We start from the raw sequence: 57,671 nt of genomic DNA on the forward strand, positions 1-57,671 counted from the left end.
ACGCTATTTGCTTAAAAGTGATTAAATTCAGGCGATAAATCGTAAATAAGGTGGCTCAGATTCGTTAAAATTTAAAAAGCAGCTTTTTGGCAAACATAAGGCCTGTGAGATTCGTTAGAGTAACATTGCATCTGTACAAGCCGTTAAACCCTTTTTAGCACTGGAAATGCTTCTTCCACAAACTGTGTATTGTTGGACCGGGTTTGCCGCGGCCAGCGTATATGCCGGTTTCGTATAGCTCAGGACTTTCACCGTAGAGATGACGCCCATGCCGGGCGTACATAAAACAAGGCCATCCGCCGAGGATGGCCTTTGCATCGTCTTGCCTGCGCTTACGCCGACCTTGCCTCCAGTCTCGCGCCCGGCACGCTTAGAATTTGAATCCACTTGCGGATCGCCGCAACCAGAATGACAACGCCAAGGATGAGCATGATGATCGACAGCACCCCGTTCAGTACGTTGTAACCGGCCGCTTCGGGATTGAGGTACACGTTTCGGATCATCCAATAGCCCGCATAGTTGACCGTGGCGAACAGGTAAGCAAGCGGCACCAGACAGGTCAGCATATAACGGCGCTTGTCGGCGATTTTCAGGATGACGGTCGCGCCGATGATGAGCCCGATGGACGCCATCAGCTGGTTGGAGACGCCGAACAGCGCCCATACCGAGCCGATATCGCCAGAGTACAGCAGGTAGCCCCACATCAGACAGGCGAGCGCGCTGGCGAAAATATTGCCCGGCATCCAGTCGACACGCTTCAGCGGCTTGTAAACTTCGCCGAAGAAGTCCTGGATCAGATAGCGGGCGACGCGCGTCCCCGCATCGATAGCCGTCAAGATGAAAACGGCTTCAAACATGATCACGAACTGGAAGAAATACGGCGCCAGGTTGGCGAACCACGGAATCGACGTGAAAATATGTGTCATGCCGACGGCCAGCGTCACCGCGCCGCCCGTTCTCCCTTCCAGATTGAGTCCGATTTCCTCGCTCAGCCTCGGCAGATCGACGACGCTCATGCCGAGCGTCCGGAACACTTCCGGCGAGGAGTTGATCGCAAAATAGTCAGCCGGCTGCAGCGCGATCGCCGCAATAAGCGCCATGATGCCGACGAGACATTCGACCAGCATCGCGCCGAAGCCGACGACTTTGATGTCGCTCCAACGGTTCAGCATTTTGGGCGTCGTGCCCGATCCGACGAAGGCATGAAAGCCGGAGATGGCGCCGCAGGCGATGGTGATCGAGATGAACGGCCAGACAGGGCCTGCGATGACCGGGCCGCCCCCGTTCACGAATTCCGTCAAAGCCGGAAAGGAAATGCTCGGATTGATCATAAAGACGCCGACCACGAGCGCGATAAAGACGCCGATTTTCATAAAGCTGCTCAAATAGTCGCGCGGAGCGAGCAGCAGCCAGACCGGCAGCGCCGCCGCGAAGAAAGCGTATACAGGCAAAATGATCGCCAGCGTCTTCGTATCGAACGACAGCATTTGCCCGAAAGCCGTCTCCTGAATCGCCGGGCCGATAAAAACGCCGGCCATGAGCAGGATGAAGCCGATCGTCGAGGACAGTTTCAAATTGCCCGTCTTCTTGTAGAGCAGTCCGACACCCATCGCGATCGGAATCGTAATGCCGACGGCGAACGTCCCCCAAGGATTGCGCTCCAGCGCATGCAGCACGACCATCGAAAGACCGGCCATCGTAATCGTAATAATAAACAGCATCGCCAAACCGGTGCAAAATGCGGCGACCGGCCCGAGCTCTTCCTTGGCCACTTCGGACAGCGATTTGCCGCTCTTGCGCATCGAGGCATAAAGCACGACGGCATCGTGCACGGCGCCGCCGATGACAGCTCCGATGAGCAGCCACAACAAGCCCGGAAGATAACCGAACTGCGCGGCCAGTATCGGACCGACGAGCGGCCCCGCCGCGGCGATAGCGGCGAAATGATGGCCGAAGGCGACCCATTTGTTCGTCGGCACGTAATCTTTGCCGTCGTTCAACGTATGCGCCGGCGTAGGTTGATTGTCGTTCAGCTTCAATACTTTGGCCGCCATGAATGTCCCGTATATCCGGTATGCGATCATCAGGATACAAATCGATCCGATGACAATTGTAATCGCATTCATAACAATGTCCCGTCCTTTCGTTGACCTTGGTTGTTTATCCATCATACAAAATGAAAGCGCTATTTCGCGGTTTTCAGGATAAAAGGTCAAGGCCGGGAGCTGAAATTCAAAATGCGAGGGCCGGAACGCAGCCGGCCATCCCCTTTTACAAGCCGATCAGCTGCTTCAATTCTTTCGTGTACGTCCGGCTGACCGGCACCTTCGAGCCGTCTTTCATCATCAGGTTGTATGTTGAATGAAACCACGGCTGAATTTCCACAATGCCGTCCATATTCGCGAGATAGGCGCGGTGGACACGCACGATAGGCGTATTCCGCAGCTTCTGCTCGAAAACGACCAGCGGTTCGGCCACCGTATACTTTTGCCCGCTTTCCGTTGCGATGACCGTCTTGCCTTCTTCGGAACCGATATACAAAATCTGGCTTACCGGAACGAGCAGAATGCGATCATCGACCATGATGGCCAGCTTGTCTGTCCGTTCCGGCGCCAACTGCGGAGCGGCCTTGCGTGTGCTGACGGCATCCCGCGCATCCCGCAATCGGATCAGCTTCTCGACCGTCTGCCGGATCCGGCTCTCGTCGAACGGTTTCAAAATATAATCGGCCGCGTTCAGCTCGAACGCCTTCAAGGCGTGCTCGTCGTACGCCGTGGCGAACACGATATCGGGTCTTTCGTCATCGCGTACGAGCCGCGCCGCCAGCTCCAGCCCGCTGTCCTCGGCCAATTGTATGTCCAGAAAGACGGCATCCGGCTTATATTGCCCGATCTGTTCCGCAGCCTGCTCCAGACTTTCCGCTTCCCCGATCACATCGACCCGTTTGGTCCGACGCAAAATATACGCCAGTTCGTCTCTGGCCAGCGGCTCATCATCCACAATGAACGCTCTCAACATGCAGACCCCTCCCACTCTCCTGGCTGAGCGGCAGCGAAATGAAAACTTTCGTACCGGCATCCCGTTCGCTTTCGACCCGGAACACCGCCTCGCCGCCGTAAAGCTCTTCGATTCTTTTGCCAATATTGACCAGCGCCGTTCCGGTGCCTTCCTTCGATTCGACCGCCTGCTTGCCGAGCCGGCCAACCACATCGGCGGGTATGCCGTTGCCGTTGTCTTCCGTAATGAGCACCATGCGGTCGCGCTCGCGGTAAGCCCGAATCGTAATCAATCCTTCCTTCCGGCCGGCAAAGGCGTGCCGCACGGCGTTCTCCACCAGCGGCTGCAGCGTGAACGGCGGAACCATCACCTCGCCAAGCGAAGGCTCGATGCGGAAATCGACGCTGTATTTTCCCGGAAAACGCGCTTTTTCCAGCGATATATAAGCTTCCACATGCTCCAGTTCCTTATGCAGCGGGATCAGGGTATGGCGCGCGCCCTGCAAATTGCTGCGGAAAAACACGCCGAGCTGCAGCAAGAGCTTCCTCGCCTTGTCCGGGTCGGTCCGGCACAGCGCGGATATCGTGTTGATCGCATTAAACAGAAAGTGCGGATGCACCTGCGCTTGCAGCGCCTTGATCTCCGCGTCCTGCAGCAGCTTGCTCTGCTGCTCGGCGGCGGCCAGCTCCAGCTGCGTCGAGAACAGCCTGCTCAGCCCTTCGGCCAGCTCCTGCTCCACCAGATCCATCTGGCTCGCTTCCGTAAAATAGAGCTTGAGCGTCCCCACCGTCTTCTGATGAACGCGAAGCGGCAGCACGATCGCCGACTGCAGCGCACAGTCCGGCCTGGAGCAATGGATTTCCTCCTTCGTCCTCGCCTTCAGAATGCGCCCCTGCTCCAGCACATTGCGCGTCAACCGGGTCACGATGCGCTGTTCCGGAATATGATGGTCGGAGCCCGCACCGATATGCGCCAGCACGCGTTCGCGGTCCGTAATGGCGATGGCGGCGGCGTTGGTCGCTTGCAGAATGATTTTCGCCGCCTCCCGGCAAGAATGCGCGTTCAAGCCTTGGCGGAAATACGGCAATGTCCGGTCCGCGATGCTCAGTGCGGTCTGCGTCTGCAAGGCGCGCGTTCTTTCCTGCTCCTGAAAATGGACTGAATGATCAGCATGAACAGCAGCGTGCCGAAGCCGTTGATCACGATCATCGGAATGGCGATCACTTCCACCAGCTGGAGCGCGGCGGAGAACGGTCTGGCGATCGCCAGAATGACGCCCATCTGAATGCATTCCATCACGATGCCGACCGCAACCGCCCGCCACGGCGTGTTTTGTCCCCGTTTGCGCAAGTAATTGCCGATAAAGCCGGTTGCGATGCCGGCCACGATGGTGGATAGGCCGCAGGCGACGGCCGTGTAGCCCCCGAGCGTCAGCCGGTGCAGACCGGCGATCAGACCGGCGCCGGTTCCGACCAGCGGGCCGCCCAGCAATCCGCCGAGCGCGACGCCCAGCACCCGCGTATTCGCGATAGCGCCGTCATCGGCGACGGCGATTTGCCATACGACCGTCAAAATTTCGCCGTCGCGAATTTCGATCCCGGTATAGTTGCTGATGATGCCGAACGTGCCGAACACGGCGATCAGCGCCATCTTTTCTTTATAGCCGTGCTCGTGGCGGATAATGTTCCGAAACGATTTCATTCTGGATACGAGAAATACGATAATTAACAAAATGCCGACCCGCTCCAGCATTAACGGCAACAGTCCGATCATCGCCTCTTCCTCCCCGGCAAAGTCTGCAGTATGTCTTTCTATTATAGAAGATTGCAGCCCGGTTTGGCTTGGAAGTTGTTAGCGCAAGCAAAATAACCCCCGGCCAGCATATTTTATTCCGCAAGAAATCGGTCTCCAGCCCGATTTTTCATTCTTCCCGCGGCAGGAAGACAACTTGGGAATGCCGTGGTATGCTGGAATCCATATCCGATGGAAACGGGAGTGAATGTGTTGAATTTGAACCGGAGTGCCTTTCTCGGCCCGATTCTGATCCTGCTGGGCGCGTTTATGTTTATGAGAGGCGATATCGAATTGAACACCGGGACGATATTCGCCTATTTCTGGCCCACCTTGTTCGTCATCCCGGTAGGCGTATTTTTCATTGGCTGTACTTCTCCGTCCTGCACCGTCAGGCCGTCGGCGTGCTGGTGCCGGGAGGCATCGTCTTTACGGTCGGCATCATATGCCAGATTGCCATGCTGTTCGACAGCTGGGACGTCATGTGGCCCGGATTTATATTCGCGGTCGCGGTCGGTCTGTTCGAACTGTATTGGTTCGGCGGCCGCAATAAATATTTGCTCATCCCGATCAATATTTTAACTGTTCTGTCGATCCTGTTCTTCGCCATCTTCTCCCTCGGCTCCATTCTGGGCAGCTTGTCGGGCGGACAGCCGATCATCGCCGCGGCGCTCATTATCGCCGGCGGGCTGCTGATGCTGATGCGCAACCGGCAATCGGTCTGATCGTCCCTACGAAAAAATCGCGAAAGCAAGCGCCGCGAACGAGAGGCCGCACATCATGTGCAGCCTCTTCTTTTTTGCCATCCCCGTCCGTCATATTTTGTTCATATTCGGCTGTTAAACTAAGGCCAAACGAGCCTGGAGAGATGCGAATATGCCGTTTCCATCCGAATTTGAAGCGGCCGTCGGTCCTTATCTGTCAGAACTGCGCGCCTACTGCCGCCAACTTGCATCACGCTCGCCCGCATATGGGACCGCTTCTACAAGTCGGACGAGGCGAGATCGAAGCGCAACGGGACCGGCATCGGTCTGTCTATCGTCAAGACGATTCTCGACATGCACGGCTCGAAGATCGAAGCGGAGAGCGAAAAAGGCAAAGGCTCGACGTTTTCGTTTACGCTGCCGCTCGCAGAACGACAGGGACCGTCCCGACAGCATCCGGCTTGATCCGGCCTCATGAGTCCCGCCAAGCGGAGAACGCCTTTTCGCAGGAGTCCTCCGCTTGGCCGTCCCGCCTTTCCACATAAGACGCCCGTCTGCGTTCACTTCACGACTCTGCCCTTGTACTTGCCCAGACCTGTAATTTGCACCTCTACCTGAATGTTTCTCAAAGAATCCGGCTTTAAAATAAAATCCTGTTTTTCAGAGAGACGGCGAAACGTATGGGGATATTTGCGGTATAACGCTTCCTGCAGGTTGAACGGGTCGCACTTGGCCGCCACGGCTTTTCGATACGTCGTCTCGATTTCGCTCTGTATTACGCCGGCTGTCTCGCTCTTCAACCTGGGAAGCGGGACATCCTCCAGTAATTCAATCACATAGCCGTCTGCGTGAACGCGAAGATCGTAGTAAACCTCCCTGCCTTTGACAATCGGTGTAATCGATAGCTTCGGTCGGGAATACATCAGCACGGCATCCGTAGAGTCTCCCCCGGGAATACGAACCGGGGTCTCCTGCAAGTCTTTCATCGCCCATCTCATCCCTCTCAGATCTTCCTCGGACATCCATGCACGCATCTTGTAATTGTGGAAGAAATAGGCGCCGGAAATTTTAAACATCGGCCTGCTCTTCTTGTCTTCAGACCAATCGCCGGGCTCGATATCGATGGACGGTATAAATACCGGCGCACCAGGCTCGTTCAAATTCGCAATTATGCGATTGCCGGTTGAAGGGAGAATGAACGATCTGGGCGAGTTCGTCTGGGTCGCCGTGAACATGATTGAATCCAGCGGCGGCAAATTCAGCAGCGATTTCTGAATCAGGATGTCGGTAAGCTTCCGCTTCGTACCGTAAATGAGAACGTTATATCGCACTTCCCGGTAGCGGTTTATTGCGGCATACACTTCGGCCAAGTCTTGCCTGAGCACTCTTTCCGACAACACGACGGCATGAACATGCCCCCAAAACAAACGCATCTGCGAAGCCGTGCTTGTATTCGCCAGCGCCATTGTCAGCGACTCCCCTTCTCCTCTGCCGACCCAAACTGGGACCGCTTTTCCGATTTCCAGCTGTTCTGTGCGGGCCAGGCTCGTAAAGTTGTGGATTTGCGCATAGGATACCCACCGGCCGTTCACGTAGTCGACCCCGAGCGTCGTCACATAGGCCATATTTTGAATATCCGACATATTCGTGCAGCCGCTGAGCAGGCCGAGCATGAGCAAGGAAGCTCTCAGTTGCCGGACCGCTTTCATTTTCTCCCCTCCCCCTTCTGGTCGCTGTCAATCGTATGCAGAAACCCGGGTCTTTTCTTGATCATGAACCACGGCACCCGTAAAAAGATACCACCAAATCCTTGACCACAATGGGTGACAACGGAATCAGATAACCGACGCCGAAAGACCTTAGGCTGCTCATGTAAGCCAGAAGCAGAACCATGCCCAAGATAACCCCGTACATCCCGAGAAGAGCCGACAGGATAAAGAAAAACAGACGCAAAATGCTGACCTGGGTGCTGAGCGACTGATTGACCAGGGTAACGCCCGATACCGCCGTAATCGCGCCGACAACAACAACCGAAGGCGATACGAGACCTGCACGAATGGCGGCATCGCCGATGATCAGACCGCCGATGGACGTTAACGTCTGACCGATCGCGTTCGGCAGCCGCACTCCCGCTTCCCGAAAGATCTCGAGCAACATCAGCAGCAGAAACATCTCCATAGGAGCGGAAAGCGGTACCCCCATGCGCGTGACCGAGACGGTCGCCAAAATCCGGAACGGAACCTGATCCGGATGAAAGGCCATGAGCGCCACCCAAATCGCCGGCAGAAAGATGGACAGAAACAAGCTGATAATTCGGATGACCCGCGCAAACGAGACATAGGTGTAATTAAAATGCGTGTCTTCCGGCGATTTCAAAATAAACGACAAGGTGGCCGGAGCGATCAGCACCATCGGCAGGCCGTCGACGATGAGCACAAATCGACCGGCAAGCAGACTGGAGACGGCATAATCGGGCCTTCCGGTAAAGTCCATCAGCGGGAGGATGTTGAACTTCGATTTGGTCAAGGCCGCCTCCAGCTGATAAATGCTGAAAAGGCCGTCGACATCGAGTCGGCTAAGCAGGCTGCGCACCTCCTTCAGCACAGCGGGATCGAGGATGTCATGGAAATACATCAGCCCGACCTTGGTTTTCGTTCTTCGTCCGATCGACGTAATCTCAACATGCAGAGACGGGTCTCGAAGCCGCTTGCGGATTAAGGCGATATTGACGGCAATATCCTCGACGAAGCCGTCCTTCGGACCTTTAACCGATATTTCCGTATTCGATTCCTGCGGCTGACGCATCGGCCGGTCCGATAAATCAATGGAACACAGTACGTTCTCTTTCGCGAACAGGAGAAGCAAATCCCCCTGAAACACAGCTTCGGCCAGCTGATCCGACGAAGCGCCGCCTAACGCCCTCAATGGCAGCGAACTCGATAACTTGACGAGCGGATCATCGAACGAGCCTTGCAGCCTGTACAGTTTCTTCAATTCCGGAAAGACGGTCTTGCCGATTTCCTGGCTGTTGCACAGCCCTTCGGCATACACCATGACAACTTCCAGAATCTCCTGCTCGCCGTACCGGCAAGTCTGGATTACCACGTCGGCCGAGCCTGCGAACAGATCCCGCAGCTTTTGTTCCGTCCATCGATCCTTCTGTGTCAGGGCGTTCATGTTTATGTGGCCTCCTCCTGGACTGGTCTTGAAAACAATGCGACGATCATCCAAAAAAGGACAAGGTCAAGATGACGATCAGGGAAACCGGCATATAGTAACGATACAACCACAAATAAAAGGAGTATTCGTTAATGGGAATTAAAGACAACAGAATGTAGCTCGCGGTGACCGCAATGATGATCCATCCGCGAACGCGGTCTTTACGGATCGACAGCGTTTCGACAAACAAATAGACAGACAGGCTAATCCGAACGCAAGCGCCGGATAACCACTGGAAAATCGACAGAAAATCGAGATGCTCGACGTATAGTCCGATCCGCACCAACCGCCATTGCTCATAAGGGGACGTCATCTGGTTGGCGGCTTCTTCGGGACCAAATTCCGTTATGGCCCCTATAATCGGCCCCAGTGTAATGATGACCGTAATAAAACCATACAGAAGCAGATGCCAGACACGAACTTTCGTTTTGATCCGATGCTGCATGATGATCAGCACCACCAACTCGACGAATCCGGCGCCCGCATAGACCATGCCGGCCAAGACCGGTCCCCAGCCGTGCTCGAGGATCGGACGCAGCAAGGCATAATCTTTCATCGGGGCGTTGAAGCTGCCTACGAAGATGCCGAGCACCACAACGAGCGGAAGCAACACGCCGGAAAGTATGGCGATGACGTTAAGGCCCCAAAGCGCAATAAAACAGCAGAACAGCACCAATGCGATTACCAGAAGCAGCTTGGGAGTTGCCGGCAAATAATTGGTAATATGCCAGGATGTCGTATGAACAACCGTCATGCCGCCGATCAGATACATTTGCACGCATACCGGAAGGATTAGAAGCCAGGCTCCGACAGGAGATATCCGGCGGGCGAGCCATGTTTTGAATTCCTGTTGTCCCGATCTGCGCATGATGAAAGCGAGCAGCATCATCCATACGAGTAACACGATACCGGTCACCAGAACCGTTATCCATGAGTCCCTTCCCGAGGCATCGAGAATCATCGGGTTGACAATGACATGACAGGCCAGGCCGTTCATCAGCATGAGCATCATAAAAACCTGCGCAAAGCTCAGTTTGTTGTCCGGGTTCACTTTCCGATCACATCCAAAGTTGGGATCAATTTTTGATTGCTGGTCTATTTTAACCTCCCTGCATTTTTTCATTCCGATCGGGAATTACAAGCAAAAAAGCATGCCCTCCCTTTACGGGATGAGGACATGCTTTCCCTTGCGTTGCTTTCATATGGTTCCGTTACTTAATCGAATCGAAGCTCGCCATCGTAGGAGGTGATGATTTTGTACAGGTCCGGCCGTCGATCGCGAAAAATGCCCCACTCGATGCGCTGCGTCTCCAGAAGGTCCAGATCGAATTCGGCGGTCAGCACCGTCTCTTCCGTCCGTCCCGCTTCCGCCACCAAGTTGCCCTGAGGTCCGGCGATAAAGGACGAGCCGTAGAACGTAATGCTCGAATCGTCGTCCTCCTCCACCCCGACACGGTTGGAGGCAATGACCGGCACGAGGTTCGCCGCCGCATGGCCGAGCATGCACGTCTGCCAATGATCCTTGGAGTCGATCGAGCTGTCGTGCGGCTCCGAGCCGATTGCCGTCGGATAGAACAGCAGCTCGGCTCCCATCAGCGCCATGCAGCGCGCCGCCTCGGGATACCACTGATCCCAGCAGACGCCGACCCCAATCTTGGCGTAGCGCGTCTTCCACACGCGGAATCCGGTATCGCCCGGGTTGAAATAAAACTTTTCCTCATAGCCGGGGCCGTCCGGAATATGGCTCTTCCGGTACTTGCCGAGCACCTCGCCGTTTGCGTCGATGACCGCTAGCGAATTGTAGCGGGCGTTGTTCTTCTTCTCGTAGAAGCTGATCGGCAGCACGACCTGCAGCTCCTTCGCGATCTTTCGAAAATGCCGGACTGCCGCATTCTCCTCCAGTTCGGTCGCATAGCTGTAGTATTCGGACTTCTCCTTCTGGCAGAAGTACGGCGTTTCAAACAGCTCCTGCAGCAGTATAATTTGCGCGCCCTGCCTTGCCGCCTCCCTGACCAGCGACTCTGCTTTGGCGATGTTTTCTTCCTTGTTGTGCGAGCAGCTCATCTGTGTCGCTGCCACCTTCACCTTTCTCATAGCCGCTCCTCCTTGCGAATGCTTGATCTTGACGTGTTTACGCGCGTCCGGCGGGCATCTGCTGGGTCGTGCAGTGGACATTGCCGCCCTCGCGGATAATGGCCATGCCGTTCACCGTGCGGATTCGGCGATCCGGGAACGTCTCGCTCAGCACTTGCTGCGCCATCCGGTCCGTCTCCTCCGCCGCGCCTCCGAACACCGGCAAAATAATGCCGCCGTTAACGAAGTAGAAATTCAGATAGCTGAGCGTCAGCCGCGAGCCGTCATAAAACGCCTTCGGCGGCTGCTGAATCGGGATAACCTCGAGCCTGCGCCCTTTCGCGTCGACCGCCTCCTGCAAAATTTTCAGGTTTTCCTGCGTGATCGCGTAATTCTCGTCGTCCGGATCGTCGCATACTTGCAGGATGACTTTGCCCGGCGCCGCGAAGCAGGCGACGTTGTCGACATGGCCGTCCGTCTCATCGCCGCTAAGCCCGCGCTTCAGCCAGATGATCCGTTCCGCATTGACGAAGTTTCGCAAATGCGCTTCGATCTGCTCGCGGCTCAGCTGCGGATTCCGGTTCGGATTCAGCAGACACTCTTCCGTCGTCAGCAGCGTGCCTTCGCCGTCCGTATGAATCGAGCCGCCTTCCATGACAAGCGGCGCATCGAATTGCCGGACGCCGACATGCCGCAATATTTGCGGGGCCACCGCGTCGTCCAGATCCCATGGCGAATATTTGCCGCCCCATGCGTTGAAGCGCCAGTTGACGCCCGCCAGGCCGCCCTCGTCATTGACGACGAAGGTCGGTCCGTTGTCCCGCAGCCAGGCATCGTTATGCTCGATGGGCAGGCATTCGATCCGGTTATCGGCGAACAACCGGCTGACCTTCTCCAGATCGTCCGGATTGACCACCACCGTGACCGGTTCGAACTCGGCGATCGCCGCAATAATCTCCGCATAACCTTGACACACCTGCTCGTACTGCTCCGGATAACACATCGAATCGCGCACCGGCCAGGATATAAACGTGCGGATATGCGGCGCCCATTCCGCCGGCATTCTATAATTCAAATCTCTGGGATACATCGCGTCCTCCACATCAATTCCGTCAATTAGCCCCGTTACTCCCGAAGGCCATCCTAATCATATAATAAAACGACGCCCGTCACAATCCGTCTGGCGGTGCTTGTCAGACAAATTACTTACTAAATTTGAGAAACCGTAAATAATTAAGTAAAATAGAGAGTAATAAAGGAGGCGAGTCACAATGGCCGATCATAAAAAGACGATGGAAATTGGAATCAGCACTTTTTGGAGACGACACCGGACCCGGCGACAGGGAAAGTCATCAGCCATGCCGAACGGCTGCGCCAAGCGGTTGAGGAGATCGTACTGGCCGATCAGGTCGGTCTCGATGTCTATGGAGTCGGAGAGCATCATCGGGCCGATTACGCTAGCTCCGCACCCGCTGTCGTGCTGGCGGCAGCGGCTGCCATGACGAAGCGGATCAGGCTTACAAGCGCCGTTACGGTCCTGTCTTCAGACGATCCGGTACGCGTATTTCAAGACTTTTCCACCCTTGACGGCATCTCGAACGGCCGGGCCGAAATTATGGCGGGCCGGGGTTCGTTCATCGAATCGTTCCCGCTGTTCGGATACAGCCTGGACGATTATGACGAATTGTTCGAGGAAAAGCTGGAACTGCTGCTTGCGATCAGATCCTCGGAGAAGGTAACGTGGAGCGGCAGCCGCCACCGTCCCGCCATCCATAATCTCGGTGTCTATCCCAGACCCGTTCAGAACCCGCTGCCGGTATGGATCGCAAGCGGCGGGAATCCGGAATCGGCGGTCCGGGCCGGAACGCTGGGGCTGCCGATCGTATTCGCCATCATCGGCGGCATGCCGGAGCGATTCGCTCCGTTAGTCGCTCTCTATAAGGAGGCGGCTGCGCGGGCCGGACATGACCCCGACAAGCTTCCGATCGCGACCCATTCGCACGGATTTGTCGGCGAAACGACCGAGCAGGCTGCCGATCTATTCTTCCCTTCCACGCAAGCCCAGATGAATGTCATCGGGCGGGAGCGGGGGTGGCCGCCTTATACCCGCGCCACTTACGATGCCGCACGCAGCCTTCGGGGCGCCCTCTATGTCGGCGATCCCGAATATGTCGCGGAAAAGATTATTCTGCTGCGCAAAAACCTGGGCGTTACCCGTTTCTTCCTGCATGTGAACGTCGGCACGCTGCCGCACCGCGAAGTGATGCGCGCCATCGAGCTGCTCGGCACCAAAGTCGCCCCGATCGTGCACAAAGAGCTTGCCCGAATCGAGACAAAGGAATAAGCCAAATGTTCAAGGGCACCTGCGAATCAGGTGCCCTTGAACTTTACTTGGCCGATCGTAACCTTGTTATTCGTGAATTTGCACGAGCAGATCGCCCAATGTCTTCATCGCTTCTTCTTCTTGCTCGCCGTCGATTTCCAGCGTTACTTCGTCCTGGGCCGCGATGCCGAGGGTGAGCATGCTGAGCGAGCTTTTGCCGTTCACCTTTTTCCCTTTGTTTATGACGTTTACTTTGCAGGGATACTGGCTGGCCGCCTGCACGAAAGTTTTGATCGGGCGGACGTGAAAACGGCCGGATTCATAATCTTGAATGTTTTCGTGATCATGGTGTTTTAAACTCCTCTCCGATGGTCCTGCACGAAGGATTGAACTTCCTGCTGCCCGCGCATGGCAAGCGATTGTCCGGACAAGGTCTCCCATTCGTTCCGGGACAGCTGTCCGACCAGCTCCCGGGCAGGAAGGATCGAACCGGCGCTCATACTGAGCTCTTGGACGCCGAGGCCAAGCAGCAGCGGAATCGCCGTCAGGTCGCCTGCCATCTCGCCGCATACGCCTACCCATTTTCCTTCTTGCCTTGCCGCTTCGACTACGCTGCGGATCAGCCGCAGGATAGACGGATGGCAGGGCTGATACAGATAGGACACCGTCTCGTTCATCCGGTCGGCGGCCATCGTATATTGAATCAGATCGTTCGTCCCGATGCTGAAAAAGTCGACTTCCTTCGCAAAGATGTCGGCCGAAATAGCTGCCGACGGCACTTCGATCATCATGCCCACTTCGATGGAGTCGGACACCTCCACGCCGGAGGCCGTCAGCTGCCGTTTCTCCTCCTCCAGTATACGTTTCGCTTCCAGCAGCTCGTCCAGTACGGCAATCATCGGGAACATGATTTTCAAATTGCCGTAGCGGCTTGCCCGCAGCAGCGCACGAAGCTGGGTGCGAAAGACATCCTGCCGTTCCAGGCACAGGCGGAGCGCCCTTTGGCCGAGGAACGGATTGCTTTCCTTAGGCAGGTCCAGGTAAGGAAGCTCCTTGTCCCCGCCGATGTCCAGCGTCCGGATCACGACCGGCTTGCCGGCCATTTTCTCCAGCACGTATTTGTAGCTGTTGAACTGCTCTTCCTCCGTCGGCAGCTCGCTGCGGCCCATGTAGAGGAATTCCGTGCGGAACAAGCCGATCCCTTCGGCGCCGTTGTCCAGCGCTTTCTGCACATCTTCCAACTGGCCGATATTCGCGGCAATCTCGATGCGTTGGCCGTCCGCGGTGATCGTCGGCCGGCTCGCCCACTGGGCCAGCTCCGCCTTGCGCCGGTCGTACTTGGCTTTCTTCTCCTTGAACAAGGCAAGCTCCTCCGGGCTCGGGTCGACTGCGAGAATGCCTTCGGAAGCGTCCATCACCACAAGGGCGCCCGCTTCAATGTTCCGCAGATCGGGCCCGACACCCACAATCGCGGGAATATCCAGCGAGCGGGCCATAATCGCCGAATGCGACGTGCGGCTGCCGATCTCGGTTACAAACCCGCGCACCGCCTCCAGATTCAGCTGAGCGGTATCGGAAGGCGTCAAATCCTCGGCAATGATAATGCATTCATCCGTCAATTGGGACAGGTCGCCGCCTTCGATGCCGCGCAAACGGTTCATTACCCGTCCGCATATATCCCGTATATCCGCCGCCCGTTCCCGAAGCAATTCGTCTTCCATCTGGCTCAGCGTCTCAATGAAAGATTGGGACACCTCGTAGAGCGCATATTCGGCGTTTACCGCTTCCTCCCTGATCTTGTCCTCGATGACGTCGATCAGATCCGGGTCCTCCAGGATAAGCAGATGCCCTTCGAAAATTTCCGCTTTCTCGGATCCGAGCTTCTCTTCTGCCGCCGCCCGGATTCGCTCGATCTCTTCCCGTGCTTCCCGGACCGCGTTCCGGAAACGCTGCAATTCGAGTTCGGGCTGTTCCACCGCGCTTCTCTCCGGGATATACGTTTCCGTGCTTAAAACGATCGCTTTGGCAATGGCAAGCCCCGGCGACGCTCCAATTCCTTTCAACTGCTGTGTCAACGTCCACACCCTCCTTGGCGGTTATTTCTGATGCTTGAGCGACTCATAGGCTGCGACGATCCTGCCGTGAAGGGGATGGCTTTCCGGTATTTCCGTATATTGGGTAAGGGTCTTGTGAATCCCCTGTTCCTTCAACGTCTCTTGCAATTGGACCGCTTCCGGGTCTTCCCGGTAATCGAACCGTAAAGCCGCCGCAATCGCATTCGTCAAATGCGGCACTTCCATCCCGAGCGAGTATGCCGTCATCGCCGGGCGAACAAGCCTGTCGTTCGGCGAAAGCTTGCGGATCGGCGAGCGGCCGACGCGGACGACTTCGTCGGTCAGGTACGGATTGCGGAATCGTTCCACGATTTTGTCGATATACCGGCGATGCTCCGCTTCGTCAAAACCGTATTGCTTGACCAGGACGGCTCCGGTCTCGCTCAACACGCCGCGAATCTCGGCCACGATATCCGGATCGCGCATCGTTTCCTGAATGGTGGAATAACCCTTCAGGTAACCGTGGTAGGCGGCGCAGCAATGACCCGTATTGACCGTGAACAGCTTGCGCTCGATATAAGGCCCAAGCTTGTCGACGTAATGGACGCCCTCAATAACAGGGTATCCTTCGGGCAGGACCGAACGGTCGACCACCCATTCGAAAAAAGGCTCTACCGTCACATGAAGCTTGTCCTCGCTTTGCTGGAGCGGTACAATCCGATCCACCGCCGCATCCGGAAAAGCGACACGTTCAGCGGCCCGCTCTTTGACTTCCGGGGCAAGATGCCCGTACACATGTTCCTTGAGCTGCGTGCTTCCGCCGATCGCATTCTCGCAGGCGACAACCGTAAGCGGCCCGGCCGCTCCTTTCAGTCGAAGCTCGATGCCCTTGGCGATGGTCTCCGCGATATAGGGCAAGACGTTAACACCGACAGCCGTCGTCACCAGATCCGCTTCGGCGATGGCCTGTGCCACCCGGTCGCTCTCTTTGCCGTTAATGGCCGAAACGTTCCGCACCACCGTTGTGTCGGCTTGTTCGTTCGCCAGCGTAACTTTGTATTCTCCCCGCTGATTCAACAGGTTCACACGCTCTTCATCGACGTCGACAAATTGCACATGGAATCCCGAACGGGACAGCAGCAGCCCGATAAAGCCCAGGCCGATATTGCCGGCGCCGAAATGAACGGCCTTCATGCGCTCATCCCTTCTTCGAAGATCGCGATCACTTCTTCTTCCGAAGCGGATTGCAAAATGCGCTTCATGTCGTCTTCCTCGGATACGATAGCGGCAACGCCGGAGAGGATCTCCAGATGCTCGTCACCCACCGCTGCGAGCCCGATGACCAGATATGCCGTTTCGCCGCCGAATTCGACGCCGTCCGGAACGACCAGCACGGACATGCCCGTCGAGCGGATCAGTTCTTTGGCATCGTTCGTCCCGTGAGGCATCGCAAGCCCCCCGCCGACGTAAGTAGAAGACACGTTTTCCCGCTCGATCATTTTGTCGATGTAAGCCGCAGGCACATGTCCCGCGTCGACGAGCAGTTGGCCGGCAAGCCGGATCGCTTCAACTTTATCTTGAACCTTTACATTCAGCTTCACTTTTTCTTTGGACAAAATGCTCATGTCTATTCTCTCCATTCCCATTTCGTTCTCAAGAAGGTTTCCAGCTCCAGCGAAAGGAAGGATTTGATCTTGTCCGCCTCCTCTTCCTCCAGCAGCCGGATCGTCTCGGGCAGCAGCAGCATGGCGCTGACTTCGCTCAACACCTCCAGGATTGGACGGCTTAACGACTGAGGCGCGAGCATCAGCAAAATTTGGCGGACTTCGGACGTTCCGTCGGGACCCAGCATAAGAGGAGCGCTCAAGCGGAACAGGGACACGACCGGCTTGCGCACCCACTCGCTTCGGGTGTGGAATAAAGCCAGCTTCGAATCCGGGATGATTTGGCTGCCGTATTTCTCCCGCTGGATGAGCCGCTCCACGATCGTCTCTTCCCGCTGCAACATCCCTTTCGGCAGCCTGGCCAGAATGGCTGTCAATACGGCTTGCAAATGATCGTTTCCGCCCGCAAGATCGAGCGAATATACCGCAAACGAATCCAGCACTTGCACGATTGCCGAAGTGTAGGTGTTGATCAGCTTCAGCCGCTCCCACGGCCCATGATCGTCCGACGGCTTAACGGCGGATGGCGACGGTTTGTTCGCGGCAATCGTGCGGATATAGGCGAGCAGCTTCTCCTTCTCTTCGCGGGTCAGCAACGGACTGATCTTGATGTAGCGATCCGGCTCCACCGGAAGATCGACCGTCGAGATGATCAGGTCATACCGATCTTGCGGAATCCGCGCGGCTTCGTACCACGAGTAATGTCCGACCAGCTCGATCTGCGGAATTTCCTTATGGATACGGACCGCAAGCAGCTTCGAGGAGCCGATGCCGCTCGTGCAGACCAGCAAAGCCCGCACGTTTCGCGGAAACAGCTGCCACCGTTCTACGGACGCTCCGAAATGCATGACGAGATAACCGATTTCCTCATCCGGCACGACGAGATCCCGCCATATTTCATCTGCGGCTTCTCTGACCGCTGCAAACAAAGGCTCGTAATCCTTTTTGATCTGCGCAAGCAACGGATTGCGGATGGCCTTGCCTTCGCGCAGCCGTTCCAAAGCGGGGCCCAGGTGACGGATGAGTCCGTCCAGCAGAGAGCGGTCCTGGTCGAACGGAATGTCCATCCGGCGCCCTACCGCCCGGATCAGATCGACGGCCGTCTCCGCCAGCTCCAATCCGTACTTTTCGAGCAGTATCGCGGAATCATCGGCGGCATATTCCTCCACGTCGTCGAGCAGCTTCTGCACATATTCCTTCTCCGCTTCCGGCCACTCCAGTTCGAAGGCTTCCATAAAGCGTTCGAGCCTGGGATGAGGTTGCCGTTCCCCCGCGCTTGCAACCATCCGGTCGGAGGGGTTGATCCAGTGATTTTGCTGCATGCGCGTGACCGCGACGGAAAGCCGGATAAGCAAACGCGTGTATGCCGCCTCCGGCAGCCGGTTCGGCCACCCCTCCTTCCATTTCCACAGCAGCTTCTCGATGGACAAAAATTGTTTTGCCGACCATGCGAAGCAATTGCCGGGTAACGGGCCACGGGGACGATTGCTCGGAAGAAGTTCCGAACAGATCGGATTCGTCCAAATATTCCTGCGCCAACCTTCCGATCAAGTGGCGTTTGGCGGACTCGTCGCCGGTTATTTCCACTCCGTACCCTCTTCTTCTGACCAATTCCAGACCGTGCTTGCGCAATTCCGGCTCGATTTCATCCAGATCGCGGCTGATCGTCGGAATCGCCGCATTCAGCTGGTGGGCCAGCGCGAAGAGTTTGACGGGCTCGGCTTCCTCAAGCAGCCGGCATATGATGAGCACTTTGCGTTCCTCGGAAGAATAGGTTGCGGTTTCGGAACGGCTGAGCTTCTTTTTAAACCGGGCCACGTCCTCGTCATTTCCTTGAATCGATATGCCGATGCCGGATTTTTTAACCAGCGACAATTGATGCTCCGAGAGGAGAAGCTCGAGCGCCAGCATCTCGCGATGAACGGTCCTTGTGCTGATCTGGACCTCTTCCGCGATCTCGCCGGCTGTAACTTCCCCTTGCCGGTTCAGCAGCACTTCCAATATGCGACGCTGTCGATTGGAGACGATCATGGCCGGCAGTCCTTTCTCCGAGAAACGGACGTAGCGACGACGGTCGATTCGTCGGCGCTGCGTCCTCGGCTCGGCTTATGATTTGCTCAAACGTTGCACAAGCTCATCGTATTCCGCGCTTTTCAGAAAATCGTCGATCGAGATGTGTTCGGCATTCGGCGCTTTCAATTTGGCCCGATCGGTCAGGGAGTTATGGGTGATAACGATATCGGCATCCGCAGGAATATCGTTGATGGCCGTATTCGTAACGGTCACCTTAATATTGGCTTTGTTCATTTTTCTGCGGAGAATGGACGCTCCCATAGCGCTGGAGCCCATACCGGCATCGCAAGCGAAAACGATTTTGTTCACTTCTTCAGCGGATTTGACCGTATTGGCCGCCGGTGCTGCGTCTTCGCCTTTGGACTTCGCTTTCATCTCTTTCATCTTGGCGGTTGCGGACTCCAGATCGTCTTCCTGCCCGCTTCGGCTTGTCTTGAGCAAGACGGAGGCGATCAGGAAAGAGACGAGCGCTGCAGCGAATACCCCGGAGAGCACCGGAATCAGACCGCCTTTCGGCGTCATCGCCAGGTAGGCAAAAATACTTCCCGGAGAAGGAGTCGCGACAAGTCCTGCGCCCAAGAGCGAGAACGTAAAGGTCCCTGCAATGCCGCCGCCGATCGCGGCCAGAATGAGAACCGGCTTCATGAGAATATACGGGAAGTAAATTTCATGAATACCGCCCAGGAAATGGATGATAATGGCACCGGGAGACGATTGTTTGGCCATACCGCGGCCAAAGAGCCAGTACGCAAGCAAGATGCCAAGTCCCGGACCCGGGTTGGATTCCAGCATGAAGATCAGCGACTGACCGGTCTTCGCAGCCTGATCCAGCGCGATCGGACCCAATACCCCGTGGTTGATGGCGTTGTTCAGGAACAGAACTTTGCCGGGTTCGATCAAAATGTTGGCCAGCGGAATCAGATTGTTGTTGATCAGAAATTCCACGCCGTCGGCCAGCGCCCTGCTTACCGTCTGGACCACCGGCCCGACGCCTTTAAACGACGCAAGCGCCAACAGAAAACCGATGATGCCGGATGAAAAGTTGTTGACGAGCATTTCAAATCCGGCGCGCACTTTACCGTCAATCGCCTGGTCGAATTTCTTTAAAATCCATGCAGACAACGGACCCATAATCATGGCCCCGAGCAACATCGGAATTTCGGCTCCGACAATTGCCCCCATTGTGGCGACTGCCCCAATGACGCCGCCCCGCGTTCCGTGGATCATATGACCACCGGTATAACCGATCAGGAGCGGCAAAAGATAAGTCATCATAGGACCGACGAGTGAAGCCAAACTTTCGTTAGGAATCCACCCCGTCGGAATGAACATGGCCGTAATAAAACCCCATGCAATAAAAGCCCCGATATTCGGCATCACCATGCCGCTGAGAAACCTGCCAAAACGCTGAACTGCGACCCGGGCTTTGCTTTCGGAAGTAGTATGCTGGTTGCGCAGCTGACTCATGCATGAACCTCCCTCAATTTCAACTCCAGGGTCTATCATAAACAGGAAGCGCTTACAATATCAATTAAAGAAAAAGCAGCTTTCGTCATGAAAGCTGTTGACAAGATTTTAGATCCGGCGCCGGCAGCCCATAATCGGCGCTCCGAAAGTCGTTGAAACCGTTGTGGCTCAAGCCTTGCGCCCTTGCTGGAACTTCCTGGACGCCCCGGTCCGGCCAACAGGTATTGTCAAAATTACTTAAATATTGCGAACCTCTTCGTTCACCTTTTTTCAAAGAAAGAACCTTTTCATGCCTTTTTCCATACGCTCGCATACTTCGGACGGACCGTTCACGACCATTTCTTTTTGCTTCGTGCCCGTCAAACCGATTTTCCATATGGACTGCAACGTATGTCTCGCCGTAACGAATTGTTTGTCCTTCGTCACCGCCATGATATCTGCAAAGTCATGAAAAATTCTGTTCTCGTGGGCTGCCGCTTTCCGTCGTAATATGGAATGTCACGCCGAACTTGTCCGTTACGATGCCGTAAGCAGGGCTCCAGAATGTTTCCTGTAAAGGCATTCCCACTTGACCGCCTTCCTGGAGGGCTTCAAAATTTTTTCGATTTCAGGGTGTCGTTCGTCGTGATGCAAATGGTCACATGATTCCCCTTTTGCAGCGGTTGACCCGGGAACGTATCGGAAAACATGAGATCCGTTTCGCCGACCTTCAGCAGCGCATGGGCTATACGATCTTTCGCTTCAGCAGGGAGCGGAAACTCGGGATTTTCCGGCATTTCTCCAAACGTTTGGATTCCGATGACTTGGGCGTCCAGCGCTTTCTCATAAAATCGGATCGCTTCTCTTGCATTTCCATCCAGCACGAGGTAAGGGTTCAGTCTCAATGTCAAGATTCATCATCTCCTGGTTCTCGATTATTGGTTCCATCAAACGATCATCTCCGAAACATATTCAACAATTCAAACCGACTATCCTTTACCTTTTTGAAGTTTCAACCCAGAAATTCTTTCTAGCTCCGCTTTATTGTGACCTTTTTGTGAAAGAGGTATACTAAAAGCAAGAGAGAAATCTCTCATTTCAAAGCGAGGAGGACCTCTATGAAAGCGCTTGTATACAATGGACAACATGGCAAAGAACTCGTTGAGAAACCAAAACCGTCTCTCTTGAAGCCAACCGATGCGATTATCAGAATTACGAAAACAACCATTTGCGGCACGGATTTGCACATTCTTGGCGGGGATGTTCCCGCTGTAACAGCAGGCAGAACATTGGGACACGAAGGTGTCGGAATCGTCGAAGAAGTCGGATCGGCCGTCAACAATTTCAAACCGGGGGACAGGGTGCTGATCTCCTGCATTACGTCCTGCGGCAAATGTGATAACTGCAAGAAAAGCTTATATGCACATTGTGAAGACGGCGGGTGGATCCTGGGCCACTTGATCGATGGCACGCAAGCGGAATATGTTCGCATTCCTCATGCGGACAACAGCTTGTATCACATTCCGGAAGGCGTGGACGAGGAAGCGCTTGTTATGCTCAGCGATATTTTGCCTACCGGATTTGAAATCGGCGTACTTTCCGGACAAGTCAAACCCGGCGATACGGTAGCCATTGTAGGCGGAGGCCCCGTAGGCTTGGCCGCGCTGTTGACAGCCCAGTTCTATTCTCCCGCTGAAATCATTATGATCGATCTGGATGACAACCGCCTCGAAGTCGCCCAAAAATTCGGAGCGACAAAAGTGGTGAATTCCTCCGACGGCAAAGCGGTTGAGAAAATATTGGAGCTTACGGGCAATAAAGGCGTCGATGTAGCGATTGAAGCGGTCGGAATTCCCGCGACCTTCGCGCTCTGCCAGGAAATTATCGCCGCAGGCGGACACATTGCGAATGTCGGCGTACATGGCAAAAGCGTCGAGCTTCACCTCGAAAAGCTGTGGATCCGCAACGTCACCATCACGACCGGCCTCGTCAGCACAAATTCGACGCCGATGCTTCTTAATACGGTCAAATCGGGCAAGCTGAAGCCCGAGCAACTGGTGACTCACCGGTTCAGCTTCGATCAGATCGAACAAGCGTACGACGTCTTTAAAAACGCGGCAAAAAACAAAGCGTTGAAAGTGATTATTTCCAACGATTAAAATACTGTTCTCCATCCATTAGGGCTGTCCCGGATTTTGCAGGGGGACAGCCCTTTATATTCGTTTCGCCAACCCTCCCATCAGATCAAGAGCGTTAACGCTTGGCCTTAAGTCATCGGGGGAAATGGTCCAATGGAAAATTTTTCCCCATTTCCTATTGACCGAAAGAAAAAAGTGTAGTAAAGTTTGGTTGTGTTTTTCATTGACTTGATATTCAATCAAAAAAGAGGCGGATTATAAATGACTACTTATCATGTTGACGTCTGTATTGTCGGTGCAGGACCAGCCGGCGCATTCCTTGGATATCTGCTGGCCCAAAAAGGGATTCGAACGCTGCTGATCGAACGGCATGAGGAGCTTGACCGTGAATTCCGCGGCGAACACTTACACGGCGATGTGGCGGACTTATTGAAGAAATACCGGCTTTTTGATAAGGTTCGGAACTGGGGATTTTACCGATGAAGAGGGTTGAATTTTTTATCGGCACCAAAAGGGTCATGTCCGTCACGCCTGACCTGTTCGGTATCGAGCATGTCGGCATTCATTTCCCCCATAAGCACCTGCTTAGCGTACTCATCGAAGAAGCGCAGCAAACCGGTTGTTTGGAATTGCTTATGAAAACGACCGTTACGGAGTTAATCGTCGAGCAAGATCATGTGGTAGGATTAAAAGCGAAAGGTAAAGATGGGGAAGTTGAGGTTCGCAGTAAAATTGTCGTAGGGGCTGACGGAAGATATTCGAGCGTAAGAAAACTGGCGAATATTCCCGCAACAATAGCCAAGCATGGTTATGATGTTCTATGGGCGAAAATACCGGTTCCGTCCGATTGGGAACCGACGATGCGGATCGTGCTCGTCAATCATACCCAAATTACCCTCTTCGCCTGTACCGGAGGTTTTGTCCAGATCGGATGGCAAATTCCCGAAGGATCATTCCCTTCTCTCCGGAAGCAAAATTTTGAGCCTTTTATCGATACGTTATTGAAAGCCGCGCCGGAATTAAAGCCATTCGTCGATCGGCATATTCGGGATTGGAACGATTTTATATGCCTCCCCGTTCAGAGCTGCAAATGTGAAACATGGGTGAAGAATGGCCTGGTCATTATGGGAGACGCTGCGCATACGATGAGCCCGGCAGGCGGAATCGGCGTCAATGCGGCGATGAAGGATTCGGATGTTCTGGCCCCGATCATCTGCGATGCCCTTCAAGCCCAAGACTTTTCCCGCGCGAAATTGATGGCGTTTGAACAGATGCGGCGGGATGAAATCGATAAGCTGCAGGAAGGTCAGGTCCGGCAAGAAAAAGCGATGGAGAAACTAAACAAAAGCATCATGCTGAAGCGCCTTTTTTATTGGAATATGCGGGTTTTGGACAAAATGCCCTGGAAGGGAAAAATATTTGCCAAAATGTATGCCGCCAACAAATAAACGGAGGAACAACGTATGCCCAGAACGGAAGAACAAAATCAACAAATTCGGGACGAACGCCAAGAGCAGATTCTTCAGGCGGCTTTGAAAGTGTTCGCCCGCAGGGGCATGGCCGCCGCCAAAATAAGCGATATTGCCTCTGAGGCGGGATTAAGCCACGGCCTGGTTTACCATTATTTCAAATCCAAGGAAGAGATGTTCACCACGCTGGTCAAAAAGGCATTGCAGGGGTCCGCTCTCGTCATTCAATATGCCAGGCAACAAGCGGGATCCCCTCTGCAACAACTGCGCTGGATGACGCAAATGATTTTGCAAAACATTGCCGGCGAGGGAGCTTATCTCTTTCTGATCATGATACAAGCTTTTACATCCGATGCCGTACCGGAGGAAGTGAAACAGATGATGGACGATGAGCTTGCGTTTTCAGCCATCAAGGCTACCTTGCCCTTAATCGAAGCCGGCCAGCAAACCGGAGAAATCCTGCAGGACGATCCCGAAAAATTGGCGGTGCTGTACTACTCCCTTATTCAAGGTCTGGCCATCAGCAAAATCCAATGGAAGGATTGTCCGATGCCCGATGCGGATATGGTTTTGAGAGTTTTGAAGGCTCGTCCCGAATCATGATTCCAGGCTCATCTACCCGATTATATTTCTTCCCTGCTTGAACCGTGCCGTCTTGTCCCAAATCGGTTCCTTCTTGGTAAGTTTTAATTTGATTTGATAGTAAACGCCTCTTATAAGCAGGAAAAGCCATAATTGGGCATATGAAAAATACATCAAAAACGATACCAATAAATCGATCGGACGAAGTGTTTTATCGGACATCTGCGCAGTAACGAGCTGGACGTAATACATCAGCCATAACTCGAACCAGAGAATGAGCAGCGGAGTCGTCGCCGTACTTTGAACCTTGCCGGCAAGTCCCAATAAAAACCACACATCTGACACAAGCAGAAAAAATACGAAACAGATGTAAACAAGAATGAGCTGCGCCGAATGAATAAAGTTTCTTCCGCGCAGCAATCGCGGATTTTTGATCGTTTTCTCAATCAAATACAGATTTCCCTGCATCCAACGCGTACGCTGTCTCAACCAAACCTTGAAGTTTTCCGGCTCCTGCTCCCATGTTCTCGCATCGGGCACAATCGGCAACAGACCGCCAATGCGGGTTAAAGTCAACGTGAGATCAGCGTCTTCAGCGAGCGCATAAGGGTCGTATCCCCCGACCCGCTCCAGTATGTCGCGACGGATAATGAGATTGGTTCCCGTTAACGAGCCGAGTTTGAACAGTCCCCATCTCCCGGCCTGCATCAGCAATTGAAATGCGGAAAACTCCAAAGCAATCATGCGCGTCAACGCATTCTTCGATTCATTCAACGTCTTCACATACCCGACAGCCCCCACCGCTCGAGGCGTCGTTTCCGCCGCTTCTACAAGAAGCCTAAGCGCTTGAGGCTCGGGCTGATTATCGGCATCGTACACGGCTACATAATCGGATTGGCTGATCGATATCCCGTAATTCAACACCCGAGACTTTCCTCTCGGTGTGCCGGGCGGAACTTCAATATGGTGAATATGAGCATAAGAATCGTCGTAATACTGCGCAATCTCACCCGTCTCATCTGTCGAACTATCGTTCAAAAGATAAATGTGAAGCTCTCCGGGATATTCCAGCTTACTCATCGCATGGAGGGTATCCGCCATGACAACCCCCTCGTTATGAGCCGGAATTAAAACGGCAACGCTCGGATAATGTTTCAAGGGCTTCGTTTTCGGCTTTTTTCTGGCACGAAACAAAAAACCGCCCACTGTAAGAATCGAGTAGTAGAGGACAAGCAGCCAAAAACAAATGGCAACAAAATTTAATACGGTATTCATGATGCTGCATGCCCCCTTCTCCAAGATGCCATAGCCTCAGAGAAAGCCGCGAAATCGTCGGCAACATCATGAATACTGTACACAAAATCGTTCATCGTCAGATTGTATTCCGCATCCACTTTTTGGGCCAGACGCTGCAATACGATCTGAACTCCCTCTTCGCCCGTATTGGACAAAAAAACAATAATGCGATTGTGTCCGCCGTTACCGACCAAATCGTAATTGACTCGCACGGATTGAAGCAATAATTGGGTCAGTTTCTCATAAACCACACGCTTTTGATAATCTTTTTCCCCTAAAACCTCAAACACGACGTAATATGCCTTTTCCCCTCTTCGCTTCATTCCGGAAATAAGAAGCTTCGCTCTTTCCATGAATTCATTAAAAGTCAATATATCCGTGGAAGGTTCTAATTTACGAAGCTCCATGACTTCTTTTTCAAGACTTATGTATCGCTCTCTCGCTTTATTAATTACTATACATCAGCAGCCACGAAGCGACAGCGGACAGCGTGTAAATGCATTGTTTTAAAATTCGGATCATTTGTATATCAAAATTTAATTCTTTCCCCCATGTAACCCCCACGCTGTAAAAACCATGTCCCAGTACATTTACGATAAGCAGAGCAAAGCCGATCCTGGACGAAGTAAACATCGCCAATAAACCGATCAGGAAGCTGGCTGACAACATAAATAAAAGTTCATAAGTATCCAGATAAAGAACTCCTGCTACATTCGACGCACATAAAAGAATAAAGATGTTCATGAAAGTTGTTCTTTGATGCATGCTCCACTATCCTTCTCAAATGCTTTTCATCTACGCTCCGCTGCTCAAACCATTATACAGCCTTTTCGTTTTCTAAAATAGACGACGAAAGCATACAAAGCAAAGCAAAACGGCCTCTGTCCGATGGCATTCATGGACGGAGGCCGCTTCATTTCTTGATTTATTTGTACGGTCTACACGACAGGTTGCAGTTCGCGGTTCAGACCGAGCGTTCGCGCTGTCGAAGCATGAATTTCACGGATAAGCTCCGGATTTTTCGCAAGCGACACGCCGTAAGAAGGAATCATTTCTTTGATTTTCGGTTCCCATGCTTTCAGTTGCTGCGGGAAGCATTTTTCGATGACCTCAAGCATGACGGAAACGGCGGTCGAAGCGCCCGGAGAAGCGCCGAGCAACGCGGCGATCGACCCGTCGGCGGCACTGACAACTTCCGTACCGAATTGAAGCGTTCCCTTTCCGCCGGCGGCCGTATCTTTGATCACTTGCACACGCTGGCCGGCCACCAGCAAATCCCAATCCTCGCTTCTGGCGTTCGGGATAAACTCCCGCAGCTCTTCCATGCGCTTTTCTTTCGATAGCATCACTTGCTGGATCAGATATTTTGTCAGCGAAAGATTTTTGGCGCCTGCCGCGAGCATCGTTATAACATTATGCGGTTTGACAGAACCGAACAAATCGAACATGGAACCGGTTTTCAAGAACTTCGGCGAGAAACCGGCAAACGGTCCGAAAAGCAACGATTTTTATTATCGATAAACCTGGTGTCAAGATGCGGTACAGACATCGGCGGTGCGCCAACCTTAGCCTTTCCGTAGACTTTGGCATGATGCTGCGCTACAATCTCCGGATTATTGCACACCATAAACAGGCCGCTTATCGGGAATCCTCCAATATGCTTTCCTTCCGGGATGCCGGACTTTTGAAGCAAAGGAAGACTTCCGCCGCCGCCGCCGATAAAGACGAATTTTGCCGTATGGCGCTCGACGGCGCCGCTGTCGATATTCCGCACTCTCAATTCCCACAAGCCGTCGCCGGTACGTTTAATATCCTCGACTTTATGTTTGAATTTGATCTCGACGTTTTTACTCTTCAAGTGGTCGAATAGCATGCGCGTTAAAGCGCCAAAGTTGACATCCGTACCGGATTCGATTCTTGTTGCCGCAATCGGTTCATGCAATACCCGGTCTTTCATAATAAGCGGAATCCATTCCGTCAATTTTGCCGGGTCATCGGAAAATTCCATCCCTTGAAACAGCGGATTGCCCGTCATCGTTTCAAAACGTTTTTCAAAACAGCTACATTTTTTTCCCCTTGCACCAAACTCATATGAGGCAACGGCATAATAAAGTCCTGCGGATTGCGAATCAGATTGCTGTTTACAAGATAAGACCAGAACTGCAAGGAAACTTGAAACTGTTCATTTACTTTTACAGCTTTGCTAATATCTATGAATCCGTCCGGTTTTTCGGCTGTGTAATTAAGCTCGCACAAGGCAGCATGTCCCGTTCCGGCGTTATTCCATTCGTTAGAGCTTTCCTCTCCTGCGCTCGCCAGCTTCTCAAACACCGTAATGTCCCAGTCTGGCGCCAATTCTTTCAGCAGCGACCCTAAAGTCGCACTCATGATTCCGGCACCGATCAAGATAACGTCTGTTTTGGTTTGTCCCATTTTTACCGTCCTAACACGCTAATATTTTGAAAAAAAGATATAGCCACTCCTTCTTAGGCTCCACAGCAAGTCAGGGTGCGACCGAGTCACACCCTTGTCCGGATCAATATAACGTAATCATAGTGTATCGCTTCACTATCCGATCATAATATATCACTTCACTATGAATAATGGATTAAGATATTTTCTATTATATGATAGTTATCTTCTATTTTAAAGCCGGTAAATTTAGTGATGGCATGCCATTGCAGGCAAAAAGTACGGTATTGGCCCTAAAAAACCTGGAAATACACAAATTCATGGCCTTAAACCCGGCTGTATGCAAGGATTGTAATTTGGGACTGTATTCCAGAATGCAAGATGTTGTAACGCAAATCCGTTCGTATCGATGTCGTCCGAATATAAAACCGTTCCAGTTCATTACTGCATAATCCGATTTCGGGTAATTTGTAATGTCTTATTTTTCAATTCCGCGATTTCATCGTTACTCTTTTTTATATTTGTCTTTGAGGATACCGGAACCAATCCCCGCACCGACCATCAGAAATAAAGGTCCAAAATTCCATAACAGCTTCCCGCCGAACAACGTAATGTCCATTGGAGTTAATTTATTTAAAGCAAGAACGCCCAACTTTATCAATAACAGGACTACACCTGCTAAAAACAACACATCAAATGTTGCTTTTAATTTTGGATAGGCTAATTTTTTACTATCTTTTATCACTTTCTTGGTCAACTCCTCATCGCTTCTTAATAATTCATCAATCGTCACACCGAAGAGATCGCTTAAGTTAATGATGACTTCAATGCTCGGATAGTTCTGGCCATTTTCCCATTTTGAAACAGACTGTCGACTTACAAAAAGTTTCGCTGCTAATTCCTCTTGGGACCACCCCTTCTTCTTTCTTTCCATTTTTAGCTTCTCTGCAAATATCATTTTTCAGCAGCAACCTTTCTGTTATTTATTCACCATTATTGGATATTCCCAACCGAAAGTAAAGACCGCTTTGGTTGCGGTGCCCCCGCAACCCCTGGTTGCAATTGAAATTCCCTCAAGTCATCTTCGTATTACAGTCGAGTTATCGCCGCAAAAGTCATCTATAAAAAAAGTGACCTGTTGTTCAGGTCACCACCACCGCTACATATTTTAATCTGATCATAACTTGCCGTTACTTGTGATACGGTTCAGCGCGCTGTATTTAACGGCAAGTTTTAACGATAACAATTAGGCCACCAAAAAGGTGGCCATTGTACTTGTTCAAAAATTTATTCTTTTGACATCCCATAAATATTCAAGTAAAATTAAGTTGGAACTGAACCCGAGCCCGTCTCGGTAGTAGGCTCCCACCGGCCCGTACAGGGCCTTTTATTTTGTTTACTATATATAAACGATACCAAGAGGATCGTTCCGTGAAGCTACCTTACATAATGCAGTATTATACCTTTTAAAGAAATTTTGAGCTGTTCGAACGAATGTAAGAGTTTGGATGATGCATTTGATAAAGAAAATATGCATTGACGTCAACAAGCTGATGGATAAAAGAACCAGCAGAGTCTTTGAAGTAAGGATCTTCAGCAATTAGATTAGTTTGTAGCATTCTATAGCCAGGTGCCCCCATGTTAGGCACTGGATTATACCGCCTCATTCTCCGGATTAATCCAGTTAATTTCTTATTGTCGGTCTGATCGGGAATGATAATAGCCTTATCAACCCCTCTGCCATTACCATTAGGGAAATTTCCGTATTGTATTGTATTATCAATTCTTTGCACCAATCTATTCCAAGCAATTCCGAAAACATCAAATGTTAATGGTTTCCCATCTTTCCTTACAACTACATTCACTAGATTGATATAGCCCAGGTTTTCTTGGAAGTCTATTGCCCTCTTACAAATTTGAAGTCTATCGTGTTTGGGTATTCGAGCGAGTTTTCCGGGCTTTGCAAAGAAATGTGCGGCATGAATTTCTTCTCTTAATTTAAGACCGTAAAAATTCCTCATATTCGTACGAAATTGAATAACATCATCCAAAAGCCTTCTCCATTGAGATTCATGCACAACTAACGCACTTAGTACAAAGTAAGGAGTAGGTGATCCCGTTAACCCTGTATCTCCACTTTCATCAACATAAACTAAGTACATAGTATTAGCCCCTTATACCTAGATCTTCAATGCCTTCCCTATTATAGCAACTTGTATAGGAACTCTACAATATAAATGGCAATTGCGAGAATACTTGTCATATTTATGCTGTCTGTAACGGCCAGTTTTTCGCCCGCCGCCTTTTCGTGGATCGACTCCTTGGCAAAACCGCAAAGCCTTCACCTTAAAGCATATATCATGATCTTGCAACACACAAAGACCCCTTTCCTGAGGGGTTTTCAACTTTTTCCAGAGGGATAAAATATGCGAACCATCAAAACCCGGCAGGACATCAACGACCTTCGCCGGGACGGGACCACGCCCGCAGCGCTGGTCGAACACATCGACGAGTACTTTCGTCAACTAGAGGCCCCAGATGCCCGGCGTCATCGCCGAGTTCCAGCGGAACACGATCGTCGAAAACGTCAAGATGGGCATGAAAGCTCATCTTCAGGCGCCTCGCCAAGGTTGTCCAGAAGCCCAAGGTGCTGGAGGACATCGTCAAGAAGCTCAACAAGGACAGAGCAAAAAGCGTGACCCCGCTCCAGAAGGAGCTCGCGGCGATCGACAAGGAACTGGCGTCGATCGAGAACCAGCGCAAGAGGTTCTTCAAGCTGTTCGAGGCGGGCAACGTCGACGACGACCTGTTCGTCGATCGGCTGACCGAACTGAAAGTCCAGCACGAACAGCTTGCGCGGCGCAACGCCGAGGCGGAAAGGCAACTGGCGGACAGCACGTCCGACCCCGTCCCGCTCCAGCAAGTCAGGAAGGCTCTCACGAAGTTCCAGCGACTGCTCGCCGAGTCTCCGCCCGAAACGCAAAAGACGCTCCCCCAAACCGTGGTCAAGCAGATCCACGTCAAGGACGGGCGCAAGGTCGAGGGCATCGAAATTGAGCTTGCTCCGACCGTCCACAAGCATTTTTTGAACTCGCCCCTTCCGCCAAAACGGCGGAGGGGGCTTTTGCTTTTCGCAAGCAAAAGTCCCCCTCCAGGTACCGCATAGTTCTGTGACCCCAAAAAGCTTACAGAAGCCCATTTTCGGCGGCTTTTCAGCCGAGGTGGCCCATCCCAAACCCATGCCGGTCAACAGCTTTTGAAGCCGCATTCTGTTTAAGCAGAGTCCATTATTCCCAGTTGCACGCAAAGCGGCATTCAGACCAGACCGAAACTGACGTGGTGCGGTTACTCCAGTCATGGGCTGGTGTTGACGCCTTCGCGTAATACCGACACTTACCCTCAATCGCCAAGCCTTTTCGAGATCCTCGCTTTGGAATCATGCCACCTGGCTTCGTGTTCATAGGACTCAGCGATTTCCTCGAGAATCCCCCCGACATAGGGGTAGTCAAAGTACAAACGCTCAGCCAAGGCGCGGTATTTTGCAGCGAGCTCGCGCTCCTGGTCGCCACCCTCACCCCGCCAGTGAACGCCACGAGAATTATGAACGCCGATATAAAATCCTCTGCCGATTTCTGGCGATGCTATCCCTTCCATCACCTCACAGACCGCTTCGCAGGGCCATAAGCCGGTTTCGCCCACGGGCGCCTTGGCAAGTAATTGACCAAGACAATGATCACCAATCTCGGCCCGAGCGTATTCGCGGCATAGACGTCGAACCTCGGCAAGCCACGCGGCAAGCGCCGCTGCGTCGATTTTTCTGTTTTCGTCCGTGCCAGGGATCTTCGTTATCTGGTCGAGAAGGCGATGGGCTGCTAACGCGACTGCCGCCCGCTGCTCGGGATTCTCGATCCTCCATTCCGGCGGATCCTCGCCTTCGTCACTACGCTTGTAAGCAAGTGCCACCGCTTGAACAAATAACACAGGCGATTTCGCGAGCTGACGTTCAAGATTCGGAATTCCGTACTCGCTGTCATCGAGCGCGTCGATGAAGAGAAACTCCAGCTGGGCCATTTCGTCACGGGTGACGTCCGCGCGTCCATCAAGCGAATCCAATGCCTCGGAAATGTAGTAGCTGTCGAGCTTGAAATGGCCTGCCGGTTCGGCATCAACCGTGACGACATCGCGCAGCAGCCGCTTGAGGCGAGAGGTCTCAATATCCTTAAAATCCATGTGAACGGCGTGGAAAGCCGCACGGGGGCGCCTGGCCTCCAGAAGGGAGTCGATCAGTTCAGTAAGCTCGGCGGGCGTGTGCCGGCCCCTGGACGGAAACACATCTTTCCAGTACCCAGCGCGGATATCCTCGCCATACCCGTCCAGGAGACGCCAAGTGGATGCTTGGAACGGCGCGCATACAAACAACCGCTTGCGCTCTTCGGCAGGCAACTCTTCGGCCGCTGTCTGCAACACTTCGGCACGCGAGTCGTCCCCAATCACCAAGAGGAAGCCTTGCAAACACCACTCGGCCTTACTCCGGAGGTCTCCGCCAAGGGAAAGGCAGCGCCGGATGAAATCGACTCGCGGCTTAACGCCGGTGACACACGATGCCGCGTAGCGGCCAATAACGCCGGCTGCGCTGCTGCCGGCGATCAATTCCTTCACTCCCTCGAAACCGTGCTCGGTCCATATGTCGGTCATCGCTTCGTGGCGAAGCCTGTCTATCCGCTCGTCGCGCTTCCGATAGTCGAAATCCTCCTCTTCGATCTCGTCAATCGATTCCTGCACCCAGTGATCAGCGAACAGCCAACCGTGACGAATGACTGGATCTTGGGGCCGGAGGCGATCGTAGGCTTCGCGGGCACGATCACGGGTCGCTTCCTCGAGCTTCCGGTGGCGGCTTCGCCGGGTAAAAGCGAACTGCCGAATGCGCTCGCGCAGCGCTGCTTTGGCGGACTCGCCAGCGTTCTTTGACCATTCATCGATCAGATTCCAGACCTTGGTTTGGTCTTCCTCAGGCATGCCCTGGAGAGACTCAACGAGATCTCCAAGTGTCTTTTCGTCGTGAGACGGCCAAGCAATCAGGAGGTCTAGAGCCTTTCGATTGAAGTCGTACATCTCCTTGCGCTTGACGACCTGCCCAGCCCCGGAGGCGTCGCCACGCCAGTTGGGTCTATAACTGTAGTGGCCGATCCGGGAACCCGGCTTAATTTGCTCGATGCAAATCTCCCAGACGACATCTGGGAAACGCTTGGTGAGCATCTCCAATACCTTGATCCTCTGCTCCACTGAGGCCGCCGTTTGTGGCATCCAAGATCTGAAGATAGCCTGAAGGCTGGCGTCTGGCTTATTCGCCCAGTTATCGTCGATTTTCAGCCGGGAAAGCCGGGCGAGTATCGCCGACACGCGCGGAAGATTTTGCGGTTTCCAGGCCAGGCATTCCAGCCCCCAGAGAAGGCCAGTGCGCGATGGTGATACCCCGAACAAGCTACTGTCAACCGGCTTAAGAAGACCGAAGACGACGGGATCGTTGCGTCGCAGATCATCTTCGATGATCTTGAGGAATTCATCGGGCGCAGCTTCTGCGTAGCGCGGTAGGTCGCGGTCGTGGGAAAGCAGCTTTTCGAGCGTTAATGGTGTCAGGAGTTTGCGGATCAGTACTGCGACCCGACCTGCGACATCAATGCCGAGACGGCTCTGGAACAGGTTATTGCCGTGGACCGACAGGATGACAAGTGTCTCACAGATACCCGTGCGTAACGCGCTGGAGTGATCGCGTGTCTTGTCGTAAAGAGCAGCGGCCCATCTGTCCTTTTCCGGTAGTTCGAGAGCCGGGTCGGACTCGGAAAGGACGTATTCAGCGGCGACAAAGAACCGAGTGAGGTCTGCCGGTGTAACCATCCTCGCAATCGCAAACAACGCGTCGATCTTCGAGGCCACACCCCGATAATGTCCGGCAGACCACACCGGGCTGTCATCGAACCGAAGCAGGCGTGCGATGTCGACTTCGATCGTCTCATACTTTCGATCTGCCACATTGGAGACAATCTTCCGATCAGCCTCCGTCTCGGCGTGCCAGGCGCCGATCAGGGCCATCGGCACGAGAGCCTTTGCCTTGTCGTCGTCGCCGGCCCATACCGGCATCCTGATCGCGGCGTTCTGAGAGAGACGGCGGCGCAGAATAGTCGGCGAACGGCCCGATTCCCTTGCAAGCCTGTCGACGTCGCCTTCCTCGATTCCCATGGAGGTGAGCGCCTTCTTAAAGGCTTCGTAGCTCAAAAGGTCGAGCTTTATATCGGCTTCCGTATCGGCAGCATTACGGGGGCGGTAAACGATGCAATGAAGCCGGCGATGAGCGTCGATTAATTCGCGCTCGGCATCTTCGGAATGAACTATCGGGATGAAAGGCACAGATGACGCAATGAGCGTCCTCAGCGCCTCGGGTGATGTGAAAACTGCGGCTAGGTCTTTGAATTGGCAGAGTTCTGTATCATCGAACAGGCAGGCCAGAAAGGCAAGCGCCTCATCCCGCGAGTCGGCCGCGACGACAAACGACCTATTGCTCGGCTTGTCAAGCCAAGTCTTGAACGTATCCCGGTACGCGGCGATCGAAGGAGCGAAAATTTCGGGCGTTAGATGGGGCTCGCTGGTATTCGCCCAGCGGCTCCATACCTGCTCCAGCGTTTCGTAGCCTCTCACCGGCAAAGCGAGTTGTTCTGCAAGCCAGATCTGCGCCGGAACGGACTGCTCCAGCCACTGTTCAAGATCGCTCGCATAGCTCTGACAGCTTTCCAGTCGCCAGCCTCGTTCTTCCGTTTCTCCCAGGCTGTCTTAGCAGGCCAATTGCGAGGTGTCACGAAGACAAAGGTGCTGTTTGCACGCACGGCGGGATCGACCGAGGTCAGCCGCGCGGCATAATCACTCTTGGCTTTGCCACTCGGGTTCTGGTCGGTCCCGAACTCCCAATAAGAATTCCCCTCAGGAACCCAAGGTGTAGCGACACCCGCTTCGACGAAACCATCGGAGCCTTTTCGCTGCGCGTTGTCGTAGCCAGGGAAGTCTACCTGGCGGAGGTCGTTACTGGTCGAGTGCACCAGCTTCCGCAGTAACACGGGAAGGCGGTTGCGGGCGTCGATCTGGCTATCGGCCCAGTCCTCAATCTGCCTTGCCTTGATGGTCAGGAAATTTGGAACGAAGGCGCGCACCGTGATATCCTTGTCAGCAGACAATCGCATCTGCTGGTCGTAAGCGGCCTGCATATCAAGCAGTTTCTTCCGGTCGGCGCCGAACGCTCTCTCCAACCTGACCGCCATTTCGGGGGACAGGGACGACTTTCCATTAAGGAAGTTTGACAGCGCCGGCCTGCCAACACCAAGTCGTTCGGCGGCTTCTTTCACGGACATGTCCGAGGGAATGATAGTCTGGCGGACGTAGGTACCGGGATGACCAGGCGCTTCTGACGAGTTCTTCATTACACCGCACTCCCACAAAAAATGTAGCGTCACACAATACACTATTATTGTATCGTGTAACGCTACACTTTTTCAGAAAATTTTTCCATCGCTTTGATCTTGAGATGACCCCTTCCGCCAAAACGGCGGAGAAGGGCTTTTGCTTTCCGCAAGCAAAAGTCCCCCTCCAGGCACCGCATCGTTCTCTGACCACAAAAAGCGCGCAGAAGCCCGTTTTCGACGACTTTTCTCTCAAGTGTGGCCCATCCCAAACCCATGCCGATCAATGCGCTTTCCTAGGAGTTTCTCCCCAAAAAAACTTGCCGTTACTTGTGATACGGTTCAGCTTAACGTAGCTATCGGCGAAAACAAAAGGAGACCCGCGATTAACCCGCAAGTCCCCGTCCGAGCGTATGATTATGAGGGTTGGAATACCATCAGAAGAATAGACATCACGACACAGACGTTAGCGATGACTTCCAACTGCAGGGAACGCCGGCGGCTTCTCCGATAGGCATCCGGCAAGGTGCCGCCCTGAATCGGGTGGAGCAACGCCCGTTGCCGCTTGATGCCGTTCGGAAGCAAGGCCGCCATGATGATAAGAATGACGCCGAAGAGGGCAATCGCAAGCCAGTACCATAACTGTCGGAATAAATAGGTCTGTTGATAACCGAACGCCAGACCGGTAAGGAACAACAGCGTGCCTCCGACTTTAGGCAAAACGGCCAGCTTCTCCAGCAGCGTCAAGCCGAACTTCGCCTGCTCCGTCGTTCGAAGGCCGCTCATGACCAATGGATAGCCGGCTACGGCGACGATTGCTGTCATCGCGGAGATGATGTGGAGTGTCAGCAAGTAGTTATACATCTACTCAGCCACTCTCCGATAAGCGATTCCCACTCGTTTGCCTTTGAAAGGGCTGTCGATCTCGAGATGATCCATCATGCAACGGACCACATCTTCGTAAGCAACGTCGAGCTCCTGAATGCGGCTGAACAATTGGCCAGCCAACTCGGCTGGCGACAGGTCCTTCACAGATTCCGGGAAATCAAGGGGAATGACATCCGTGGTCACCTTCAAGCGTTCAGGCGAAGACTCCGCCGCAGCCTCCGTCATCGTACCGGGACACATAATGGACCAATTCAGCCTCGTCTGGCGAAGCCGATCCAAATTCCGCTGGTGGATAAGGAACACCGGAGGCAAGCCAGGCAGATCGTTGCCGGTTAGCCCGGTGCCTGCAATTTCGAGCAATCCCGCGCCTCCCATGACCCATACGCGGCCGCGGAATTGAGGATGGCCCTCGCATTGGGTCAGAATGCTATCGACGATGCGGACGAATTCCTCGCCTTGCCCCGCATTTCCGGCCGCAATAACGGCCACGTCCTGGCTGGCCAGCGCATCATAGACGCTTTGCGGGTCCAGAATGTCCTTCGCGATCACCTTCACTTGTTCCGCGACCCGCTCGCCTTGCTGTTCCAAGAGCTTCTCCGGACTCCGTATGAAAGCCGTCATTATATGACCCTTATCCACGCCTGCCGCCAATACCCGCTTCCCCGTATTTCCCGTTGCTCCGAACACAATGATTCTCATCGTTCTCTCCCTCTCCCTTATCGCTTATTTAGTTGGCCTTCCAGTTGACTCCAGCTTAGCATCGGTCATACAATCTTGTTAAGAACGCACTTACGAGTAAGGGACCTACTTACAAGTAAGTATGGGAGGGATCGAATGGAAGCGAGAATACAGACGGCTTCTGGGGGACAATGCCCCATTGAGACGGTCATATACGTGATCGGCGGGAAGTGGAAGCCGACCATCCTGTGGCATCTGGTGGACTCCACGATGCGGTTCAGCGAGCTGGAGAGGCGGATTCCCGAAGTGACGCAGAAGATGCTTGCCCAACACCTGAGGGAGCTCGAGAATCAAAGTCTGGTCACGCGCACGATCTACCCTACAGTTCCGCCCAAAGTCGAATATTCCCTTAGCGAATACGGACGGACTCTCGTGCCGGTCATGCAGGCCATGTGTAATTGGGGAAGGGACCATCAGCAGCTCGCCAGCAGCATGCCGGTACAACAAGTGCAGGGGTAAACTTCGAGGCTGGGAAAAGGTTAAATAAACGCGGCAAAGAGGCAGCGGATAGAGACATCTATCGCCTGCCTCCTCTGCTTTATCGAGCCACGACCATAACTTCAAGGGGAGAGAAGGATCGAACACGACGTCGTTAGCTAGTACAAAAAACCCCTAGAGCCTATCTCGAGGGGGATAACCATGTTTCTAAGGAACTTTTCTTTCACACTTATAAATGTCTTTACCCTCTTCACTCAAATTTTTCGCCGTCACTTGTGATAAGGTTCCCCCCGGTTAATCTTGAACGCCCGGTACACCTGCTCCAGCAGCAGCACGCGCATCAGCTGGTGCGGATACGTCATGCGGCCGAAGGAGAGCCGCTTGTCCGCCCGAGCCAGTACCGCCGGCGACAGGCCGAGCGAGCCGCCGATGACGAAGGCGACGGAGCCGCCGCCGTATACGGCTTGCTTGGCCAGATGCGCGGCGAGCTGCTCGCTCGTCCACGCCTCGCCGTCGATGGCCAGCGCGATCACATGCGCGTCCGGCTTCAGCGCGGCGAGAATGCGCTCGCCCTCGCGCGCTTTCACCTGTTCCGCCTCCGCTTCGCTCAAGGAATCGGGCGCCTTCTCGTCCGGCACTTCGCGCAAGTCCAGCTTGGCATACGGCCCGAGCCGCTTCCGGTATTCCGCCACTCCTTCGTTCCAATACTTCTCCTTCAGTTTCCCTACTGCAATAATCTGTATCTGCATCAATTAATTGGGCAACTCCTTCGCAAAGTTTCGATCTATTTCGATCACGCCAGGACCAGCCGGACGTTCCAAACCCTACCCCTAATCCTATATCCTAACCCTGATCCTGACCCAGATTTGACTCTATCCTAATCTTAACCCTAACTCTATCTCTGTCCCTAACCCCTGTCTAATCCCATCTCCATCCGAACCATTTCCATCCGGACCATTTCCATCCGGACCCTCTACATCGTACCACAAGCCTCGAACAACGCAAAAACCCGCTCATCCTCCTTTACAGGATTCAAAGCGGGCCGCTGCCGATCGCCTATATTCGGCTTAACTCCTCACCACATGCTAAACTACCAGAAACGTCGCCGGCTTATCGCACAGTTCGCATTGTACGGGAGGCTCCCAATCCGCGAATTTCGTTTCCTTCAAGTCCACGATATCCGGCGCATCCTCGTACTCGTCCACGAATTTGTCGATCGCCAGTTCTACATGCTCTTTGCATACACAATACATGCTTGGCCGATGTCCCTCGTTCTTTCGTTGACATTTCACGCGGCTGCACACGCCCCCACGCCAGACGAATGGCAGAGGCCGTCCTTAAATCCGCGCAAGTTCTATCCTACCATCCAGTCTGTCCTTCGGCAAGCGGTTTAATCCCGCTTCGGCCCGGCCGACCGACGCTTGCTCTTCCCCAACGACCGGGCGGCATCTCGGCCGGAAGGGCAACCGGCTCAGCCGCCCTTCCCGACCTCTGGCCTCCATGGTTCCGCTACTCTTCCTCGTCGGTTCGCTCTTCCAGCTTGAGCTTGGTCGTCATCTTCTCCCCGTTCCGGTAAAACGTCACTTCCACTGAATCCCCGATCTTCTTCTCGCTATATAAATATTTGCGCAGCTCCAGCGTGCTGCCGACATCCTGCTTGTCGAGCTTCACGATCAGATCGCTGAACTTCAGCCCCGCCTTCTTCGCCGGCCCGACCGCTTCGAGGACGATAATGCCTTCCGACACGTCATCCGGCACCCGAATCGTCTCTTCGTCCAAATCGTCCGATTCCTCGACTTCGGCTTCTTCGTCCGTCTCCTCTTCCCCTTCGATCAGCCATTTTTGCTGCTTGCGGTGCTGCTCCAGATCAATCGAGTAGATGCCGAGATACGGCCGTGCGATCTTGCCCTGCTCGCGCAGCTTCTCGACAATCGGCATGACGTCGTTGATCGGAATGGCAAAGCCGACGCCTTCCACGCCGAAATCGGCAATTTTCATACTGTTGATGCCGACGACGCGCCCGTTTAGGTCGATCAGCGGCCCTCCGCTGTTTCCCTGGTTGATCGACGCGTCGATCTGGATCACTTCCATCTCCCAGTCGTATACCCCGTCCTGATTGAGCGATACCGGAATCGTGCGCCGCGTCTTGCTTACGATGCCCATCGAGATCGAGTCGCCGAGTCCGAGCGGATTGCCGATCGCGATTACCCATTCCGCCTGCCGCAGCTTGGAAGAATCGCCGATCTCCGCAACCGTGTCGATTCCTTTGCCGTCAATCTCCAATACCGCCAGATCGGAGATCTGGTCCTTGCCGACCACCTTGGCCTCCCGGGTTTCGCCGGACAGCAGCACCGCCTTCACCTTATCCGCATTGGCGACGACATGATAGTTCGTGATGACGAGCGCCTTCCCTTTCGCTTTCGCATAGATGACACCGGAGCCGACGCCCGCTTCTTCGAGCGGGTTGTCGTCCGGATTGTCCGTCTCTTCGTCCAGCCCGAGCTGTCCCGATACGGATTGTTCATTAATAATGCTGACTACGGCAGGCCGCACTTTGGCGGACGCCTGAATCGTCCGCTCCAGCGGATCGTTCGACAGACCGGACGTAGCGGCCACCGGCATGGCGTGATTGCCATTCGACCGGTTAGAACCGAATCCGGCGCCTGTCACCAGCGTAAACAGCAGCACCGCGACAATCGCGCTGGCCAGCGACGACACCGCCGCAATTCGCAGGCTGGACCAATTGCCCGTTCGGCCGAATCGGAAGGGCATCTCCCTCATCTTTTCCTTTCGGGCGCGCCGCGTCACTTTCGTCGAGTAAAAATTGTCATCAAAAAGGCCCATCATCTCTCACTCCCCTCGATGCCAGGCAACAAGCACATACGAACATAAACGGCTTCGCCGGCTTAAACGGAGAAACGCCGTTGCGCGGCGGAAATAAAATCCCCATCTATTTTCAAACCAAACCGAATGGGCGCAAAAATCCTCTACTATGTATAACGAAACAGAGCCGCGGGAAGTTGCGCAAAATTTGCAGGGATTATACGTTAAAACTTAAGGATTATGACGTTCATGCTTCAGAATCGGAAACGCCAGGAATGTTTTGGATTCATCCGTCTACAATAGTATATAGATAATAGAAAACAAAGGAGACGTTCCGATGAAAAATAAAAATTCCGCCTGGGAGCATGTCCAGCTGGGCGCCGCTATCGCCGATTTGAAAAACGATCATTACCGCACGCTGCTAGCCCTGAGCGCCACCCTCGAGCTCCTTATCGACAAAGGGCTGCTTACCCGCGAGGAAATCGAACGCAAATCGGCCTTGCTGGAGGCCGAAATGGACAACCTTATCGGCGGCGAACTTCGTCCCATGGGGTAGGCCGGTCATGATAGGTGTCTCTCAGCGGGATTTCGTCTTTCTTGAAAAAGATGCCGCGGTCTTCGAGCTGCTGAATAACCGTCAACCGCGCCAAATCGTGCAAATTGTGATCGAGACTCAGATGCGCCAGATAGACCCGCTTCGTCCGATCAGTCAGCAGCTCGCATAATGCCTCTCCCGCCGCCACGTTGGATAAATGCCCGGTGTCGCCGAGAATGCGCCGCTTGATATTCCACGGATACCGCCCCATCCGGAGCATCTCGGTATCGTGGTTCGCTTCCAGCACGAGCACATCCGAATCTTCGATCTGATGCTTTACTTTGTCGCTTACATAACCGAGATCGGTAGCGAGGCTGAGCTTCTCGCCATCCTCATAGAAGCAGAAGCCTACCGGCTCCGCCGCATCGTGCGAGATCGGGTAGGATTGCACCTTCATGCCGCCAAAATCGATCGTCTCGCCCGTTTCGATGACGACCCGTTTCTCCGGCTCGATCTGGCCGACCTGCCGCTCCATCGCGTTCCAGGTCGCCTCATTGGCGAATACCCGAAGCCCGTACTTGCGCGCGATCGCGCCGAGCCCTTTAATATGATCCGAATGCTCATGCGTGACGAGCAGGGCATCGAGATGATGCCCCGCCACGCCGCGCTCCGCCATTAACGCTTCCAGCTTTCTGGCGCTGAGGCCGGCATCTACCATGACGGTCGCTCCGTTCCCCTGAACGATCGTCGCATTGCCGGTAGAGCCGCTCGCCAGTACCGTAAACCGCAGTCCCATATTATTCCTGTCCTGTCCTTTCTCCCTCTTCCCGGTCGTCTTCCCCTGTTTGCGCGTGATCCTTCTCGCTGAATACTTCGCCGCTGATCGCATGAACGAAATACGGCTTTCCTTCTTCCGGCAACACCCGCCAGGCCGGCGCCGCCACCTGCGTTTCGGAATCGAAAATTTGTCCGTGATAGCCGAGGCGAATTTCCTTGATCGTCGTCCCGTTCGGCAAATAATTCGTAATGAGCGGCCCGATCGCTCTTGAGGCCGGCAACACCGTCTGCTCCTTCGCTTCGTCGGTCTGGCTGAGCTCCACCCGCTTCTGGCTGTACGCCTCGATCTTCTGGTTGCGGTAATACAGCTTTAGCTCAACATCGTACATCGGCCTCCCGTCAACCATCCGATACAGGACGAACACCCCGTCTTCGCTCGCCGCGGGATCGAAAGCGTACAGCTCCAGATCCGGTATGATGCCGCCGAGTTGCTTCAACAGTTCTTTCTCGGAAAAAATAATTTTGCTGTCGACCGGCTCCGGCAGCTCCTCCCGCTCGTCATCTTCCGGCAGCGCCGTAATGCGGTAGGTCAAATCCTTCAGCTTCGGCGTTTCGTCCGGAATGCTCGCCGTGGCCCCGAGCTGGATGTTCTTCTGCTGCATGACGCTTAGCGTCTCGGGCTGCAAATCTTTAAGATTGACGTTCGCGTTCAGCTGCTCCCGAATATCTGTCCACAGCTGGTAAGCCAGTACAATATTCAGGAGCAGAAAGGCGAGTATGAGCACGCTTTTCGCACGTCCCCAGTCCATTAGCCGTCACCCCCCGCCTGTTCCGGGACGGCCTTCATTCCCGCCAGGTTGCTTGGCTGCAGCAAGCCATGCCCTGCGCCGCCGGAACGGGATGCGCCAGCTCCCCGCAGCGGGACAGCCGCCCCGGCTTCCGGATGCAGGAAGGCGGCTTCCGCTTCTCCGCCATCCGGTCCGCCCACCGGTCCGCCTCCGGCTTCGCGCTCCCGGACGGCCCCTTCCTGCGCTTCATCCGGCTCCGTTCCCGGATCGCCGCTCCGCTCCGCACTATTCGCATCTCCCGAATCTCCGTTCCGCTCTGCGGTGTTCCCGCCCGCCGAACGGCCGCTTGATCCGGTTTCGTCCTGCGCACCCTCCGCATCGCGGCCGTCCTCCCCGGCGCCTTCCTCATCCGGCTGAACAAGGACTTCCGTCCCCAGCGCCGAGCCGTCGAACGAAGGCGGCATTCCGCCGAGCAGAATATGCTGCGTGCCGTCGGTCAGACGGACCGCCCATACCGGCTCGAAGCGGATCAGCCCCTCTTCGGCCGGCAAAGCCTGCAGCGCCGGGTACAGCGCCTTGACCTCCGAACGCCGGTCATACCCCTGCAGCGCCCGCTCCAGCGCCTCGCCGCCGGGCAGCCAGCGGACTTGCTTGCTCTCCGGCCTCTCCCGCAGCGTAATCAGCGATCGTTCATATTCGACAACGACGCCCTGCTGCAGCGTAAGGCTCATATAGCCGAAGCGGAACGGAGCGACGGTAACAATCGGGTATGTCCCGTAATACTGCTGGAACTCCACGTAACCGCGCTCCCCGTCGACCTCGGCCGAAGCCAGCCGATGACGGCCGTCCCAGCCGCCGTGCTCGTTGACGAACTGAACCGATGCGTACACATGCTCGCTTTGGCTCACCCGCCCTTCCTGCGGGGCGGCGGGATCGGTATATTCCAGCCATTTGCCGTCCTGCTCCACGCGCAGACCGCGCTTGCCGTCCGTATAAATCTGCGAGTCGCCGCGCTTCTCCAGCGCACGCGTGACGGCCGGGTCGAAGAACAGATTGCGCCGCATCAGCTCCGGCGAGTACGTCTCGTAGCCGATGACCGCTTCGACCGATTTGACCGGCCTTGTCGGAATATACAGCCCGTCCGGCGTCGGCTCGTACAGCGTCCAATATTCGCCGAATCCGACATAATCGTCGACATCGCTTACCGTCAGATCGGCTTTCACCGCTTCGAACACCGTCCGTCCGTCGGCGCTGAAAAAGTAGGTCATCACTTCATCGGAATCGTGCTTCTTGTAAATCCATATCCGGTTGATCAGCTCGTCCGCCATCCCCGGCTCATCGTCGAGCTTGAGCGATTTGCGCAGCAATTCGACCGGTATGCCGGTGCCGAACCGCAGCTCCACGCCCGTATCGCGATCGCGGATGACGTCCCAGTCGACCGAATATACCGTTTCGCGCCGAAATCCGCCAAATTCCCGGCTTTGCAGCGCGCCGTAGATCAAGTTATAGAACGTGTCGTCCGGATGCAGCACCGTATGCCGGCTCCGGCCGAAATGCAGCACCATCTGCTCCGGAAACACCAAATGTTCCAGCTGCTCTTCCCGCCCCATCGGCTCGGCATTGACATAGTCCTGCTCCGTCCTCACCGTCGCGCCGAGACCCGGCACCTGATACGTCAGAAAATAGCTTTGCACCAGACTGAGCGCCACGAGCACGGCAAGTATGGCGGACTTCAGTTTCTCCATCATGCCGGCTCACTCCCTTCGTGCGGAACGGGCAGCGTAAACGTCACCGTCGTGCCGACGTTCAACTCCGATTCCAACGTGATGGTGCCGCCATGGGCTTTGACTATTTCCCGGGCAATCGACAGCCCGAGGCCGGTACCGCCCATATTGCGGGAACGCGCTTTGTCGACGCGATAGAACCGGTCGAAAATATGGTTCAAATCCTTCTTCGGTATGCCGATGCCGGTATCCCGCACGGAAATCGCGATCGTCGAAGCGTCCCGCCGGTAAGCCGACAGCTCGATCCGTCCGCCGTCCAACGTATATTTGATCGCGTTCGACATGAGATTGTCGAGCACCTGATCGATCTGGTCCCGGTCCAGCCAGACGTCCGGCACGCCTTCCTCGACACGAACCGACACCCGGATCGCCTTCTGCCGCAGCTGGAACGAGAAGCGGTCCGCCACCTCGTCCAGCATATCCGATATATTCATCTTCTGCCTGCGCAGCTGCGCCTGCTGCGAGTCGAGCCGCGACAGGTGCAGCAGGTCAGTCACAAGCCGGATCATTCGCTCGGTCTCGTTGCGGATGACGCCGATGAACCGTGCGGCCAGCTGCCGCTCCTCGAGCGCTCCGTCCTCGAGCGCTTCGGCATAGCTGCGGATCGTCGTCAGCGGCGTGCGCAGCTCATGCGACACGTTGGCGACGAACTCCCGCCGCGACTGCTCCAGCTTCTCCTGCTCCGTCACATCCTGCAGCACCGCGATCGTTCCGGCGATACCCTCGTCGCGCCGGTGGATCGGCGAGAACGTGACGCGCAGCACGCCTTCTTCGCCGCCTTCCGCCGGCTCCCGCCGTATGATCGCCGAGCGCGTCGCCGTCCCCATCCAGTCCGCGAGCTTCTCCTTCGATACGCCAAGCAGCTCCGCCAGCCCGCAGCCTTCGCAGGACGACACGCCGAGCAGGTCGAGCGCGCGCCAGTTCCACACCATGACAATGCCCCGCTCATCGGCGGCGACGACGCCGTCGCTCATATTCGACAAAATCGAGGCCAGCTTCTCCTTCTCTTCCTCGTTGACCGACAGCGCCTCCCGCAGCCGCTTCGTCATATCGTTGAAGGCCGCGCTCAGCCGGCCGATTTCGTCGTCGCCGAGAACCGGCACCTGCTGGTCGAACCGCCCTTCCGCAACCGCCGCCGCGTGCTTCGTCAGCGCCTTGATCGGGCTCGTAATCGTATGCGCAAGCAGCACGCCGAGCACACCGGTCAGCCCGAGCGCAAGCAGCATCCCCGATACGAAAATGCGGTTGACCCGCTCCACTGTATCGTACAGTTCGTTCATCGAGGCGACGATATAGACCGCGCCGACGACTTTGCCCTCGTTCATGACCGGCTGGGCAATCATCTTCTTGCGGACGCCGTCCTCGTCGACCACTTCCTCTTCATTGTCGCGAATGCTCTGCAGCGCGCGGCTGACCGCAAGCGAAGTGTTTTTCTGCCCGACATAGGCTTGTTGGTCCTGCTGCGATGTCGCCAGCACTTTGCCGTTCGCATCGAGCACCTGAATTTCCGCCTCGCTGACGCCGAACAAATTGTGCACGAAGAAATTCAGGCTGTCCGCCGGCGACTCGTCCGTTCTCCCGTCCGGCTCGCTCAATCCCGCCAAGCTTTGCGCCACCATATTCGACAGCAGATTCGCCTGGTCGTTCAAATTCGCGGTGAAGTTATCCTTCAGCGAATGCTTGACCGTACTGACGAAGTAGACCCCGATCAGCTGCATCGCAATCAGAATAAGCAGCACATAGATTACGATCAGCTTGAATTGAACCGTGCGGAAGAAGCGGCGGCCGATCATCCGAATCCGTAGCCTCCCGATTTCGGATTCCGCATCATGTAGCCGAGACCGCGCCGGGTCAAAATATATTCCGGACGGCTCGGATCATCCTCGATCTTCTCGCGCAGCCGGCGGATCGTCACATCCACCGTACGAACGTCGCCGAAATATTCGAATCCCCACACGGCTTGCAGCAGATGCTCGCGCGTCATCACCTTGCCGCTGTTGCGCGCCAAATAGTACACCAGCTCATACTCGCGATGCGTAAGGTCAAGCGGTTCCCCGTTCTTGTAGACGACGTACATATCGGTATCGATGAACAGGTTGAAAATGGCCAGCCCCTGCTTCTCCTGCCCGGCGTCTCCGTGCGGCGCTTCGTTCGTGCCGACGGCCCCCGTCAGCTTCTGCTGGCGCCTCAGATGCGCCTTGATCCGCGCCAGCAGCTCGCGCGTGCCGAACGGCTTCGTAACATAGTCATCGGCCCCGAGCTCCAGGCCGAGCACCTTGTCGATTTCCGTATCCTTCGCCGTCAGCATAATAATCGGGACCTGCAGCCGGGTTCTGACTTCGCGGCATACATCCATGCCGTCTTTCACCGGCAGCATCAGATCGAGCAGAATCAGATCGGGCGACTCCTCGAACGCCAGTCTGACCGCCTCGCCGCCGTCAAACGCGCAAATCACCTGATAGCCTTCCTTCTCCAGGTTGAACTTCAATATATCCGCAATCGGCTGTTCATCGTCCACAACCAAAATTTTTCCCTGCACCGAAATCACCTGCCCGTCTTATAACTAGTTTCATTCTACCACACCGCGGCGCCTACGCCCAAGATGACCGGGCATCGGCCTTCGCGGCTTTGCCGTCCCGGGCGAGCGGAAAACGGCAAAATAACGGCGCTTCGTGTAAAGATAATCCAAGTATAGCATGAAATAGGAAAGAGCGCCGCGCGGCTTTCCAATGCCGCGACCGGCGCTCTCCTTTCATTCGGGCGTTTCGCCTGGCGGTTACAAATAATCCAGCGGATTCTGCACCGCGCCGTTCTTATGGATTTCGAAATGCAGATGCGTGCCGAACGATCGGCCCGTATTGCCCATAATCCCGATCGGATCGCCTTTCTCCACGATCTCGCCTTCTGCGACCGAATACGAGCTCAAATGGGCGTACAGCGTCTTGTAGCCGTTGCGGTGATTAATAATGACCACATTGCCGTAACCGCTCTTCACGCCGGCAAATTCCACGACGCCTTCGTCGGCCGCCTTGATCGTCGAATCGCCGACCAGGTCGATCCCTTTATGCAGCCGGCCCCACCGCTTGCCGAATTTGCTCGTCAGCGTCGCGCCGGATACCGGATATTCGAACTCACCGGTGCCTTCCCCTCTGACGACCTTGGTCCCTTTCATGACAATTTTCGGAGAGGACGGCTTGATGACGACGGTACTGACCAGCTCACTGCTCACCAGAACGCCGTTGCGCTTCACTTGCTTGTATGTCAGCTCGCTGATCCCCTTGATTCCTTCGGATATCACTTTCGACTCGCCGACGCGCATTTCGTCGTTCTCGCGAACGACATAGTCCGGTTTCGTCTCGACCGTCTTCGTGAGCCGTTCCACCGTCTCCACGTTAATTTTCGGCTCGCGGACAGTCAAGTCGAGCACATCGCCGACCTTGATCATGTCGTTCTTGATCCAGGGGTTGTTATCATAAATGACCTGCTTGTCGATGTCGAACTTTTCCGCGATGCATCCGACACAATCGCCGGGCTGCACCGTATAGGTCGTTTCGGCTTCGGTTCCGCTTACGATCGTCTTGTACATCGTTTCTTCGTCGACAATTTCCGCGGGCTGCACTTTGGCGGATTGCGTGTCGACATCCTCGACAAACTTGACCTGCTTCACCTCGCGGTTCGGCTTCGGCGAAACCGACTTCTGCGAAGCGGACTCCGGAGAAGAATCTGCGGCCTTGCCGTTCGCGTTATACGACATCGGCCTGACGTTCATCACTTCGGGCATAACAAGCTCCGGCGCATATTCCCCTTGCACCCGCTGCAGCACGCGCTCCGCGGTCGCCTTGTCCTTGACGACGCCGATCACTTCGCCTTCCACCTTGATCTCCACGCCGACCGCATAGAATGCAATCTGCTTTTCCAGCTTGTCGAGCGTCGCCTCGGTGTCGGGCACCGCTTTAAATCCGCTGGCCGGCTCGTGCGTCAGGCTGCCGGTTTCCAGCTCCATGTCCACTCCCGGATTCTCCCGGGCCGCTTCTTCCTTCTTGAGAGCGAGCAGTTCCACGACCGCTTCCGGCGAGTCGACGGTTCCGAGCTCGGTCCCATCTTTATAAAGATGATAGTATGATACCGTATTGGCTTTCACATAATAGGTTCCGCCGAATCCCGCGGCTGCCGTCAGGCCGAGCGCGATGGATACGGCAATCGCCGCCTTGCGTTTGCGGGACGGTGTGCCTGACGACTGCGGTGCGGACGACCGAGCGGTCGTCGCGGTTCCGTCCTGTTGCGGAGCAAGCCCGAGCGTACTCGCAATTCGGCTCCATACGCTTCGCTGGCGGTTATCGTCCTTCCTTGCCGTCATGTTATTCTCCTTTAGTCAACTCTAACCCGTTGATGTTCTATTCTTCAAGCATATAAAAAAAGCGTGGTTCCTACGGACTACCTCCGGGAACTACGCTTTTTACTTTACCATAGGCTAGTATTTGAGGGGCATTAATATTTTTCAGAATATTCATCAACTCTTCATATTCCGATTTGTCGAGATGCTGCGCAACGATTTGCTGAATGTCGAGCATTTCCTGTTCCGTCAGCCCGTCCTCCACATAGCCCGACAGCGTCTGCCACGCTTCTTCGGGCAGCTTGTCCGTCAGCATGACGAAAATTTTCGCCTTGTCGTCCGCGCTGATCCGGTCCTTCGCCGCATTCAGCTCTTCCGGCGTCAACGCCGTCTCGCCTCCGGATGTGCCGCTGTTCGCCTTCGGCCCCGACCCGCTGCCGATTCCCGTCAGCGGCGCATCTTCATCCGGCAAGGACGCCTCCAAGTCGCCGCCGGCCTCATCCAGCCGGCCGAACGCATCGTCTGTCGCAACCGGATCGCCGCCTTGCGCATCCTCGGCCGTACCTTCGTGCGCGCCTTCGCCCGCCTCGCCGGTCTCGCCTTCCGTCTTGCCCTCCGCCGCATCTTCCGGCGATTCGTCAAGCGCGCCTTCTTCGGCGCGGTTCGGCGTTTCGCCGCCTCCGGCTCCTTCCTGTCCGCCAGCTTCCGTACCGTTCGCGCCCGTCCCGCTATCGGCTTTCGTCTCCGCAGCGCCGGACTTGCCGCCGCTGTCCGCCGCAATCTCTCCGTCCGCTCCCCATAGTTTGCCCCATACGCCCGACAGCGCGAAAGGCGTTACTTCGAGCGGGACATTGTACTGCTTGAGCAGCGTCTCCACATAGCTGTTTACAATATAACCGGTCGTCCATATCGATAAAAGCTGATGATCAGCCCCGCCGCCACCGTCTTGGCCAGCCATTCTGCCCATTTCCACATTGTTCGCATAACCTCCGATCTGCGCTGGCGCGCACACATCCATAACTTTCCCATATTTTTCATTATGGTCAAGCGTTCGAGGAGGCATTCTTTTTATTTGAAAAATGTGCCAAAATGCCCGGATTCCTTCCCAAGCAAAAAACCGCTCGGGACAAGGCATGTCGTTAGCCTCGTCTCCGAGCGGTTTCGTACCGGCGTTTATGAAAATCAATAAATCGGACGGATCTGATTCGTCTGTTCGCGATTGCGGCCGACCGAGAAGATCGCGATCGGAATACCGGTCAGCTCCTCGATGCGCTCCAGAAAACGGCGCGTGTTGGCCGGCAAATCTTCCAGCGTCTTCGCATTCGAAATATCTTCGCTCCAGCCCGGCAGCTCCTCGTATACGGCTTCGCATTCCGCAAGCATACTTAGGCTTGCCGGGTAATGCTCGATCAGCTGTCCGCGATACTTGTAGGCGGTGCAGATCTTCACCGTTTCCAGGCCGGACAGCACATCCAGCGAATTGAGCGACAGGCCGGTAATGCCGCTGACGCGGCGGGCATGGCGGACGACGACGCTGTCGAACCAGCCGACGCGTCGCGGACGGCCGGTGACGGTGCCGTATTCGTTGCCGCGCTCGCGAATCCAGTCGCCCGTCTCATTCATCTGCTCGGTCGGGAACGGGCCGTCCCCGACGCGTGTCGTGTAGGACTTGGCAACACCGATGACCTGCTGGATTTTGGACGGACCGACGCCCGAACCGATGCACACCCCGCCAGCCGTCGGGTTGGACGAGGTGACGAACGGATACGTCCCTTGGTCGATATCGAGCATGACGCCTTGCGCGCCCTCGAACAGCACGTTTTTGCCGGCGTCGATGGCATCGTTCAACACGACCGACGTATCGGTTACGTAGCTGCGCAGTTTCTCCGCATAGCCCAAATATTGCTCGATGATCTCATCCGCGTCGAGGGGTCCGCCGCCGTAAACCTGATCGATGACCTGGTTCTTTTCCGCGATCAGCCGGCGAGCTTTCTCTTCGAACTCCTTGGCGTCCATCAAGTCGGCGATGCGGATGCCGTTGCGCGCAGCTTTGTCCATGTAGCACGGACCGATCCCTTTGCGCGTTGTGCCGATCTTGTTGTCTCCCTTGCGCTCCTCCTCCAGGCCGTCCAGTACGAGATGGTACGGCATGATCACATGCGCGCGGTCGCTGATTTTTAAATTATCAGTAGAAAAACCGTTATCTTGAATGTATTGGATTTCTTCAATCAAGGCTGCCGGGTTAATGACCATTCCATTGCCGATTACGCAAATTTTGTCATGATTGAAAATTCCGGACGGGATCATGGTCAGCTTATACTTCTTGTCCCCGATCAGAATCGTGTGCCCGGCGTTGTTCCCTCCCTGGTAACGGGCGACGACGTCGGCGCCTTCCGCGAGATAGTCGGTAATTTTGCCTTTCCCTTCGTCTCCCCATTGCGTTCCGACTACAACAACCGTAGACATGATCATACCCCCGAGTCATGTTGGCGCCCATGCCAAACGGTCTGAAACCGCTTCGGCCTGTACGAGCGCGCAAAAATGGGCCGCCTCGGCCAGCCATCCTGCTAAGGCAGCATTAATAGTGTACCAGCCGCATTTCCGGAAGTCAACAAAAAAGCGAACAATTGCATTATAACCCATGCAATTGTTCGGGAATATGGACATCTGTCACGAAGCCTCTCCGTGATGAACCCGATCGAGGCTGACAAATTTATTGAAATTTTTAAGAAATACGAGCTCGACCGTTCCGACCGGACCGTTCCGCTGCTTGGCGATAATGATCTCGATGATGTTCTTCTTTTCGGTCTCTTTGTCATAGTAATCGTCCCGGTACAGGAAGGCCACGATGTCCGCGTCCTGCTCGATCGAGCCGGACTCCCGGAGATCCGACATCATCGGCCGTTTGTCCTGCCGCTGCTCGACGCCGCGGCTGAGCTGGGACAGCGCGATGACGGGCACTTCCAGCTCCCGCGCGATCTGCTTGAGCGTCCGCGAAATTTCCGACACTTCCTGCTGCCGGTTTTCCCCCGGCTTGCCCCGGCCCTGGATCAGCTGCAAATAATCGATCACAATCATGCCGAGTCCGCGTTCTTTCTTCAGCCGCCGGCACTTCGCGCGAATATCGGCCACGGTAATGCCGGGCGTGTCGTCAATGAAAATTTGCGCCTCCGACAGCGAGCCGATGGCCATCGTCAGCTTCTCCCAATCGTCTCCTTCGAGAAATCCCGTCCGCATCCGGCCCGCATCGACGTTCGCTTCGGCGCAGATCATCCGCTGCACGAGCTGCGCCGCGGACATCTCCAGGCTGAAGATCGCGACCGTCTCTCCGGCGCGCACGCCGACATTCTGGGCGATATTGAGCGCGAACGCGGTCTTGCCGACCGAGGGGCGCGCCGCCACAATGATCAGGTCGCTGCGCTGGAAACCCGACGTCATCTTGTCCAGATCGGGAAATCCCGACGGAATGCCCGTCGTGCCGCCTTTGTGCGAATAGAGAAACTCCACCCGCTCGAACACTTCCATCAGCACGTCGCGGATCGAGACGAAGCCGGAGCTGGAACGGCGGTTCGATATTTCAAGAATGCGCTGCTCCGCCTCGTTCAGCAGCGCGCCGACGTCTTCGGCGGCGCTGTAGCCGTTCGAGACGATTTGCGTAGCCGTCCGGATCAACCGCCGCAGCATCGACTTCTCTTCGACGATCTGCGCGTAGTAATCGACGTTCGCAGCGGTCGGCACGCTGCTGACGAGCCGCGCCAAATAGCTGACGCCGCCGACCTCTTCGAGCAGCTGCCGGTTCTGCAGATGCGCCGTCAGCGTCACGAGATCGATCGGCTGGTTATCTTCCGCGAGCTCGATCATCGCTTCGAATATTTGCTGATGCGGGACGCTGTAGAAGTCTTCGCTGCTGATTCGTTCCATCGCGGTAATGAGCGCATCCGACTGCAGCAGAACGGCGCCGAGCACCGCTTGCTCGGCTTCCATGTTTTGCGGCGGAACGCGGTCGAACCATGCTTCCTGGCTCATCGTCCGGTTCCCCTGCCTTTCATTCTTCCGTCGCCTGAACTTTAAGAGTCGCTTTCACTTCCGGATGGAGCTTCACCGGCACCTGCGTCACGCCGAGCGCGCGGATCGGCTCGTCCAGCTCGATCTTCCGCTTGTCGACCTTGATCCCCATCGCCGCCAGCGCTTCTGCAATCTGCTTGCTCGTAATGGCCCCGAACAGCCGTCCCCCTTCCCCGGCTTTCGCCTTGATGACGACCGTCAGCTCCTCCAGCCTGCCGGCGAGCGCCTTCGCCTCTTCCCGCTCCCGCTCCTTGCGCTTCTCTTCGGACTTCTGCTGCACTTCAAGCGTCTTCAGGTTGCCGTCCGATGCGATCTTCACCAATTTTTTAGGGAGCAAGAAATTGCGTACGTATCCTTCCGACAAATCTTTGACTTCGCCTTTTTTCCCCTGACCTTTCACGTCCTGCAGAAAAATCACTTTCATTCGAACAACCCCTCTTCCCTGTCGATTTCGTCAAGCACTTGTCGCAGCTTGGCCGCCGCCTCGGCGACCGTGCCGTCGAGCTGAGCCGCAGCGTTGGTCAGATGCCCGCCGCCGCCCATACGCTCCATCACGACCTGCACATTCATATCGCCGAGCGACCGGGCGCTGATCCCGATCTTCCCGTCGGTCCGCTGTCCGATCACGAACGAAGCGAGAATGCCGGTCATATTCAGCAGCGTATCGGCCGCTTGCGCGATCAGGAGCTGCGAGTATTGGCGGCCCGAATCGATCGCCGCTATGGCGATATGGCCATAGCAGATTTCGGCATGCTTGATAATCTCCGCCTTCTTGACATATTCCTCCAGATCTTCCTTCAGCATGCGCTGGATCATCATCGTATCGGCGCCGTTGCGTCTCAGAAACGACGCCGCTTCGAACGTGCGCGCTCCGGTACGGAGCGAGAAGCTCTTCGTGTCGACCGTAATGCCCGCAAGCAGCGCCGTCGCCTCCCGCACCTCCAGCACGACCCGATCGTGAATATATTGGAGCAGTTCGGTCACCAGTTCGCACGTCGACGACGCGTAAGGCTCCATATAGACCAGCACCGCATTTTGGATAAACTCCTCGCTGCGGCGATGATGGTCCACCACGACGATCCGCTCGGTCTGGGCGAGCAGCTTCGGCTCTTTCACCATCGAAGCTTTATGGGTATCGACCACGACGACGAGCGTTCGGCCGCTTACCATTCCGAGCGCCTGCTCCGGCGTCACGAACCGCTTGGCGAGCCGGTCGTCCTCCCGCAGCATCTCCATCATTTTCTGAATGGCCGGATTGATCCCTTCGAGCACGATATGAGCTTCGCGGCCGAGCAGTCTTGCAGCTTTCAGCACCCCGATCGCCGCGCCGACCGCATCCATGTCGGGCATTTTGTGGCCCATAATGACAACGTTCTCGCTCTCCTTGATCAAATCCCGAAGGGCATGCGCGACGACACGCGCCCGCACGCGCGTCCGCTTCTCCACGGCGTTCGACTTGCCGCCGTAGAACGACTGCCGGGGGCCGACTTTCACCGCCGCCTGATCGCCGCCGCGGCCAAGCGCGATATCCAGACTGGTCTGCGCCCATTGGCCGAGCGCGCATATCGAATCGGCGCCGGAGGCGAATCCGATGCTGAGCGTCATCGGAATTTTCTGCTCGGCCGTCATTTCCCGCACTTCGTCCAGCAGGACGAAGCGCGACTGCTCCAGCTCCCTGAGCGTTTTCTGATCGGTGATGAGCAGGAACCGGTCCGACGCCAGCCGTTTCAAATAAATCTCATAGCGGTTCGACCATTCCGTAATTTCGGCGGTCACTTTCGAGAGCAGCAGGCTGCGCTGCTGATCGTCCATCCCCTGGGTCACTTCCTCAAGATTGTCCATGACCACGATGCCGAGCGCAATTTTTTCATCTTCATACCGTTTTTCCAACTGCCACTTGTCGGTAATATCGGAGACATAGATCAGCCGGTCATTCGGCTTCACGTACAGCTCGTATACGGATGAACCGATTTCCGTCTGAACGGTTTCTTCTTTCTCCTTGATTTGCTGAAGCGAGGGAAAGAGCTCGGCAACCGGCACGCCGATAACGGAATCCCGATCGAGCACCCGCTCCACATAAGCATTATGCCATTCGACAACGTAATCGTCGTCATACAAAATAATACCGAACGGCAGATCGTTTATGATCTGGTTGCCCGCCTTTTTTACCCGATACGACAATTTGCCCAGGTAGGTCTTCAAATCCCGGCGAAACGACCTCTCGGCGAAAAACGTGAATACCGCGAGCGCTACTGTCAGCAGCAGCGCAACGATGCCGAGCGGCCAATAAAACGAGGCCAGTCCCACCGTCATGGCCATCATCAGCACGAATGACAAAACCTGATGCATGCCATGCCAGCGTTTGACAAGAAACTTTGGCATTTCCTTTCGCCCCTGTCAAGATTTCGTGAACGATTTCCGTATCGGAAACGCAACATCCAGCACGCCGATCAAACTAAGCGGCGGAAATAACAGAACCGGTATGGACATAAGCAGCGGCACCGCCCGGCTCCACCTCCGCTGATGGGCTATAAAGAAGAAAAATCCGATCGTCTGAATCGCAAACACAAAACGGAGCAAGGGCACCAGGTTCAGCAGCGCGACGCTGATGAACGAAGTGTCCTGCGGCGATATGAACATTTCCAGCACAATCGCGACCAAATAGTAAAATACGAGCGACCGCGGCACCATCCATTCATGGGCCGGCGGCATGCCCGGCACGTCGATGCCGTAGGCCCGCAATATGCGGCGAGCGATAAAATGCGTCAGGACGGAGTAGAAAAAAGCGATGGAAATAAAAACGAGCGGAAGCGAATGAATCATCACGCGGATCATCGCTTCGGTCATCTCTTCGTTCCACTGCGGAGGCATCATCCCTTGCGCCAGCAGATCGTCTGTCATACTCCGCACCAGATTGCTCATTTCCTGAATCAGCGACAGGTCGAGAATGACCTCGAACAGCACCAATTCGAGCATTAGTTCTCCAAGTATGGTCAAAATAGCCGCCGTCAATACAACCCGGGCAGCGGTTTTTTGCGGTAGAGATGGCCCATGATCACTGCCGGAACAAGAAAGAACAGCCCGACCACCGGCGCAACCGGCCCGGCGATCAGAAAGGCGATGGCCAGGACGACCGCTGCCTGTATAGCGAACGATTTCGTCGGAAGCATCGTATACAGGATAACATACGGCACCATCATCAAGGTAACCGTCAATACGTTCAGCGCAGGCAGCAGCAGCACGGACAGCAACAGCAGCAAAGATCCCGCGCTCCAAAACAGGGATTTCAAACCGAACTTCAAACCGTTCACCTCTTAAGGTCAGGTTGTTCCAAAGGCTATACCGTTCATTATAGCACAAATAGCTATCGCGCCATAAGGCGCGATTAAAGAAGCGGGCAAGACGGCAAAGGCGGACCCTGCGTACGCGGGGACCGCCTCTGTTCGATTAGGGCAGCGATTTCGTTTATTCTTCGCTCCGCGCCGCAATGCCGGTGCGGTCGGGGACGCCGTTCGCAGCTTCGCCCGACAGAATAAGACGCTCGCAATAATCGATAATATCGCTTCTTCGCACGATGCCGATAAACCGGTTCATGTCATCGACAACCGGCACGAAGTTTTGCACTTTGGCGAGCGATATCAAATCTTCCATATTGGCATCGATTCGCACCGGCCGATTCGTCGCCCGGCGCGGCACTTCGGAAAGCTTGACCCGATTCGTCCGTTCGAACGACAGGTCGGCGCGGCTTTTCAGAAACCACAACAAATCGCCTTCGGTCACCGTCCCGACATACAAGCCGTCCTCATTCAAAATCGGAACCGAGGAATACCGGTGATATTCCATCCGTTCCAGCGTCTGGCGCAGCGTTGCGTCCTCGGTGACATATACGACTTCCTGCTTCGGCAATAAGAAAAACGCTATATTTTTCGTCAAATTGCAGCACTCCGTTCCATCCTGGGTTATGGAGGAGCCAACGCTTTATTTCAAGGTGCCGCCGTTTCCGGGGCCGACAGCGTCCGCGAACCGTTATCGTTCTTCGGCCGGTACTTCTCGGGCAGCGGCAGCTGCGCTTTCGTCGTCTTCTCATCCATCCAGCCGTCAATTATCGCCTTCACCTGCTCCAGATCCTCGTCGTCGGCATAGAAATACCAGAGATTCGACTTCCCGCGTCCGCCTTCCCCTTTCAAGGTATGGCTGTAAATCGTGCGCGAATCGGCCTGAAGCAGCGTTTTGGCGAGCGATATGATTTGGTCCGGGGACATGTCCGTGCTGAAATTCTCACCCATAATATCGATAAGTTCGGGAATTTTCGTCCATTGATCCACGCCTGACGCCTTGTCCAGCATGGCGTTGATAAAGATTTGATGGCGCCCCGTTCGGCTCATATCGCCGCCCGCATCTTCGCGATAGCGCACGTAATTCAAAGCGTCGGTTCCGTTGTACAAGTCCTGGCCGCCTTTAATGACAAACTTCTCGTGATCGCGACCCTTGTTCACAATATCTTCCTCGATCGGCAGCGCGATGCCGCCCATGGCGTCGATCGCATCCTTGAAGCCCTTGAAATTGATCGAAGCGTAATAATTTACCGGCGCGTCGAAAAGTTGTTCCACCGTCTCGACCGCCATCTTGGCGCCGCCGAACGCATAGGCATGATTGATTTTATCCTTCTCCTCCCGCCCGGCGATCTCCGTCAACGTGTCGCGCGGAACGGATATCATCAAGATGGCCCCGTCCTTCGGCCGTACGACCGTATAGATGATCGTATCGGAGCGGCCGCTCGATTCTCCCTCCCGCTGGTCTACGCCGAGCAGCAGAA

Annotated in this window: 50 protein-coding genes and 5 pseudogenes (1 of these 55 running past the window's edge); 10 read left to right on the plus strand and 45 right to left on the minus strand. The window is 55.0% G+C overall.

The genetic code is table 11. The annotated features are described in order from the left end of the window. Window positions 1-332: 332 nt before the first annotated feature. The 4 genes from cstA to PACILC2_RS28665 all read right to left on the minus strand — a co-directional run bounded on the left by cstA (window position 333) and on the right by PACILC2_RS28665 (window position 4,770). Window positions 333-2,126, minus strand: a complete 1,794-nt coding sequence (cstA, locus tag PACILC2_RS11040; protein WP_213528888.1) for a carbon starvation protein CstA — start codon at window positions 2,124-2,126, stop codon at window positions 333-335. Window positions 2,127-2,271: 145 nt separating this feature from the next. Further along, on the minus strand, window positions 2,272-3,018 hold the full coding sequence (locus tag PACILC2_RS11045; RefSeq protein WP_213528889.1) for a LytR/AlgR family response regulator transcription factor: 747 nt from the start codon (window positions 3,016-3,018) through the stop codon (window positions 2,272-2,274). Beyond that, the gene (locus tag PACILC2_RS28660) at window positions 2,993-4,123 is read right to left on the minus strand and encodes a histidine kinase (protein WP_307860545.1); all 1,131 of its coding nucleotides are present in this window, start codon (window positions 4,121-4,123) and stop codon (window positions 2,993-2,995) included. Before PACILC2_RS28660 ends, PACILC2_RS11045 begins: the two co-directional genes overlap by 26 nt. Next, window positions 4,102-4,770: a LytS/YhcK type 5TM receptor domain-containing protein gene (locus PACILC2_RS28665; protein WP_307860547.1), complete on the minus strand. Its 669-nt coding sequence runs from the start codon at window positions 4,768-4,770 to the stop codon at window positions 4,102-4,104. The genes PACILC2_RS28660 and PACILC2_RS28665 overlap by 22 nt, the downstream gene beginning before the upstream one ends. Before the next feature lie 237 nt (window positions 4,771-5,007). Here PACILC2_RS28665 and PACILC2_RS11055 point away from each other — a divergent pair. Both PACILC2_RS11055 and PACILC2_RS26810 read left to right on the plus strand, forming a co-directional pair. Further along, a pseudogene (locus PACILC2_RS11055) lies at window positions 5,008-5,513 on the plus strand (hypothetical protein). 243 nt (window positions 5,514-5,756) lie between these two features. Continuing rightward, entirely contained in the window at window positions 5,757-5,957 is a 201-nt protein-coding gene (locus PACILC2_RS26810; protein ID WP_280515308.1) for an ATP-binding protein, read from the plus strand. Between the two features lie 95 nt (window positions 5,958-6,052). Here PACILC2_RS26810 and PACILC2_RS11065 read toward each other — a convergent pair whose 3' ends face one another. From PACILC2_RS11065 to PACILC2_RS11085, 5 genes are all read right to left on the minus strand, one after another. Further along, window positions 6,053-7,201 (minus strand): Ger(x)C family spore germination protein, encoded by a 1,149-nt coding sequence (locus PACILC2_RS11065; RefSeq protein WP_213528890.1) that lies wholly within the window; start codon window positions 7,199-7,201, stop codon window positions 6,053-6,055. Window positions 7,202-7,262: 61 nt separating this feature from the next. Next, the gene (locus tag PACILC2_RS11070) at window positions 7,263-8,669 is read right to left on the minus strand and encodes a spore germination protein (protein ID WP_244863441.1); all 1,407 of its coding nucleotides are present in this window, start codon (window positions 8,667-8,669) and stop codon (window positions 7,263-7,265) included. Window positions 8,670-8,715: 46 nt separating this feature from the next. Beyond that, the gene (locus PACILC2_RS11075) at window positions 8,716-9,762 is read right to left on the minus strand and encodes an endospore germination permease (protein WP_244863442.1); all 1,047 of its coding nucleotides are present in this window, start codon (window positions 9,760-9,762) and stop codon (window positions 8,716-8,718) included. A 164-nt stretch (window positions 9,763-9,926) separates the two neighbouring features. Further along, complete coding sequence (gene aguB / locus PACILC2_RS11080; protein WP_213528891.1) at window positions 9,927-10,805, minus strand: N-carbamoylputrescine amidase; 879 nt, start codon at window positions 10,803-10,805, stop codon at window positions 9,927-9,929. A gap of 37 nt (window positions 10,806-10,842) precedes the next feature. Then, window positions 10,843-11,874, minus strand: coding sequence for an agmatine deiminase family protein (locus tag PACILC2_RS11085; RefSeq protein ID WP_213528892.1), 1,032 nt, complete (start codon window positions 11,872-11,874; stop codon window positions 10,843-10,845). Between the two features lie 202 nt (window positions 11,875-12,076). Between PACILC2_RS11085 and PACILC2_RS11090 the strand changes: the two are divergent. Continuing rightward, window positions 12,077-13,128, plus strand: a pseudogene (locus PACILC2_RS11090) (LLM class flavin-dependent oxidoreductase). Between the two features lie 66 nt (window positions 13,129-13,194). On the opposite strand, the gene PACILC2_RS11095 reads toward PACILC2_RS11090, so the two are convergent. The 8 genes and pseudogenes from PACILC2_RS11095 to PACILC2_RS11130 all read right to left on the minus strand — a co-directional run bounded on the left by PACILC2_RS11095 (window position 13,195) and on the right by PACILC2_RS11130 (window position 21,255). Continuing rightward, window positions 13,195-13,548: an HPr family phosphocarrier protein gene (locus PACILC2_RS11095; protein ID WP_307860550.1), complete on the minus strand. Its 354-nt coding sequence runs from the start codon at window positions 13,546-13,548 to the stop codon at window positions 13,195-13,197. Continuing rightward, window positions 13,461-15,182 carry a phosphoenolpyruvate--protein phosphotransferase gene (gene ptsP / locus PACILC2_RS11100; RefSeq protein ID WP_213528893.1) on the minus strand — a complete coding sequence of 574 codons (1,722 nt, stop codon included), beginning with the start codon at window positions 15,180-15,182 and terminating at the stop codon, window positions 13,461-13,463. Before ptsP ends, PACILC2_RS11095 begins: the two co-directional genes overlap by 88 nt. 21 nt (window positions 15,183-15,203) lie before the next feature. After that, window positions 15,204-16,355 (minus strand): mannitol-1-phosphate 5-dehydrogenase, encoded by a 1,152-nt coding sequence (locus PACILC2_RS11105; protein WP_213528894.1) that lies wholly within the window; start codon window positions 16,353-16,355, stop codon window positions 15,204-15,206. After that, window positions 16,352-16,786, minus strand: a complete 435-nt coding sequence (locus PACILC2_RS11110) for a PTS mannitol transporter subunit IIA (protein WP_062489878.1) — start codon at window positions 16,784-16,786, stop codon at window positions 16,352-16,354. Before PACILC2_RS11110 ends, PACILC2_RS11105 begins: the two co-directional genes overlap by 4 nt. Window positions 16,787-16,788: 2 nt before the next feature. After that, the gene (locus PACILC2_RS11115) at window positions 16,789-18,255 is read right to left on the minus strand and encodes a BglG family transcription antiterminator (RefSeq protein WP_244863443.1); all 1,467 of its coding nucleotides are present in this window, start codon (window positions 18,253-18,255) and stop codon (window positions 16,789-16,791) included. 175 nt (window positions 18,256-18,430) lie between these two features. Then, window positions 18,431-18,856, minus strand: a pseudogene (locus tag PACILC2_RS29365) (HTH domain-containing protein); the annotation flags it as partial. 75 nt (window positions 18,857-18,931) lie between these two features. Then, on the minus strand, window positions 18,932-20,365 hold the full coding sequence (locus PACILC2_RS11125; RefSeq protein WP_213528897.1) for a PTS mannitol transporter subunit IIBC: 1,434 nt from the start codon (window positions 20,363-20,365) through the stop codon (window positions 18,932-18,934). A gap of 445 nt (window positions 20,366-20,810) precedes the next feature. Beyond that, window positions 20,811-21,255, minus strand: a pseudogene (locus PACILC2_RS11130) (VOC family protein). Window positions 21,256-21,462: 207 nt separating this feature from the next. On the opposite strand from PACILC2_RS11130, the gene PACILC2_RS11135 reads away from it, so the two are divergent. The 4 genes from PACILC2_RS11135 to PACILC2_RS11150 all read left to right on the plus strand — a co-directional run bounded on the left by PACILC2_RS11135 (window position 21,463) and on the right by PACILC2_RS11150 (window position 24,554). Continuing rightward, window positions 21,463-22,503 (plus strand): zinc-dependent alcohol dehydrogenase family protein, encoded by a 1,041-nt coding sequence (locus PACILC2_RS11135; RefSeq protein WP_213528898.1) that lies wholly within the window; start codon window positions 21,463-21,465, stop codon window positions 22,501-22,503. A gap of 240 nt (window positions 22,504-22,743) precedes the next feature. Beyond that, entirely contained in the window at window positions 22,744-22,965 is a 222-nt protein-coding gene (locus PACILC2_RS27985; protein WP_213528899.1) for an FAD-dependent oxidoreductase, read from the plus strand. Continuing rightward, complete coding sequence (locus tag PACILC2_RS11145) at window positions 22,962-23,930, plus strand: FAD-dependent monooxygenase (RefSeq protein WP_213528900.1); 969 nt, start codon at window positions 22,962-22,964, stop codon at window positions 23,928-23,930. The genes PACILC2_RS27985 and PACILC2_RS11145 overlap by 4 nt, the downstream gene beginning before the upstream one ends. 15 nt (window positions 23,931-23,945) lie before the next feature. After that, complete coding sequence (locus tag PACILC2_RS11150; protein ID WP_213528901.1) at window positions 23,946-24,554, plus strand: TetR/AcrR family transcriptional regulator; 609 nt, start codon at window positions 23,946-23,948, stop codon at window positions 24,552-24,554. A gap of 12 nt (window positions 24,555-24,566) precedes the next feature. On the opposite strand, the gene PACILC2_RS11155 is transcribed toward PACILC2_RS11150, so the two are convergent. The 6 genes and pseudogenes from PACILC2_RS11155 to PACILC2_RS11180 form a co-directional block, all read right to left on the minus strand. Then, window positions 24,567-25,808 carry a glycosyltransferase family 2 protein gene (locus PACILC2_RS11155; protein WP_213528902.1) on the minus strand — a complete coding sequence of 414 codons (1,242 nt, stop codon included), beginning with the start codon at window positions 25,806-25,808 and terminating at the stop codon, window positions 24,567-24,569. After that, a complete protein-coding gene (locus PACILC2_RS11160) occupies window positions 25,805-26,236 on the minus strand; it encodes a hypothetical protein (RefSeq protein ID WP_213528903.1) in 432 nt (143 codons plus the stop codon). Before PACILC2_RS11160 ends, PACILC2_RS11155 begins: the two co-directional genes overlap by 4 nt. A gap of 40 nt (window positions 26,237-26,276) precedes the next feature. Continuing rightward, window positions 26,277-26,594: a hypothetical protein gene (locus PACILC2_RS11165; protein WP_213528904.1), complete on the minus strand. Its 318-nt coding sequence runs from the start codon at window positions 26,592-26,594 to the stop codon at window positions 26,277-26,279. A gap of 173 nt (window positions 26,595-26,767) precedes the next feature. Then, window positions 26,768-28,262, minus strand: a pseudogene (mqo, locus tag PACILC2_RS11170) (malate dehydrogenase (quinone)). Between the two features lie 484 nt (window positions 28,263-28,746). Next, window positions 28,747-29,199, minus strand: a complete 453-nt coding sequence (locus PACILC2_RS11175; RefSeq protein ID WP_213528905.1) for a helix-turn-helix domain-containing protein — start codon at window positions 29,197-29,199, stop codon at window positions 28,747-28,749. Window positions 29,200-29,707: 508 nt separating this feature from the next. Continuing rightward, entirely contained in the window at window positions 29,708-30,403 is a 696-nt protein-coding gene (locus tag PACILC2_RS11180) for a DUF3800 domain-containing protein (RefSeq protein ID WP_213528906.1), read from the minus strand. 485 nt (window positions 30,404-30,888) lie between these two features. On the opposite strand from PACILC2_RS11180, the gene PACILC2_RS11185 reads away from it, so the two are divergent. Beyond that, complete coding sequence (locus PACILC2_RS11185) at window positions 30,889-31,407, plus strand: hypothetical protein (protein ID WP_213528907.1); 519 nt, start codon at window positions 30,889-30,891, stop codon at window positions 31,405-31,407. A 233-nt stretch (window positions 31,408-31,640) separates the two neighbouring features. Here PACILC2_RS11185 and PACILC2_RS11190 read toward each other — a convergent pair whose 3' ends face one another. The 4 genes from PACILC2_RS11190 to PACILC2_RS11205 form a co-directional block, all read right to left on the minus strand. Then, a complete protein-coding gene (locus tag PACILC2_RS11190; protein ID WP_213528908.1) occupies window positions 31,641-34,940 on the minus strand; it encodes a hypothetical protein in 3,300 nt (1,099 codons plus the stop codon). Then, entirely contained in the window at window positions 34,931-35,707 is a 777-nt protein-coding gene (locus tag PACILC2_RS11195; RefSeq protein WP_213528909.1) for a HigA family addiction module antitoxin, read from the minus strand. Before PACILC2_RS11195 ends, PACILC2_RS11190 begins: the two co-directional genes overlap by 10 nt. 396 nt (window positions 35,708-36,103) lie before the next feature. After that, entirely contained in the window at window positions 36,104-36,550 is a 447-nt protein-coding gene (locus PACILC2_RS11200; RefSeq protein ID WP_213528910.1) for a DUF2269 family protein, read from the minus strand. Then, entirely contained in the window at window positions 36,551-37,273 is a 723-nt protein-coding gene (locus tag PACILC2_RS11205) for an NAD(P)-dependent oxidoreductase (RefSeq protein ID WP_213528911.1), read from the minus strand. A gap of 135 nt (window positions 37,274-37,408) precedes the next feature. Between PACILC2_RS11205 and PACILC2_RS11210 the strand changes: the two genes are divergently transcribed. Then, a complete protein-coding gene (locus PACILC2_RS11210; RefSeq protein ID WP_213528912.1) occupies window positions 37,409-37,771 on the plus strand; it encodes a winged helix-turn-helix transcriptional regulator in 363 nt (120 codons plus the stop codon). Between the two features lie 248 nt (window positions 37,772-38,019). Here PACILC2_RS11210 and rlmH read toward each other — a convergent pair whose 3' ends face one another. From rlmH to PACILC2_RS11225, 3 genes are all read right to left on the minus strand, one after another. Continuing rightward, window positions 38,020-38,499 carry a 23S rRNA (pseudouridine(1915)-N(3))-methyltransferase RlmH gene (gene rlmH / locus PACILC2_RS11215; protein WP_213528924.1) on the minus strand — a complete coding sequence of 160 codons (480 nt, stop codon included), beginning with the start codon at window positions 38,497-38,499 and terminating at the stop codon, window positions 38,020-38,022. A gap of 336 nt (window positions 38,500-38,835) precedes the next feature. Beyond that, window positions 38,836-39,003 carry a CxxH/CxxC protein gene (locus PACILC2_RS11220; RefSeq protein WP_082655003.1) on the minus strand — a complete coding sequence of 56 codons (168 nt, stop codon included), beginning with the start codon at window positions 39,001-39,003 and terminating at the stop codon, window positions 38,836-38,838. A gap of 256 nt (window positions 39,004-39,259) precedes the next feature. Beyond that, window positions 39,260-40,594: a S1C family serine protease gene (locus tag PACILC2_RS11225; protein ID WP_213528925.1), complete on the minus strand. Its 1,335-nt coding sequence runs from the start codon at window positions 40,592-40,594 to the stop codon at window positions 39,260-39,262. A gap of 316 nt (window positions 40,595-40,910) precedes the next feature. On the opposite strand from PACILC2_RS11225, the gene PACILC2_RS11230 reads away from it, so the two are divergent. Then, the gene (locus PACILC2_RS11230; RefSeq protein WP_062489829.1) at window positions 40,911-41,129 is read left to right on the plus strand and encodes a hypothetical protein; all 219 of its coding nucleotides are present in this window, start codon (window positions 40,911-40,913) and stop codon (window positions 41,127-41,129) included. On the opposite strand, the gene PACILC2_RS11235 is transcribed toward PACILC2_RS11230, so the two are convergent. From PACILC2_RS11235 to PACILC2_RS11300, 15 genes are all read right to left on the minus strand, one after another. Continuing rightward, a complete protein-coding gene (locus PACILC2_RS11235; RefSeq protein WP_213528913.1) occupies window positions 41,098-41,904 on the minus strand; it encodes an MBL fold metallo-hydrolase in 807 nt (268 codons plus the stop codon). The genes PACILC2_RS11230 and PACILC2_RS11235 overlap by 32 nt on opposite strands. A 1-nt stretch (window position 41,905) precedes the next feature. Further along, complete coding sequence (gene yycI, locus PACILC2_RS11240) at window positions 41,906-42,694, minus strand: two-component system regulatory protein YycI (protein WP_062489824.1); 789 nt, start codon at window positions 42,692-42,694, stop codon at window positions 41,906-41,908. Next, window positions 42,694-44,421: a YycH family regulatory protein gene (locus PACILC2_RS11245; protein WP_213528914.1), complete on the minus strand. Its 1,728-nt coding sequence runs from the start codon at window positions 44,419-44,421 to the stop codon at window positions 42,694-42,696. Before PACILC2_RS11245 ends, yycI begins: the two co-directional genes overlap by 1 nt. Further along, window positions 44,418-46,250 (minus strand): cell wall metabolism sensor histidine kinase WalK, encoded by a 1,833-nt coding sequence (gene walK, locus PACILC2_RS11250; RefSeq protein WP_062489818.1) that lies wholly within the window; start codon window positions 46,248-46,250, stop codon window positions 44,418-44,420. Before walK ends, PACILC2_RS11245 begins: the two co-directional genes overlap by 4 nt. Then, complete coding sequence (gene yycF, locus PACILC2_RS11255) at window positions 46,247-46,996, minus strand: response regulator YycF (protein ID WP_062496400.1); 750 nt, start codon at window positions 46,994-46,996, stop codon at window positions 46,247-46,249. The genes walK and yycF overlap by 4 nt, the downstream gene beginning before the upstream one ends. A gap of 237 nt (window positions 46,997-47,233) precedes the next feature. Further along, on the minus strand, window positions 47,234-48,814 hold the full coding sequence (locus PACILC2_RS11260; RefSeq protein WP_213528915.1) for a peptidoglycan DD-metalloendopeptidase family protein: 1,581 nt from the start codon (window positions 48,812-48,814) through the stop codon (window positions 47,234-47,236). 70 nt (window positions 48,815-48,884) lie between these two features. Further along, window positions 48,885-49,748: an ICP22 family protein gene (locus tag PACILC2_RS11265; protein WP_213528916.1), complete on the minus strand. Its 864-nt coding sequence runs from the start codon at window positions 49,746-49,748 to the stop codon at window positions 48,885-48,887. Between the two features lie 224 nt (window positions 49,749-49,972). After that, window positions 49,973-51,256, minus strand: a complete 1,284-nt coding sequence (locus tag PACILC2_RS11270) for an adenylosuccinate synthase (protein ID WP_062489812.1) — start codon at window positions 51,254-51,256, stop codon at window positions 49,973-49,975. 204 nt (window positions 51,257-51,460) lie between these two features. Then, a complete protein-coding gene (gene dnaB, locus PACILC2_RS11275; protein ID WP_062489807.1) occupies window positions 51,461-52,816 on the minus strand; it encodes a replicative DNA helicase in 1,356 nt (451 codons plus the stop codon). A gap of 19 nt (window positions 52,817-52,835) precedes the next feature. Further along, window positions 52,836-53,279 carry a 50S ribosomal protein L9 gene (gene rplI, locus PACILC2_RS11280; RefSeq protein WP_213528917.1) on the minus strand — a complete coding sequence of 148 codons (444 nt, stop codon included), beginning with the start codon at window positions 53,277-53,279 and terminating at the stop codon, window positions 52,836-52,838. Next, entirely contained in the window at window positions 53,276-55,237 is a 1,962-nt protein-coding gene (locus PACILC2_RS11285) for a DHH family phosphoesterase (protein WP_062489803.1), read from the minus strand. The genes rplI and PACILC2_RS11285 overlap by 4 nt, the downstream gene beginning before the upstream one ends. Window positions 55,238-55,252: 15 nt before the next feature. Continuing rightward, entirely contained in the window at window positions 55,253-55,831 is a 579-nt protein-coding gene (locus tag PACILC2_RS26820) for a DUF2232 domain-containing protein (RefSeq protein WP_244863445.1), read from the minus strand. A 32-nt stretch (window positions 55,832-55,863) separates the two neighbouring features. Further along, window positions 55,864-56,115, minus strand: coding sequence for a hypothetical protein (locus tag PACILC2_RS26825; RefSeq protein ID WP_244863446.1), 252 nt, complete (start codon window positions 56,113-56,115; stop codon window positions 55,864-55,866). A 205-nt stretch (window positions 56,116-56,320) separates the two neighbouring features. Then, a complete protein-coding gene (locus tag PACILC2_RS11295; protein WP_244863447.1) occupies window positions 56,321-56,788 on the minus strand; it encodes a CBS domain-containing protein in 468 nt (155 codons plus the stop codon). Between the two features lie 50 nt (window positions 56,789-56,838). Then, window positions 56,839-57,671: the 3' portion of an LCP family protein gene (locus tag PACILC2_RS11300; protein ID WP_213528918.1), read on the minus strand. It continues 223 nt past the right edge of the window; 833 of the gene's 1,056 nt are visible here — the last part of the coding sequence; its start codon lies off the right edge, out of view; it ends in the stop codon at window positions 56,839-56,841.

Source organism: Paenibacillus cisolokensis, assembly GCF_018403665.1.
Classification (GTDB): Bacteria; Bacillota; Bacilli; order Paenibacillales; family Paenibacillaceae; genus Paenibacillus_AH; species Paenibacillus_AH cisolokensis.

Bases quoted from the DNA above. Each gene is read 5' to 3' on its own strand.
- PACILC2_RS11235 (WP_213528913.1), bottom strand. From the start codon at position 41,904: ATGGGACTGCGGTTTACGGTACTGGCGAGCGGCTCTACCGGCAATGCG.
- rlmH (WP_213528924.1), bottom strand. From the start codon at position 38,499: ATGCAGATACAGATTATTGCAGTAGGGAAACTGAAGGAGAAGTATTGG.
- PACILC2_RS11175 (WP_213528905.1), bottom strand. From the start codon at position 29,199: ATGATATTTGCAGAGAAGCTAAAAATGGAAAGAAAGAAGAAGGGGTGG.
- PACILC2_RS11085 (WP_213528892.1), bottom strand. From the start codon at position 11,874: ATGTATCCCAGAGATTTGAATTATAGAATGCCGGCGGAATGGGCGCCG.
- PACILC2_RS11225 (WP_213528925.1), bottom strand. From the start codon at position 40,594: ATGGGCCTTTTTGATGACAATTTTTACTCGACGAAAGTGACGCGGCGC.
- PACILC2_RS11210 (WP_213528912.1), top strand. From the start codon at position 37,409: ATGGAAGCGAGAATACAGACGGCTTCTGGGGGACAATGCCCCATTGAG.
- PACILC2_RS28665 (WP_307860547.1), bottom strand. From the start codon at position 4,770: ATGATCGGACTGTTGCCGTTAATGCTGGAGCGGGTCGGCATTTTGTTA.
- PACILC2_RS11125 (WP_213528897.1), bottom strand. From the start codon at position 20,365: ATGAGTCAGCTGCGCAACCAGCATACTACTTCCGAAAGCAAAGCCCGG.
- PACILC2_RS11135 (WP_213528898.1), top strand. From the start codon at position 21,463: ATGAAAGCGCTTGTATACAATGGACAACATGGCAAAGAACTCGTTGAG.
- PACILC2_RS11145 (WP_213528900.1), top strand. From the start codon at position 22,962: ATGAAGAGGGTTGAATTTTTTATCGGCACCAAAAGGGTCATGTCCGTC.
- walK (WP_062489818.1), bottom strand. From the start codon at position 46,250: ATGATCGGCCGCCGCTTCTTCCGCACGGTTCAATTCAAGCTGATCGTA.
- PACILC2_RS11260 (WP_213528915.1), bottom strand. From the start codon at position 48,814: ATGACGGCAAGGAAGGACGATAACCGCCAGCGAAGCGTATGGAGCCGA.
- PACILC2_RS27985 (WP_213528899.1), top strand. From the start codon at position 22,744: ATGACTACTTATCATGTTGACGTCTGTATTGTCGGTGCAGGACCAGCC.
- PACILC2_RS11270 (WP_062489812.1), bottom strand. From the start codon at position 51,256: ATGTCTACGGTTGTTGTAGTCGGAACGCAATGGGGAGACGAAGGGAAA.
- PACILC2_RS11180 (WP_213528906.1), bottom strand. From the start codon at position 30,403: ATGTACTTAGTTTATGTTGATGAAAGTGGAGATACAGGGTTAACGGGA.
- PACILC2_RS11065 (WP_213528890.1), bottom strand. From the start codon at position 7,201: ATGAAAGCGGTCCGGCAACTGAGAGCTTCCTTGCTCATGCTCGGCCTG.
- PACILC2_RS11160 (WP_213528903.1), bottom strand. From the start codon at position 26,236: ATGGAGCTTCGTAAATTAGAACCTTCCACGGATATATTGACTTTTAAT.
- PACILC2_RS11105 (WP_213528894.1), bottom strand. From the start codon at position 16,355: ATGAAGGCCGTTCATTTCGGCGCCGGCAATATCGGCCTGGGCTTTATC.
- PACILC2_RS11095 (WP_307860550.1), bottom strand. From the start codon at position 13,548: ATGGGAGACCTTGTCCGGACAATCGCTTGCCATGCGCGGGCAGCAGGA.
- PACILC2_RS11230 (WP_062489829.1), top strand. From the start codon at position 40,911: ATGAAAAATAAAAATTCCGCCTGGGAGCATGTCCAGCTGGGCGCCGCT.
- aguB (WP_213528891.1), bottom strand. From the start codon at position 10,805: ATGAGAAAGGTGAAGGTGGCAGCGACACAGATGAGCTGCTCGCACAAC.
- PACILC2_RS26820 (WP_244863445.1), bottom strand. From the start codon at position 55,831: ATGCTCGAATTGGTGCTGTTCGAGGTCATTCTCGACCTGTCGCTGATT.
- PACILC2_RS11200 (WP_213528910.1), bottom strand. From the start codon at position 36,550: ATGTATAACTACTTGCTGACACTCCACATCATCTCCGCGATGACAGCA.
- PACILC2_RS11070 (WP_244863441.1), bottom strand. From the start codon at position 8,669: ATGAACGCCCTGACACAGAAGGATCGATGGACGGAACAAAAGCTGCGG.
- yycI (WP_062489824.1), bottom strand. From the start codon at position 42,694: ATGGACTGGGGACGTGCGAAAAGCGTGCTCATACTCGCCTTTCTGCTC.
- PACILC2_RS11245 (WP_213528914.1), bottom strand. From the start codon at position 44,421: ATGATGGAGAAACTGAAGTCCGCCATACTTGCCGTGCTCGTGGCGCTC.
- PACILC2_RS11265 (WP_213528916.1), bottom strand. From the start codon at position 49,748: ATGGCTGGCCAAGACGGTGGCGGCGGGGCTGATCATCAGCTTTTATCG.
- PACILC2_RS11150 (WP_213528901.1), top strand. From the start codon at position 23,946: ATGCCCAGAACGGAAGAACAAAATCAACAAATTCGGGACGAACGCCAA.
- PACILC2_RS11205 (WP_213528911.1), bottom strand. From the start codon at position 37,273: ATGAGAATCATTGTGTTCGGAGCAACGGGAAATACGGGGAAGCGGGTA.
- PACILC2_RS11195 (WP_213528909.1), bottom strand. From the start codon at position 35,707: ATGAAGAACTCGTCAGAAGCGCCTGGTCATCCCGGTACCTACGTCCGC.
- dnaB (WP_062489807.1), bottom strand. From the start codon at position 52,816: ATGAGCCAGGAAGCATGGTTCGACCGCGTTCCGCCGCAAAACATGGAA.
- cstA (WP_213528888.1), bottom strand. From the start codon at position 2,126: ATGAATGCGATTACAATTGTCATCGGATCGATTTGTATCCTGATGATC.
- PACILC2_RS11220 (WP_082655003.1), bottom strand. From the start codon at position 39,003: ATGTATTGTGTATGCAAAGAGCATGTAGAACTGGCGATCGACAAATTC.
- PACILC2_RS11165 (WP_213528904.1), bottom strand. From the start codon at position 26,594: ATGCATCAAAGAACAACTTTCATGAACATCTTTATTCTTTTATGTGCG.
- PACILC2_RS11285 (WP_062489803.1), bottom strand. From the start codon at position 55,237: ATGCCAAAGTTTCTTGTCAAACGCTGGCATGGCATGCATCAGGTTTTG.
- PACILC2_RS11155 (WP_213528902.1), bottom strand. From the start codon at position 25,808: ATGAATACCGTATTAAATTTTGTTGCCATTTGTTTTTGGCTGCTTGTC.
- rplI (WP_213528917.1), bottom strand. From the start codon at position 53,279: ATGAAAGTGATTTTTCTGCAGGACGTGAAAGGTCAGGGGAAAAAAGGC.
- PACILC2_RS11110 (WP_062489878.1), bottom strand. From the start codon at position 16,786: ATGAGCATTTTGTCCAAAGAAAAAGTGAAGCTGAATGTAAAGGTTCAA.
- PACILC2_RS11045 (WP_213528889.1), bottom strand. From the start codon at position 3,018: ATGTTGAGAGCGTTCATTGTGGATGATGAGCCGCTGGCCAGAGACGAA.